The sequence below is a fragment of the Aquisalimonas sp. 2447 genome (genome assembly GCF_012044895.1).
Classification (GTDB): Bacteria; Pseudomonadota; Gammaproteobacteria; order Nitrococcales; family Aquisalimonadaceae; genus Aquisalimonas.
The window spans coordinates 287,503-344,099 of sequence record NZ_CP050695.1; the positions used below are offsets into that span (position 1 = coordinate 287,503).

General features: G+C 65.1%; 50 protein-coding genes, 1 other RNA gene and 3 pseudogenes (2 of these 54 only partly in view). 27 read left to right on the forward strand and 27 right to left on the reverse strand.

The window, feature by feature from the left end:
- From KU884_RS01235 to KU884_RS01250, 4 genes are all read left to right on the forward strand, one after another.
- A protein-coding gene (locus KU884_RS01235) for a hypothetical protein (RefSeq protein ID WP_167780917.1) crosses the window boundary here: on the forward strand, positions 1-136 show its 3' end. Its footprint begins 2,006 nt before the window's first position; 136 of the gene's 2,142 nt are visible here — the last part of the coding sequence; the start codon falls outside the window, past its left edge; its stop codon occupies positions 134-136.
- Positions 137-234: 98 nt separating this feature from the next.
- A complete protein-coding gene (locus KU884_RS01240) occupies positions 235-3,180 on the forward strand; it encodes a transglutaminase family protein (RefSeq protein ID WP_167780918.1) in 2,946 nt (981 codons plus the stop codon).
- Positions 3,181-3,294: 114 nt separating this feature from the next.
- The gene (locus tag KU884_RS01245; protein ID WP_167780919.1) at positions 3,295-4,077 is read left to right on the forward strand and encodes a hypothetical protein; all 783 of its coding nucleotides are present in this window, start codon (positions 3,295-3,297) and stop codon (positions 4,075-4,077) included.
- Positions 4,056-4,460, forward strand: a complete 405-nt coding sequence (locus KU884_RS01250) for a transglutaminase-like domain-containing protein (RefSeq protein WP_167780920.1) — start codon at positions 4,056-4,058, stop codon at positions 4,458-4,460. Before KU884_RS01245 ends, KU884_RS01250 begins: the two co-directional genes overlap by 22 nt.
- Here KU884_RS01250 and KU884_RS01255 read toward each other — a convergent pair.
- From KU884_RS01255 to KU884_RS01285, 7 genes and pseudogenes are all read right to left on the reverse strand, one after another.
- A pseudogene (locus tag KU884_RS01255) lies at positions 4,461-5,418 on the reverse strand (IS1595 family transposase).
- 762 nt (positions 5,419-6,180) lie between these two features.
- Positions 6,181-7,785 carry an IS66 family transposase gene (locus KU884_RS01260; RefSeq protein WP_254432083.1) on the reverse strand — a complete coding sequence of 535 codons (1,605 nt, stop codon included), beginning with the start codon at positions 7,783-7,785 and terminating at the stop codon, positions 6,181-6,183.
- A gap of 45 nt (positions 7,786-7,830) precedes the next feature.
- The gene (tnpB, locus tag KU884_RS01265) at positions 7,831-8,187 is read right to left on the reverse strand and encodes an IS66 family insertion sequence element accessory protein TnpB (RefSeq protein ID WP_167780921.1); all 357 of its coding nucleotides are present in this window, start codon (positions 8,185-8,187) and stop codon (positions 7,831-7,833) included.
- Complete coding sequence (locus KU884_RS01270) at positions 8,184-8,390, reverse strand: hypothetical protein (RefSeq protein WP_167780922.1); 207 nt, start codon at positions 8,388-8,390, stop codon at positions 8,184-8,186. The genes tnpB (KU884_RS01265) and KU884_RS01270 overlap by 4 nt, the downstream gene beginning before the upstream one ends.
- A gap of 216 nt (positions 8,391-8,606) precedes the next feature.
- Positions 8,607-9,815 (reverse strand): hypothetical protein, encoded by a 1,209-nt coding sequence (locus KU884_RS01275; RefSeq protein WP_167780923.1) that lies wholly within the window; start codon positions 9,813-9,815, stop codon positions 8,607-8,609.
- Complete coding sequence (locus tag KU884_RS01280; RefSeq protein ID WP_167780924.1) at positions 9,796-10,812, reverse strand: hypothetical protein; 1,017 nt, start codon at positions 10,810-10,812, stop codon at positions 9,796-9,798. Before KU884_RS01280 ends, KU884_RS01275 begins: the two co-directional genes overlap by 20 nt.
- Positions 10,809-13,523, reverse strand: coding sequence for a patatin-like phospholipase family protein (locus tag KU884_RS01285; RefSeq protein ID WP_167780925.1), 2,715 nt, complete (start codon positions 13,521-13,523; stop codon positions 10,809-10,811). The genes KU884_RS01280 and KU884_RS01285 overlap by 4 nt, the downstream gene beginning before the upstream one ends.
- A 133-nt stretch (positions 13,524-13,656) precedes the next feature.
- Between KU884_RS01285 and KU884_RS01290 the strand changes: the two genes are divergently transcribed.
- Both KU884_RS01290 and KU884_RS01295 read left to right on the forward strand, forming a co-directional pair.
- On the forward strand, positions 13,657-14,631 hold the full coding sequence (locus KU884_RS01290) for a zinc metalloprotease HtpX (protein ID WP_167780926.1): 975 nt from the start codon (positions 13,657-13,659) through the stop codon (positions 14,629-14,631).
- 33 nt (positions 14,632-14,664) lie between these two features.
- Positions 14,665-16,299: an alpha/beta-hydrolase family protein gene (locus tag KU884_RS01295; RefSeq protein WP_167780927.1), complete on the forward strand. Its 1,635-nt coding sequence runs from the start codon at positions 14,665-14,667 to the stop codon at positions 16,297-16,299.
- Between the two features lie 59 nt (positions 16,300-16,358).
- Here the strand turns inward: KU884_RS01295 and KU884_RS01300 are convergent, their stop codons facing one another.
- Both KU884_RS01300 and KU884_RS01305 read right to left on the reverse strand, forming a co-directional pair.
- Positions 16,359-17,126: an SDR family NAD(P)-dependent oxidoreductase gene (locus KU884_RS01300; RefSeq protein ID WP_167780928.1), complete on the reverse strand. Its 768-nt coding sequence runs from the start codon at positions 17,124-17,126 to the stop codon at positions 16,359-16,361.
- A gap of 55 nt (positions 17,127-17,181) precedes the next feature.
- Entirely contained in the window at positions 17,182-17,499 is a 318-nt protein-coding gene (locus KU884_RS01305; RefSeq protein ID WP_167780929.1) for a cupin domain-containing protein, read from the reverse strand.
- Positions 17,500-17,660: 161 nt separating this feature from the next.
- Between KU884_RS01305 and KU884_RS01310 the strand changes: the two genes are divergently transcribed.
- Positions 17,661-18,059 carry a hypothetical protein gene (locus KU884_RS01310; RefSeq protein ID WP_167780930.1) on the forward strand — a complete coding sequence of 133 codons (399 nt, stop codon included), beginning with the start codon at positions 17,661-17,663 and terminating at the stop codon, positions 18,057-18,059.
- 9 nt (positions 18,060-18,068) lie between these two features.
- Here the strand turns inward: KU884_RS01310 and KU884_RS01315 are convergent, their stop codons facing one another.
- The gene (locus KU884_RS01315; protein ID WP_167780931.1) at positions 18,069-18,872 is read right to left on the reverse strand and encodes a DUF2189 domain-containing protein; all 804 of its coding nucleotides are present in this window, start codon (positions 18,870-18,872) and stop codon (positions 18,069-18,071) included.
- Positions 18,873-19,029: 157 nt separating this feature from the next.
- Between KU884_RS01315 and KU884_RS01320 the strand changes: the two genes are divergently transcribed.
- Entirely contained in the window at positions 19,030-19,527 is a 498-nt protein-coding gene (locus KU884_RS01320; protein ID WP_167780932.1) for a DUF4442 domain-containing protein, read from the forward strand.
- A gap of 268 nt (positions 19,528-19,795) precedes the next feature.
- Positions 19,796-21,082, forward strand: coding sequence for a DEAD/DEAH box helicase (locus KU884_RS01325; protein WP_167780933.1), 1,287 nt, complete (start codon positions 19,796-19,798; stop codon positions 21,080-21,082).
- 110 nt (positions 21,083-21,192) lie between these two features.
- Here KU884_RS01325 and KU884_RS01330 read toward each other — a convergent pair whose 3' ends face one another.
- Both KU884_RS01330 and pbpG read right to left on the reverse strand, forming a co-directional pair.
- Positions 21,193-21,597 (reverse strand): DUF4168 domain-containing protein, encoded by a 405-nt coding sequence (locus KU884_RS01330; protein WP_167780934.1) that lies wholly within the window; start codon positions 21,595-21,597, stop codon positions 21,193-21,195.
- Between the two features lie 125 nt (positions 21,598-21,722).
- Entirely contained in the window at positions 21,723-22,628 is a 906-nt protein-coding gene (gene pbpG, locus KU884_RS01335) for a D-alanyl-D-alanine endopeptidase (protein WP_167780935.1), read from the reverse strand.
- Between the two features lie 152 nt (positions 22,629-22,780).
- Between pbpG and KU884_RS01340 the strand changes: the two genes are divergently transcribed.
- From KU884_RS01340 to KU884_RS01350, 3 genes are all read left to right on the forward strand, one after another.
- Complete coding sequence (locus KU884_RS01340; protein ID WP_167780936.1) at positions 22,781-23,212, forward strand: host attachment protein; 432 nt, start codon at positions 22,781-22,783, stop codon at positions 23,210-23,212.
- A gap of 147 nt (positions 23,213-23,359) precedes the next feature.
- Positions 23,360-25,120 (forward strand): chloride channel protein, encoded by a 1,761-nt coding sequence (locus KU884_RS01345; RefSeq protein WP_167780937.1) that lies wholly within the window; start codon positions 23,360-23,362, stop codon positions 25,118-25,120.
- A gap of 19 nt (positions 25,121-25,139) precedes the next feature.
- Positions 25,140-26,258, forward strand: a complete 1,119-nt coding sequence (locus KU884_RS01350; protein ID WP_254432142.1) for an extracellular solute-binding protein — start codon at positions 25,140-25,142, stop codon at positions 26,256-26,258.
- Positions 26,259-26,267: 9 nt separating this feature from the next.
- Here the strand turns inward: KU884_RS01350 and rpiA are convergent, their stop codons facing one another.
- On the reverse strand, positions 26,268-26,936 hold the full coding sequence (gene rpiA, locus KU884_RS01355) for a ribose-5-phosphate isomerase RpiA (RefSeq protein ID WP_167780938.1): 669 nt from the start codon (positions 26,934-26,936) through the stop codon (positions 26,268-26,270).
- Positions 26,937-27,087: 151 nt separating this feature from the next.
- On the opposite strand from rpiA, the gene ilvA reads away from it, so the two are divergent.
- Positions 27,088-28,602 (forward strand): threonine ammonia-lyase, biosynthetic, encoded by a 1,515-nt coding sequence (ilvA, locus tag KU884_RS01360; protein ID WP_167780939.1) that lies wholly within the window; start codon positions 27,088-27,090, stop codon positions 28,600-28,602.
- 167 nt (positions 28,603-28,769) lie between these two features.
- Here ilvA and KU884_RS01365 read toward each other — a convergent pair whose 3' ends face one another.
- The 10 genes from KU884_RS01365 to KU884_RS01410 form a co-directional block, all read right to left on the reverse strand.
- On the reverse strand, positions 28,770-31,076 hold the full coding sequence (locus KU884_RS01365) for a Tex family protein (RefSeq protein ID WP_167780940.1): 2,307 nt from the start codon (positions 31,074-31,076) through the stop codon (positions 28,770-28,772).
- Between the two features lie 65 nt (positions 31,077-31,141).
- Entirely contained in the window at positions 31,142-31,642 is a 501-nt protein-coding gene (locus KU884_RS01370; protein WP_167780941.1) for a Slp family lipoprotein, read from the reverse strand.
- Between the two features lie 14 nt (positions 31,643-31,656).
- Positions 31,657-32,211 (reverse strand): Slp family lipoprotein, encoded by a 555-nt coding sequence (locus tag KU884_RS01375; protein WP_167780942.1) that lies wholly within the window; start codon positions 32,209-32,211, stop codon positions 31,657-31,659.
- 58 nt (positions 32,212-32,269) lie between these two features.
- Entirely contained in the window at positions 32,270-33,178 is a 909-nt protein-coding gene (locus tag KU884_RS01380) for a DMT family transporter (protein WP_167780943.1), read from the reverse strand.
- A gap of 54 nt (positions 33,179-33,232) precedes the next feature.
- Positions 33,233-34,456: an ABC transporter substrate-binding protein gene (locus KU884_RS01385; RefSeq protein ID WP_167780944.1), complete on the reverse strand. Its 1,224-nt coding sequence runs from the start codon at positions 34,454-34,456 to the stop codon at positions 33,233-33,235.
- 153 nt (positions 34,457-34,609) lie between these two features.
- Positions 34,610-36,160, reverse strand: a complete 1,551-nt coding sequence (locus KU884_RS01390; protein WP_167780945.1) for an OapA family protein — start codon at positions 36,158-36,160, stop codon at positions 34,610-34,612.
- Positions 36,161-36,479: 319 nt separating this feature from the next.
- The gene (locus KU884_RS01395) at positions 36,480-36,938 is read right to left on the reverse strand and encodes an EVE domain-containing protein (RefSeq protein WP_167780946.1); all 459 of its coding nucleotides are present in this window, start codon (positions 36,936-36,938) and stop codon (positions 36,480-36,482) included.
- 98 nt (positions 36,939-37,036) lie between these two features.
- Positions 37,037-37,226, reverse strand: a non-coding RNA gene (ssrS, locus tag KU884_RS01400) — 6S RNA.
- A 75-nt stretch (positions 37,227-37,301) separates the two neighbouring features.
- Positions 37,302-37,601, reverse strand: coding sequence for a cell division protein ZapA (locus tag KU884_RS01405; RefSeq protein WP_167780947.1), 300 nt, complete (start codon positions 37,599-37,601; stop codon positions 37,302-37,304).
- Between the two features lies 1 nt (position 37,602).
- Positions 37,603-37,830, reverse strand: a complete 228-nt coding sequence (locus KU884_RS01410) for a TIGR02449 family protein (RefSeq protein ID WP_167780948.1) — start codon at positions 37,828-37,830, stop codon at positions 37,603-37,605.
- Between the two features lie 88 nt (positions 37,831-37,918).
- Here KU884_RS01410 and KU884_RS01415 point away from each other — a divergent pair, with 88 nt between their 5' ends.
- The 5 genes from KU884_RS01415 to KU884_RS01435 all read left to right on the forward strand — a co-directional run bounded on the left by KU884_RS01415 (position 37,919) and on the right by KU884_RS01435 (position 44,243).
- A complete protein-coding gene (locus KU884_RS01415; RefSeq protein WP_167780949.1) occupies positions 37,919-38,509 on the forward strand; it encodes a UPF0149 family protein in 591 nt (196 codons plus the stop codon).
- A 27-nt stretch (positions 38,510-38,536) separates the two neighbouring features.
- Positions 38,537-39,844, forward strand: a complete 1,308-nt coding sequence (gene pepP, locus KU884_RS01420) for a Xaa-Pro aminopeptidase (RefSeq protein ID WP_167780950.1) — start codon at positions 38,537-38,539, stop codon at positions 39,842-39,844.
- Positions 39,845-39,846: 2 nt separating this feature from the next.
- Entirely contained in the window at positions 39,847-41,079 is a 1,233-nt protein-coding gene (gene ubiH / locus KU884_RS01425) for a 2-octaprenyl-6-methoxyphenyl hydroxylase (RefSeq protein WP_167784075.1), read from the forward strand.
- Complete coding sequence (locus KU884_RS01430) at positions 41,072-42,277, forward strand: UbiH/UbiF/VisC/COQ6 family ubiquinone biosynthesis hydroxylase (protein ID WP_167780951.1); 1,206 nt, start codon at positions 41,072-41,074, stop codon at positions 42,275-42,277. The genes ubiH and KU884_RS01430 overlap by 8 nt, the downstream gene beginning before the upstream one ends.
- A gap of 229 nt (positions 42,278-42,506) precedes the next feature.
- Positions 42,507-44,243: a phosphoenolpyruvate hydrolase family protein gene (locus KU884_RS01435; RefSeq protein WP_167780952.1), complete on the forward strand. Its 1,737-nt coding sequence runs from the start codon at positions 42,507-42,509 to the stop codon at positions 44,241-44,243.
- 91 nt (positions 44,244-44,334) lie between these two features.
- Here the strand turns inward: KU884_RS01435 and KU884_RS01440 are convergent, their stop codons facing one another.
- A complete protein-coding gene (locus tag KU884_RS01440) occupies positions 44,335-44,928 on the reverse strand; it encodes a hypothetical protein (protein ID WP_167780953.1) in 594 nt (197 codons plus the stop codon).
- Between the two features lie 111 nt (positions 44,929-45,039).
- On the opposite strand from KU884_RS01440, the gene KU884_RS01445 reads away from it, so the two are divergent.
- From KU884_RS01445 to KU884_RS18815, 4 genes and pseudogenes are all read left to right on the forward strand, one after another.
- Positions 45,040-45,906 carry a branched-chain amino acid ABC transporter permease gene (locus KU884_RS01445; RefSeq protein WP_217351399.1) on the forward strand — a complete coding sequence of 289 codons (867 nt, stop codon included), beginning with the start codon at positions 45,040-45,042 and terminating at the stop codon, positions 45,904-45,906.
- A gap of 12 nt (positions 45,907-45,918) precedes the next feature.
- Positions 45,919-46,914: a branched-chain amino acid ABC transporter permease gene (locus KU884_RS01450; protein ID WP_254432233.1), complete on the forward strand. Its 996-nt coding sequence runs from the start codon at positions 45,919-45,921 to the stop codon at positions 46,912-46,914.
- Between the two features lie 171 nt (positions 46,915-47,085).
- Positions 47,086-48,243: pseudogene (locus KU884_RS01460) on the forward strand (ABC transporter substrate-binding protein).
- Between the two features lie 135 nt (positions 48,244-48,378).
- Positions 48,379-48,450 (forward strand): annotated as a pseudogene (locus KU884_RS18815) (hypothetical protein); the annotation flags it as partial.
- A 62-nt stretch (positions 48,451-48,512) separates the two neighbouring features.
- On the opposite strand, the gene KU884_RS01465 reads toward KU884_RS18815, so the two are convergent.
- From KU884_RS01465 to KU884_RS01475, 3 genes are read right to left on the reverse strand one after another with little or no spacing between them, the layout of a single operon-like run.
- On the reverse strand, positions 48,513-50,117 hold the full coding sequence (locus KU884_RS01465) for an IS66 family transposase (RefSeq protein WP_254432143.1): 1,605 nt from the start codon (positions 50,115-50,117) through the stop codon (positions 48,513-48,515).
- Positions 50,118-50,161: 44 nt separating this feature from the next.
- Positions 50,162-50,518 carry an IS66 family insertion sequence element accessory protein TnpB gene (gene tnpB / locus KU884_RS01470; protein WP_167780958.1) on the reverse strand — a complete coding sequence of 119 codons (357 nt, stop codon included), beginning with the start codon at positions 50,516-50,518 and terminating at the stop codon, positions 50,162-50,164.
- Positions 50,515-50,721 carry a hypothetical protein gene (locus KU884_RS01475; protein WP_167780922.1) on the reverse strand — a complete coding sequence of 69 codons (207 nt, stop codon included), beginning with the start codon at positions 50,719-50,721 and terminating at the stop codon, positions 50,515-50,517. The genes tnpB (KU884_RS01470) and KU884_RS01475 overlap by 4 nt, the downstream gene beginning before the upstream one ends.
- Before the next feature lie 132 nt (positions 50,722-50,853).
- Here KU884_RS01475 and KU884_RS01480 point away from each other — a divergent pair, with 132 nt between their 5' ends.
- The 5 genes in view from KU884_RS01480 to KU884_RS01505 are tightly spaced (at most 15 nt apart) and all read left to right on the forward strand, a layout consistent with a single transcriptional unit that may run on beyond the window.
- Entirely contained in the window at positions 50,854-51,417 is a 564-nt protein-coding gene (locus KU884_RS01480) for an ATP-binding cassette domain-containing protein (RefSeq protein WP_254432144.1), read from the forward strand.
- A complete protein-coding gene (locus KU884_RS18820) occupies positions 51,410-53,719 on the forward strand; it encodes an ABC transporter permease (RefSeq protein ID WP_167780960.1) in 2,310 nt (769 codons plus the stop codon). Before KU884_RS01480 ends, KU884_RS18820 begins: the two co-directional genes overlap by 8 nt.
- Complete coding sequence (locus KU884_RS01495; RefSeq protein WP_167780961.1) at positions 53,716-54,549, forward strand: phosphoenolpyruvate hydrolase family protein; 834 nt, start codon at positions 53,716-53,718, stop codon at positions 54,547-54,549. Before KU884_RS18820 ends, KU884_RS01495 begins: the two co-directional genes overlap by 4 nt.
- 10 nt (positions 54,550-54,559) lie before the next feature.
- Positions 54,560-55,003 carry an SRPBCC family protein gene (locus KU884_RS01500; protein WP_167780962.1) on the forward strand — a complete coding sequence of 148 codons (444 nt, stop codon included), beginning with the start codon at positions 54,560-54,562 and terminating at the stop codon, positions 55,001-55,003.
- Positions 55,004-55,018: 15 nt separating this feature from the next.
- Positions 55,019-56,597: the 5' portion of a flotillin family protein gene (locus tag KU884_RS01505; RefSeq protein ID WP_167780963.1), read on the forward strand. 83 nt of this gene lie beyond the right edge of the window; the window shows 1,579 of its 1,662 coding nt (coding positions 1-1,579); its start codon is at positions 55,019-55,021; the stop codon falls past the right edge of the window.

The window sequence follows — 56,597 nt, forward strand, 5'->3', positions numbered from 1 at the left end:
GAAGGGGACCCTCGCATTCCCGCTCTGGATCGCAGTTGACGATCACGCGCCTGAGACCGTCGAGGCCACGCTGCGCATCGCAACCGCAAGTGGGGTCATGGTGGATTACACCACCGTGACGATTCCCCTGCGCTAGCAACGCGCTCGAACAAGTCCGCGCCCCGAGCTGTGGGGGAACTTTCGTTTCCCCTGACTCTGCTTCAGGACAGAACAAAGAGAGAAGGAAATCCCGTTATGTACGACCACGCATTCCTCGGGTGGCTCAATTCGCGGACGCGAACCAAGAGGCTGATCGCGCTCCTGGTGATTCTCGCCTTTCTCGGCCTGTCCGCCACGCCGACGATTGCAGCCGTGCAGCAGGCCTCCGAGCGCAGGGCCGTTCAGCAAAGCCTGGAACCCTCGGGCTGGCAAGCCATGGAGCAAACCGTCACGCAGCTCCGCAGAACCTTGCTGGAGTTACGTGGGCATTGGGACGAACGCCGTGATGCCCTTGACCCTCAAGCCGTCGCTGACCTACTGGATAGAGTCGATCGCCTGCACCAGCGCCTTGAGAGACAGCAGGACAAAGCCCTGGCGCGTGAACAACGGCTTGCCGAGCGGCTTGCCCGGGGGAACGTGCCCGAGCATGTGCGCGAGCGCCACCGGCAATCCATGGACGGAGTAGGCGAGCGCCTGAATGCGGTGCTGAGCGCCCTCCAGGGCGTCACGGTCGAAGATCCTGAAACCCTGGGGCCGGACGCTATCGATGCCGCCCTGGGCGCCCTGTCGCCGGACGAGGACGTCCGGCCTGCGCGCGCTCCCGAGCCACTGCGACTGCCGTCGAAGGCCGTCGAACCAGAGGAAAGGCGTGAACCGCGGACGACCCCCGATGCGTTCATAAAGGACGAACTCAGCAGCCGGGCCCTGCCGGAACTGGCCGCTCATGGTGAATTCGATCTCGAAGGCCTGCCCGGAGCATCCGAGCCACGCTGGCTTGAAAGTACAGCGGAAGTCACGCTGACAGAGGCGATCAAGGACAAGGCCGCCGAGCTTGGGCACGACCCGGTACGGATTCACGCCTGGGTGCGCAACAACATCGCCTGGCTGCCGACCTGGGGTGCGGCGCAGACCGCAGAACACACCCTGTCGTCCCGCCAGGGTAACGCCTTCGATATTGCCTCTTTGCAGATAGCCCTGCTGCGGGCCTCCGATATTCCGGCCCGCTATGTGCACGGTACCATCGAAGTCGAGGCGGACGCGTTCCGGAACTGGGCCGGCGGTTTCGAGGACATCGGCAACGCGACCGACTTTGCCGCCTCCGGCGGTATTCCGCTGACGACGCTGGTGCAGGGCGGTGAAGTGCGTCAGGTGCGCATGGAACACATCTGGGTGGAAGCAGCCCTGGACTACTTCCCCTCCCGGGGCGCGGTCATGGAATCCGCCGACGCCTGGGTGCCGCTTGATTCCTCATTCAAGCAATACGAGTTTTTCGATGGCATCGATGTTGCCGAAGTCACGGGCATCGACCCGGAGCAGGTTGCCGAGCAGTTCCTTGGCAGCGGCACCCTGAAAGAGGAGGCCGGCTACATTCAGGGCTTTGACGCCGGCATCCTCCAGGCCACCCAGAACGATGCCGAGGGCGCCCTTGAGGCCCACATCGCGAGTCTGCCCGATGACGCCACCGTCCGCGACGTGCTCGGTGGCCGCGAGATCATTACCCGTGACTTCACCATGTTGCCCGCACGCCTCCCCAATGCCATCACCACCGTCGGAGCGCGCCACGACGCCCTGCCCGCCGCCCTGCAGCACCGCATCACCTTTGGCCTGGGCAGGGACATTCTCGGCAACCTGCTCAACACCGTCGAGTTCGCCTGGTCCGAGGTCAACGGCGAGCGCATCACCCTGTCGTTCAGCCCGGCGACCGCGGATGATGAAGCGGCGCTGGAAGCCCTGCTGCCCGAGGGGGATATCGACGACCCGGCTGATTTGCCGGACACCATCCCGGCGGGCCTGGTAAATCTCGTGCCCGAACTGCGCGTGGCCGGTGAGGTGGTCGCCAAGGGCGAGCGCCTGGCCGTGGGCGAGGAGATGGATTTCGCCTTCCGGGTGAACCAGCGCGGCATCGGTGTCGATACGGCGGGGAAGGATGTGGTCGCGGGGTCGTATCTCCATGTCACCGTCGCCGGTGGCAGTGTGTCTCCGGCACGGCTCGACCGGGTGCGCCAGCGGGTCGAGGCCACCACCGATGCGCTTGAGTCCGAGAACGAGCAGCACCTTGCCGGCCTGACCCGGGAGGAGCTCCTCGGGGATCTGTTCCATGCCGGCATGCTGGGGTACTTCGCCCAGCTCGAGGCATTCAGTCACCAACAGGCGCGGGAAGTGAGCGCACAGGTCAATCTTGCGCCATCAGCGGGCACCTATGGCTACACCCCCAATGTCAGCACCCTGTTCGGCATCCCGAGAGCAATCACCCCCGGCGGGGTGACGATGGATCTGGACCGCATCGCCCGCACCGTGAGCCAGCCGGAGGACCCGGACTTCGACCGGGCGACGCTCAACACCCAGATCGGGGCGCTGACCTCGGCGCTGGAACACGGTATACCGGAGCAGCAGTTCTCGACGGAGGATGAACGGGCGGAAGGGATATCGGCGGCCAAGGCGCTGGCGATTGCCAATGCCGAGGGCCAACGGATCTACACTATTGATCAGAGCAACCGCGATGAGGCGCTCGCGGCACTGAACCTCTCCAGCGACACCACCTCGGAGATCCGCCAGGCGGTGGATGCCGGCCGGGAAGTGACCACGCACACCGACCCGGTGGCCGTGCCCGGTTGGCAGGGCGCGGGCTATGTTGTGCTGGACCCCGAGACTGGTAGCGGGGCCTGGTTGATCGAAGGGGGGTTGAATGGTGGGTTCCTTGATATCGTCAACAATCTTTTCTTTAACTTGTCCGGTGCTGCCGTTGATATCCTAAGCTTCCTAGGAAGAACCATCCAAGCAATTGGAGATTACGCCACTGCGCTACAGGATGTCTCCCGTCTACTGATTGGTGCGGCGGCCGTTATTAAGGCAGCAGCGACATGGACAGAGACCGAAAGCATTCAAAAGACTGCGATGGCTGTTGCAATAAACCTCATGGTTTCCTTCGTGGTCGTGGCAACAGTCGCCTTTTTGGCAACTCTGACCATTAGCTTGGCATAGGTGTCGCAGCCGCGTTTGTGGAAGCGGCTCTAGATCGAAGGTTTGTAATTCGTCTTCTGTATGGAGGTTGGGCAGAAGATTTGGACTTAAGCATTGACAAGGCCAGGGCGTGATATGTACCGAATGCTCGTGACATGTGTCTGGCTTATCGGTTTTTCGGCCACTGTTTTTGGGGCGAGCTTTGCTGTTGTGCTTCTCCTTATTATCTCTGACCTTGGTGCGGAGTCTGCCGCATTGGTCGATGGATTCATCGTTGCGGCGATATCGGTTGCTTCCATCGCGTTGGCGGTCGGCGTACGGAGTGTATGGCCCAAGTTTGTGTTTACACGCGAGGGCTATCGTCAAACCGTTACTGGTGTAGGCGGTCTGGTTTGGTCCAAGAGTCGATTTTCACGCGCTTATTTTGGTGACATCGAGGTTGGTTACTGTTTCCCGCGTGATTTTATTTTCTTTAATCTGCAGTGGAGTCCGCCGCGTCACTCACGATTTCGTCGTCATATCCAGAGTAAAATCGAATCGAGTAGTGGCTGGATCTCGGCCACATATCTATGGCGTATCGCGGAGAACCTGGTTCCTCTGGTCATACGGATTGTTCCGTATCGAAGACATGACAGGCGTATCCGCGACCTCCGCGAGCGACTGGCCTCCGAATCGGACGGCCGGGTCGTCGAGACCTGGATTCAGCGGTTACGCGACGGGGAGACGAAGGTTTGCCTACTTGGCGACCACTCCGGGGTGGAGCCTGAGCCTGGAGATGATGTCTTCGTGCTGGTTTACGTCGAGCCCTGGCGCGCATCGATTTTCGAGCGCTTGATCGGGGTGGCTGCTGAGTTTGCGGAGCCCCGCACGGATGGGAAGCGGTTGAGCGGCCCCGGATGGCCGGCGAAATTCTATTGAACGCGGAGGCTGCGAGCGTGCAAGGCTGTGATCTAGACGCTCGAGCGCGAGCAGGATTTGGCGATCGATTACATCCCATCCTGTCGTTCCGCCAGGGTAACGCCTTCGATATTGCCTCTTTGCAGATAGCCCTTCTGCGGGCCTCCGACATTCCGGCCCGCTATGTGCACGGCACCATCGAAGTCGAGGCGGACGCGTTCCGGAGCTGGGCCGGCGGTTTCGAGGACATCGGCAACGCGACCGGCTTTGCCGCCGTTTTGTATGTCATTTATGTGTCCGGAGAGTTCCCGCTAATTCATGGGGTCAGTGTTTCGAAAGAAAGTGATCCAATACACTTTTATTTTTGGTTTTTTCTTGCAGCCTCTTCGGTAATAGTCACCTGATTATGTACCTAACTCAGCAGGCGCCTGAAGCGCCTGCCTGGTGCAGGGTTTGGCTCGCAGAAGCGCCACGGCCAGGCGCGGGACCATGTCGGCCATCTGGAAGCGCCGGTTGAAGCGGTACTGCACATCGGCGAGGTAGCGAGCGGCGTACTTACGGAAGCGGAACGCATGATAGGTGCCACTGAGAGCGGTTTTCACGTTGCCGAGCACGACGTTGAGCCAGGGGAATGGTTCGATCTCGGTGCCGGCCTTGCCTCGCGGCGGCAGCACGACGTGGTGGGTATGGCCCATCTGGCCGAGCACCTCGAAGCCGAGCAGCCCGTCAGTGGTCACCTGACAGCCGGGCGCCAGGGCCCGCTCGCCCCACGCCCGCAACGCCTTGAACGAGAAGCTCGCCACCGGATCGAAGCGCACAAAGTGGGGGCGGTCGTCGTGCATCTCCACGGCGGCGATGAAGGCGACCTTAGTTCTCCGAGCCCCGCCCGGTGGTGCCGCCGGTGCGCTCGCCGCCGAGGTAGGCGTCATCGGCGCGCACATCGCCGGTGAGCGAGCGTGTGGCCTCGCGCTGGTGCATCGCCTCCATGATCTTGTGCTTGAGCAGCCAGGCCGTGCGATAGGACACCCCGAGGTGGCGACGCAGCTCCAGGGCCGCCATGTTGGTCTTCGACTGGGAGATCAGATAGATCGCCAGGAACCACGTGGTCAGAGGCAGATGGCTGCGCTCCATCATCGTCCCCACGCGCAGGCTACACTGGTACTGGCAGCCCTGGCACAGCCAGTAGGGCTGATCACGGCGCCGGAAGGTGTGGGCGTGGCCGCCGCCGCAGCGCGGGCAGACGAAGCCCTGTGGCCAGCGCCACTGGACGAGCGCCGCCTCGCACTGGGCCTCGGTGCCGTAGCTGGCCAGGAAGGCGCCGAGGGACAGGCCGGGTTGCATCTGGATCTCATTGATCGCCATGGGCTGGGCTCCGGCGGAAGTGTTATATAAATATGCAGCACTTATCCGTCCCCCGACAGCCGTTTTGAGCTACGTACATAATCAGGAGCAAGGAAGAGAACACCTGGAATGGCGCACGACGGTCCACCGTGTAAGCGATGGAGAGGTCGACGGTGCGGTGGTGGAGGGCCGTGTGGTCTGGGTCGCAGGGCGATTGTCGGCGGGTGCGCAAGACCGAACAGACACATTGCTTACCCGGACTCTGTCTAATGCTCGAATGGCCCCTATGCAGCGGTATCTCGTAATATAAAGAGGCAAAACCGGGGGGTATGTTGATCTGGCTATAAACGATTGGCTTGAGTGTATTTGAGGCCTTTATTGGTCGATACTTGAGGAATAAATATTTCGGTGAAGCGTCATCCTCCTATGCCTTCGTGGCAACCGCTTTTGTCGCCGGGCTTTGGGGGTTCGTTTGTGGGTTCGCCATTGCGATACTCACCGACTGGTCGCTCGCCTCGAATATTAATTCGATGCTTAGTTTCTTTCTTTGTGGGATGATTGGCGGGGCTTTTATCCACGACAGCTGGTATAGGTTCGGGCAATAATATCCAGCTATTAGTCCTTGGCGATTCCTCGATATCATCGGCCTCTTGTCCGCGCCTGGTTCCAATCTCATCACACGGTCGGCTTGCGCAACGACTCCCTGTGCTGGGCCCTGGAGCAGGGCATACCGGAGCAGCAGTTCTCGACGGACGACGAACGTAAGCGCTCCGCGAACCCCACCTACTCAGCGGGTTTGAGCGCGTATAGGCTCTCGTCCTGATGCCACGGCAGCAGTCGGTCGATGGCCTCGCCGGTTGTCGCGCCCGGCAGGTTCTTTAACACCTCGAGCAGGTACGCGTAGGGCTCCAGGCCGTTGATCTTGGCCGTCTCGATGACGCTGTAGATCGTGGCACTGGCGTGCGCACCCCGCGGCGTCTGACTGAACAGCCAGTTTTTGCGCCCCACCACGAACGGCCGAATGGCGTTCTCCGCGGGGTTGTTGTCCAGCGGGATGCGGCCATCCTCCAGGAAGCGGATGAGCCGGGGCCATTGGCTGTTGAGGTAGTGCACGGCCTTGCCGATGGCGCTCTTCGGCGGCACCTTCTCCAGGGACTGGTCAAGCCACTGGCGCAGATCCTCGATCAGCGGCCGGCTGTGCGTGGCGCGCAGGCGTTCACGCTTCTCAACGGGCAGGCCCTGGGCTTCGCGCTCCACCCGGTAGAGCTTGCCGATGGACGCCAGCGCCCGGTCGGCCTTGCCGGTCTTGCCCTTGGGCTGGACCTTCTGGGCCTCTTTGAACTTGCGGCGCGCATGCGCCCAGCACCCGGCATGGGTGATGGCATTATCGCGCACGACCTGGGCATAGCCCTCGTAGCCGTCGGTGAGCAGGATACCACCATAGTCATCCAGCAGGCGCCGCGGGACCTGGCCCGAGCGGCTGGGATCGTAGTCGAACAGCACCACCTCGGCTCCGGGCGGCCCGCCGCGTTGGACCCACATGTACGAGGTGCTGGAGGCGGCCCGCCCGGGCTCGGTGTTCACCTGCACGGTGGTCTCATCCATGTGGATGAGCTCCGCACTGTGCAAATGGGCGCGCATGCGCTCGGCCAGTGGCGCGAGCAACGCACCCAGGTCCACCATCCAGCGGGCGAGCGTGTTCCGTGGCAGCTCCAGGCCCAGTCGTTTGAAGACCTGCTCCTGGCGGTACAGCGGCAGCGCGTCCTGGTACTTGGCGGTGGCGATATAGGCAAGCAGTCCGGGGCTCGCGTTGCTCTTCGGCAGCGGCTGCGGCGGCAGATCGGCGATCTGGACACCGTCCTCGCAGGCCCGGCAGGCGTACTTGATGCGCACATGGCGCAGCACCTGGATCTGGGCCGGGATGATGTCGAGCTGCTCGGTGACCTCTTCGCCGATGCGGGTGAGCGCACCGCAGCCGCAGGCACACTGCTGTTCGTCCTCGGGGAGATCGTGGACGATGTCCACGCGAGGCAGCTCCGGCGGCAGTGGGGCGCGCCCACCCCGGCGACGCTTGCCGCCACTGGGGGCCGGCTGGTTTTCCTCTTCCGCCTCGGCAGTCTCACCTGACTCGGCGGGCTCTTCCACCAGGCTCTCGGCCTCGTCGAAGAACAGGTCCTGCTGCTTGATGCTGTACTTCTCGGTGGAGGGGCCGAAGCGGTTGTCCAGCAGCAGCCGGATTTGCTCGAACAGCGAGCGCTTCTCTGCCGCCCACGCGGCCTCCTTCTCGGCGAGTTGGGCCTGGAGGCGTTCGACCAGAGCGCGCTGCTCATCGAGCTCGCGCTGGAGATCGGAACTGGATGGCAACGTGTTGGTATCGGCCCGTTTCATGTGGGTAATTGTACCAAAACGCCACCGGTGCGGCGAGCAAAAATTTCATCCAACCGACTGAAAATGCAACGCTTTGTGCGGCTGCATACGGGTGATGTCGATGCCGTCGAGCAACCAGTTGAGCTCCTGGCCCGAGAGCGTGAGCCGCTCCCGCTCACCGCAAGCCGGCCACTTGAACCGCTCCTGCTCGAGGCGTTTGTACCAGACCACAAAGCCGTTGCGCTCCCAGAACAGGATCTTCACCTTATCCCGCGCCCGGTTGCAGAACACGAACACCGCCGCGGTGAACGGATCGCACGCCATGACCTCCTGGACGAGCAGCGACAAACCGTCAATCGACTTGCGCATGTCCACGGGCTCGCGGCACAGATACACCGCCACATCCGTCCCGGGCCGGATCATGCCACCACCTCCACGGCCACGAACCGTGCGGGACGGTGACGCTCCGGAACCGGAACTCCGGCCTCATGCAGCCGGCGCTCCCAGTCCATCAACTCGGCGAGCGAGACATCCTGGCGCCGCGCATACTCACTCAGCGACAACCCCAAGGCATGGGCGTGATACAAATGACCCAGCCAGCGGGCGCGTACCGGGGATAACCACATGCTCCAAGCCTCCCATCAATCTGGAAGGCTCAGTGTCGCGGAACTGGAATCGACTCAACAGATGGGGTTCGTGGAGCGCTTACCGACGAACGGGCGGAAGGGATATCGGCGGCCAAGGCGCTGGCAATTGCCAATGCCGAGGGCCAACGGATCTACGCCATTGATCAGACTAACTGCGATGAAGTGCTGACGGCGGCCAGTCTGGCTCGGGAAGAGCTATTCGGGGATCTGTTCCATGCCGGTGAATCGCGCCTGCAGCTGCTCCGCCCGGTGCTGGCTCGTGCGCCAGAAGTCGTAACTCAGGAAGATCCCGGTATCGCCGCTGCGATGGGTCACGCCCAGGGAAAACCTGTGATTGAGATGCGCCATGAGGCCGATGCCCACCACCGGGGTGCCCGCCCGGTCCGCCGCCGTGGCGACGATTGAGGCGCCGAAGGCGCGTCCGGTCCCACCGTCATCGCCCCAGGACCAGCGGTTGAAACCGATAATCTCCAGGGTCAGCGCCTCTTCCACCCGGGCGCCGGAGGGCTGGCCGTCAAGGTATTCCAGGGCGATGCCCGGATGCAGCACGATCCACTGGTGGGCCGGTGGTGCGCAGAAGCCGTCATCCGGTTCGCAGTACTGCTCGCGATTGGCGCGGAAGCGCCACGCGTTGAAGGCCAGCTCCCAGGGCATCTGGCTGCGCGCTTCGGTGAAGTACGCGGTCCACTGCCGGTCATATCGGGTCAGTCGCGTCTGCAGTTCCGCGAGCTTGATCCGTTGTACGGCCACGTCCACCAGCCATTCCATGGCGCGGGCCTGGGCCAGAAGGTCCAGCAGCGTGTCGATGGCGGCGTCGCAGTCCGGCCCGGGTGTCTCGCAGGCCGTGTCCACTATGTCTCCGGGCAGTCCGTCGGCCTCCGTTGCCGGCAGCCGCCAGCGGCCGCCGGCTTCCACGTGCATTTCCCAGTAGTCGATGGCGGTGGCGCCGGTGCCCGGCTGCTGATCGTCGGTGAGTCCGGTGGCGGCGGCCCGCATGCCGTCGGCCATGGCGGCGAACCATTCGGCGGCCGGCGGTTCCAGGGCCTGCGCTTGTTCCTGAGCCTTCGCGGCGACCTGGCGCGCCAGGTCGGCGGCCGCCACGCGCATCCTGGCGACGGATGCGAAACGGTCCGGGTGCAGCATCGCCTCCAGCGCGTCTCCGGCGGGTACTACGCTCACCCTGTGATCGAGGCAACCCTGTCGGTAGGCGCTGTTCACTGCGGTCAGGCGGGTCTCCGTCGGTGCCGTGCCCCGGGCCAGTTCCACCAGGGTATCGCAGTCCATGGCCAGCGCCGGCTGGGGCAGCAGCCAGGCCAGGGCCAGGAGCAGGGCGAGCCCGAGCGTCCTGCCTGCGGAATAAACGCGGCCAGGGGTGTTGCGGCAGTCAGTCGCCAAAGTAGGCACGGAACACCTCCAGGTACTGTCCCCAGTCGCCGGTGGGTGCCGGCATCATCCTCTCCAGTCGCCGCCGCAGGGCGTCCCGTGGACCCTGGGGATGGTCCCGGGCGAAGGCCTTGTCCAGAGCGCGCGCCTCCTGCTCCGGGATCAGCCCCGGTGAGCCCAGCAGGCGGAACAGCGGTACAAAGCAGGCCGGATCCCGCAGGTGGTGGTCGAAGCCGTGGGGGTTGACGCCGCTGAGCCGGGTCAGGCGGACATCCATGTACCGGCCGGCGTCCCGGGTGTCCGGGTCAGGCCACTCGGCGTGGGGTGAGAAGGGCCAGCGTGCGGGAATGGGGTCCCAGCGGTGGCGGACGTTCAGGTAGTGGGCGGTCATGCCGTCGCCGCCGGGCAGGGCGGGGCGGCACCGCGAGGCGTAGGTCTTCACCGTTTCCTGCTGCAGGGTGCGGCTGACGTTGGCCAGCATCACCACCAGGTGGGCGCGCCGGATATCTCCAGCGCCGTCCACCTGACCTGCGCCCAGGGCATGCAGGGTGTCGTGGGTCACCGCGGTGCCCAGGGAGTGGGCGATCACCGACCAGCAGCTGCCGGCCGGCGCCGCCGCCAGGGCGTCGACCATCTGGCGTGCCACGCTGACCTTGACCGCTTCGCGGATGGTGTCGACGAAGCGGTACATGAGCACGTCCAGCACGTGCGTCTGCAGCACGCCGTCGGCGCCGAGGCGTTCGCGCAGGCGCTCCAGTTTGCGCATCGCCCGGGCGGCGAGACCGGCCTCCCGGAGCATGGTGATCACCGCCGGGCTGTCGCGCTGCCAGCGGGCGCGGATGGCTTCGAAGGCGTCGTCGTAGCGAACTTCCACCGGGCGGAAGTGCTCGCCCCAGGAATACAGCTGGCTCCATTCCAGGTCGTGGTACTGGTCTGCCAGTTGCTGTTGCACGGCCTTTGACCAGCCTTCCTGGTGAACTCCCATGCCGTGAACGAGAAAGATCAGATGAGCGCTCATTCGCCGTTGTCCTCGGTGCCGGTGGGTGAGGACGCGACGCCGCCGCTCCGCAGCAGTTCGCCGAAGTCCCAGGCACCGTCGGCCGCTCCTTCGGCACAGAGCTGGCCGGCCAGGTGCTCGCCCAGCATGCGATAGCTCTCCCACTGGCTCTCGCCGAAGAACTGATCGCTGGTGGGTTCGTGGGGGAAGGCGGGATGGCGGTGCAGGTACTCGATGAGGTCCGCCGGTTCCGCACCGGTCAGGGTCGGTTTGACATACACCAGCCAGCCTTCGTCCGGCGCTTCACCGTCGTCTGCACGGTAGCGAACCCGGGCCAGGGCGAAGTGACGCTCGCACAGGGCCGCCGTGTGGCCCTTCCTCACTCCATTTCGGGCATCGGTCAGTGGCCGGGTGTGGCGGAGCTGTTCCAGCGGGCCGAACCGGCGCGCCAGTCCCATGTCCGTGAGCGCGGTTTCATCCAGGAACCGGATGTCCGCACCGAAGTCCGTGCGGGCCTTGCGGATCAGGCCAGCCAGGCCGTCGAAGGTGCCGTCGGGGTCCGCCTCGGCGTCCACGAGGACGATCAGTGGTAGTCGACGGCGGATCAGTTCGTAGCCACCGAGGTTCTCGAAGTGGCCGCCATCGGAGAGGTACCAGTGCCGCCAGGCGGTGCCCCGGAAGCGGGCCAGCAGCTCGCCCAGGAGAAAGCTGTAGACCGGCAGGGCCCGGGTGAACACGCGCCGCCAGCCCGCCCGGGGACGGCCGTCACAGGGACGGTTGTCCGGATCGACGCCGGAGTCCCACCAGTAGCCCAGGCGGACGTTGGCGAGGCCGATCAATACGCTCATGGCCAGACTGGTGCGCGAGCCGAGACCGGTGGAGACGGCGGCGCCGGAGATGGCCGTGATATTGCCGAGAGACAGGGGTTCGCCGGTGTAGGCTGGGTCGGCGTCGTCTTCGCGGGCGTAGGCGAACACCCGGTAGCCCGGATCGGTGGCATTGTCCGGGAACACGGTGACCGGGGAGTCGGGCACATGGGCCGACCCCGGGGCGAACACGGCATGGTGACGGATACCCACACTCAATGAACACGGCCCGAAGGCCAGCGTGGTGCCGCCGCGATCCCGTTGCTGGATCTGCGAGTGTCCGTCGATGGTCTCGTTGACGGTGACGTTGACCAGATGCAGCGGCGCGGCGGCCCGGGCTTCCTCGTCGGTCTCGTGGGCGGCGATTCGATGGTACGCCTGCAGGGAAGTGTTGTCGCCGGGCTGCACCCGCAGCACGGTACTGTCGGTGCCGCCGTGGCGCCGGGGGTTGGAGGCACCCAGGTAGGCGCGGGTCAGGCGCGCCATGTACAGCGCGTGATGACCGGAGCGGTTGAGGAATGCCATGCTGTTGCCGAAGCATGCCACCAGAGCAGCCAGTATCAGCACCACGCCGAAGGCGAGCCCGACCCTCGCTTCGGCGGCGTCGCCGGTGATCAGCACGCCATGGGCTCCTGTGAGCCCGTGGGCCAGGGCGGCCATGATGACCAGGTATACCAATAGCAGGCCGATGGCGAGCAGCAGTGCAGTTACGGCGAGCGGTATGGCCGGCCGTTCGTGGGTCTCGGGGACGATGCGGGCGATGAGTCTCTGCGCCCCGGCCAGGATGCCGGCAAGCGTCGCGGCCAGGGCCGTCAACTGGCCCGTTGCGGCCTCGTCCGCGCTCCAGCCCGCGAGTAGCCCGCCGGCGGTGTCCACCAGGCCCAGCAACAGCAGAGCCGCAGCGACGGTGAGCGCCCGCAGGAAAGCGCGTGAAACCCCGCTGCGCGCCGCGGCCACATGCACCGCGGATTCGTCCTCGCCGGATCCGATGCCCGATTCCACGATTCGCAGCAGTGCCCGGTCCGTGAACAGGAAGATCAGCAGAACCGTCGCCGCAACCAGACTGCCGGTGGTACCGCCCAGCAGCAGGGCAGTGGCGTTGTCGACGCCGGTGGCACCGACGACCAGCGCAGCCAGCGACAGCAACAGCAGCAGCACCGGTGGTCCCAGATTGGCGATGAACTCCCGGCGAGGTACTGAACGCGGGTGCCCGATCAGCCAGTAGGCCCAGCCCGCAGGCCCGGCGGCGAACACCACTGTGAGGCCGGCCAGGAACAGGTAGGGGCTGATGAGCGGCCAGGCAGCGATGGTGTTTACTGTCCCGGCCACCGCAGACACGATCGGCAGGTAGGCGAGTTGGGCCAGCAGCAGGGCCAGCAGCACCAACATCGCCAGGACCAGGTGCACGCTGACCAGGTTGCGCAGCAGGACGGCGGCGCCCAGCAGCAGATCGCCCGTCCCACGTGGCGACAGGTAGCGGCCGTTCTCGCGCAGGTAGGAGAGGATCCCGCGCCGGGTCCGTTCGATGTCGTTGGCGCTGTCGGGTCGGGAGGATGGTTGCCCGGCAAGGATGGCCTCCACGTCGTCGACGCCGGTGACGACCTCCGGCCGCCGGAAAAGCTGTCCCAGGAAGGCGCCGAAATAGCCGCCACCGGAGACGGTGGAGAGGTAGTCGACGTGACGGAGCAGACCGGCCCGGGCCAGCGCCTGGAAAAAACCGAGGGTGAACGTGGCGCTGCGGATGCCCCCCCCGGAGAGCCCGAAGCCGACGCCGCCGCCATCCTGGGCAGCCCTGGCCGCCACCCTCCGGCGCTGCAGAAGTGCCTGTTCCTGGTCGGCCAGTGCCCGGGGGTAGTCTTCCCGCATTATTCTGATCCCCTGTTCCCTGGTGGATTCTTGTTCAGCGTCTCATTCAGTGTAGTTCGGCCGGGGGGAGACGCACCAAGCGAGCTGCGGCATCATTGGGACGTTGTCGTCTACACTCCGGCTACTGCCAGCGATGCACCTGGATTCCGAAACCTTCCTGCGCCACAAGCTGGTCAACCTGCTACGGGCCGTGCTGCTCTTGACCGGCATGCTGCTACTGCTCGGCCTCATCGGGTGGGTGCTTGCCGGTTGGTACGGCGTGCTTTGGGCGGTGCTGGTGGGCGCGGTGGTGCTGGTGGTGGCGCCGGGGGTTCAGCCGCGGCTGATCCTTTCGCGTTCCGGCGCGCGGCGGTTGCCCCGTGAAGCGGCGCCGGTGCTCTACCAGGTGTTGGAGCGCCTGTACCAGCGGGCAGGCATTCAGGCGGCACCACAGCTCTGGTACGTGCCCTCGGCGGCACTCAACGCGTTCGCGGTGGGCGGTCGGCGCAGCGGGGCCATTGCGGTCACCGCGGGACTGCTACGCGCCCTGTCCCTACGCCAGATTGCCGGTGTTCTGGCCCACGAGACCAGTCACCTGCGCCACAACGATACCTGGGTCATGGCCCTGGCCAGCCTGATCACGGAACTGACCTCGTGGATGGCCCTGTTCGGCCAGATAATGATCCTGCTGGCGATTCCGTATGTCCTGGCCGGTGAGGTGGATATTCCCTGGTTGGTGTTGCTGATTCTCGTGACCGTGCCTACGCTAAGCACGCTGCTGCAGTTGTCCCTGTCGCGCAACCAGGAGTTCAATGCCGATCTGGAGGCGGCGCGGCTGACCGGTGACCCGCAGGGCCTGGCAGAGGCACTGACCCGCCTGGAGCGTTCCCGGGGCGCGTGGCTGGATCGTGTTTTCCTGCCGCGCCGCCGACCGACCTGGGTGCCGGGCTGGCTGCGTACCCACCCGGAAACCGTTGAACGGGTCAAGCGGTTGCTGGATCTGACCGCGACACCTGATATGCAACCCATTGTGCCGCTGCGAACCCCGCTGCGGGCTCCCCACGGGGTCCGTGCTTCCTGGGGCATGCGTGGCCCACGCTCGGTGGGGCGGCGCGTGTTCCGTCTGTGACCGGACTGGACTGAATAGCAAGGTGAGTAACGGATGCTGTTGAAACGCCTGTTCGCCCAATTCTCCACCGCGGGCCTGCTCCTGGGCACGCTGTTCTTCGCGTTTTCGTTGACGCCCAGCCTGCTGCCGCGGCCGTTCGTGGTCCAGGGGGTCATCTCCGGGCTCTCCTTCGCTGCCGGGTATGTCCTGGGTTACTCAGCGCACTGGCTCTGGGCCTACCTGGAGCTTCCCGAGCCGCGGCGGCGGGTGGACTGGTGGATCAAGGTGGTGGCAACCGCCTTCTGTGTCCTGACCGCCGGCGTGTTCCTGTGGCGTGCCTCCGAGTGGCAGAACTCCGTGCGTGCCCTCATGGAAATGGATGAGGTCGGTGGTGTGCGCGCCTTCAGCGTGGCGTTCATCGCGCTGCTGGTGTTCGCCGTGCTGCTGCTGATTGCGCGCTGCTTCCGCTGGACGTTCCGATTTCTCTCCAGCCGCCTCCAGCGTTACGTGCCCCGGCGCGTGTCCCACGTGGTGGGCGTGCTCGCCGCCCTGGCGCTGTTCTGGTCAGTGATCGACGGCGTGATCTTTTCCTACGCCCTGCGGGTGGCGGACAACTCCTATCAGCAGTTGGACACCGTGATCCAGGATGACCTGGATCCCCCCACCGAATCGACCCGGGCCGGCAGTGCGGAGTCATTGATCACCTGGGAGGGCCTGGGTGGCCGCGGGCGGCGTTTCGTCACGGTGGCACCCTCCGCGGCAGATCTGGAGGACTTCCACGGCGAGCCCATGCCGGACCCGATTCGCGTGTACGTGGGTCTGAATGCGGCCGAGACACCGCGGGAGCGGGCCGAGCTGGCACTGGCCGAGTTGCAACGCACCGGCGGATTTGACCGCTCGGTGCTGATTCTCGCCACGCCGACCGGGCGAGGCTGGCTCGATCCCGCCGCCCAGGATACGGTGGAATATCTGCACCGGGGCGATATCGCCACGGTCACCGCCCAGTACTCCTACCTACCGAGCCCCCTGTCACTGATGACCGAGGGTGAATACGGCGTCGAGATGGCCCGGGCGTTGTTCGAAGAGGTCTACGGTTACTGGACGGAGCTGCCCGAGGACGAGCGGCCCGAGCTCTACCTGCACGGGCTCAGCCTTGGTGCCCTCAACTCTGATCGCTCCTTTGACGTCTTCGATATCATCGACGATCCCTTCCAGGGCGCGTTGTGGAGCGGGCCGCCGTTTCGCAGCGAGACCTGGCGGACGGTCACCCGCGGCCGTGACGGGAACTCACCGGCCTGGCTGCCGCGTTTCCGCGATGGCCGGGTGGTGCGCTTCATGAACCAGCATCGAGGGCTGGACGAGCCGGACACCGACTGGGGCAATTTCCGCATCGCCTTTCTGCAGTACGCCAGTGATCCGGTGACCTTCTTCGATCCGCAGATGGTGTGGAACGAACCGGCCTGGATGAGTGGCGAACGCGGCCCCGATGTCTCTCCGGATCTACGCTGGTTCCCGGTGGTGACCATGCTGCAGGTGGCGGCGGACATGGCGGTGGGGACGGCGCCCCGGGGCTACGGCCACGAGTACGCCTACGAGCACTACATCGATGCCTGGGTCGCGCTCACGGAGCCGGAGGGCTGGTCGGAGAGGGAAATCGAGCGGCTGAAGGAGCGGTTCCGGGACCGATGACCGGTGCTGTGACCGCGGGGCGTGCCGACAGCAGCCCGTGGTCAGACAACATGGGGTCATCAGAACCCGAACGCTGTCCAGCCGCCGTCCACCATGATGGTTTCGCCGGTGACGTACGAGGAGGCGTCGGCGGCCAGAAAGATGGCGGCACCCACCATTTCCTCCGGCAGGCCGAGTCGCTTGAGCGGCGTGCGTTGCCGGATCGCATCGGCGAAACCCGCCCGCGAGTCGGTGATGGCCTTGACCAGCGGTGTTTCCGTATAGGCGGGGGCAATCGCATTGACACGGATGCCCCGGTCGGCCCATTCCGCTGCCAGTACGCGGGTGACCATCTTCACGCCGCCCTTGCTGGCGCAATAGGCCACTGATCCGGTGATGGCCGTTTCCGCCGCGATGGAGGAGATGTTGATGATTCGCCCGTCCCCCTGGTGAATCATCTGCCGCCCCACGGCCTGGGCCATCAGAAACACGCCGGTCAGGTTCACGTCGATGATCTGACGCCAGTCCTCCGTGGTGTAGTCCTCGGCAGGCTTCTTCACTGTGAGGCCGGCGTTGTTCACCAGGATGTCGATGCGCGTGAAGTGCTCCACCGCCGCCTCCACTGCCTGCTGAATCTCCTCGGGGCGGGTGACATCGCAGGGGAAGGCCCGCGCATCGACGCCGAATCCCCGCGCTGCGGCGGCCACCTCCTCCAGCTCCCGGGGCGTGCGGCTGCACAGCGCCAGGTTGCAGCCCGCTTCCGCGAGGCCCAGGGCGATGCTGCGGCCAATACCCCGGCCGGCGCCGGTGACGATGGCCGAACGGCCGGACAGGTCGAATAGGCGCATGGGGGCCGTTCCTCATTCTCTGGCGGCGAGTGCCGGCATGACTGTGGCGGCCGGGCTATTCCAGCACCGGTGTCGCCTTCTGGGACGAGACAAAAATGCACGCATTCGTGACCGCAGCCACGTCATGCTCTTCACCCGGCTCGGTGTACAGGTAATCGCCTTCACCGAGCTCGACTCCACCGATGCGCACCACGCCGGCAAGCACCACCACCTCTTCGGTGCCATGATGCGCGTGGCTCGGGAACCGTGCCCCGGCCTCCAGGCGAACCACCGAGGAGCGTCCGCCGCTGTCGTTGTGCCGAAACAGGCTTCGCTGAATGCCCGGGTAGTCCGTCGCCTGCCACTCCCGGTCGGCGGCCTTGTTGACGAGCATGGTGTACACCTCCGTTCCCGTTTCCCCTGACCGCAGTGTAGCGAAAACCCGGCGAGGAGATACGTTGGTGTGCCGCCGTCCCGGCGCCGCGGCTTCATGCACTTCGTGTGCAGGGAGAGAAACGGCGTCGGCAGTACTAACCTTTCAGACAGGACAGGGGCATGGCGACGGGAGGTTGGGCCATGGACGTGGAGCGCCAGACGGCGGCCGTCGATTCCCTGCGGGAATGGAGCAAGTGGTCCATTGGCCTCGGGTTTCTCTCTGCCACCGGTTGCGTGTTCGTGCTGCAGGGGGGCGTGCCCCTGCTGGCGCAGATCTTTCTGGTGCTGGCGATTTCCGCCTTCGCCGCCAGCGTGCTGTGCTCCATCCTGCTCCTGCGCGTGCTGGCTACACTGGTGGAACGGTTGCCGGTGCAGGATGGCCAGGGGAGCCCCGGGTCCATCTACCAACAGCAACTGCTGCCGGGCCTGACCGTTGCCCGGATCGCAGCCGCCCAGCTGCTGTTCCTGATGCTGGGCGGTGCGTCCTTTCTCGCCTGGATCGTGGCGCCCTTGTTCTGACGGCGACGATCAGCCGCCTTCCGAGACAAGCTCCCGGTAGGCGTGCCAGCTGGCATGCCCGAGTACCGGCAGGGCCACGGCCAGGCCCACCAGGCCCACCGCCATGCCGGCGAAGGTGACGACGCTGAGAATGACACCCCACAGCAGCATCGGGCGCAGGTTCTTCTGCACCACGGCGAGGCTGGTGATCGCCGCTTCCAGTACGCTCGTCTTCGGCTGATCCAGCAGGCGCGGGATGGAAACCACGCTCAGGGCGAAAGCCGTGAACGCCAGCACCGCACCGATGGCCGTGCCCACCAGGATCAGCGCGACCCCGGCCTCCGAGAACAACAGGTCCGTGTAGACCAGCGTGGCCTCCACAGTGGGAATGCTGGTGCCGAAGAACAGCGCGAACAGCAGCGTGGCGAACCGGATCCAGGCCAGCAGGAAAACCATCAGCAGCACGCCCATCAGCGCAATCTGCGTGGCGTTGGTACGCCAGGCCAGCAGGGTTGCCGCCAGTGATGGTGTCTCGCCGCGTTCCAGGCTGCGGCTCATGGCGTAGGTGCCCACGGCGACCAGCGGGCCCATGAGCATGAAGCCCGCGACCAGGGGCAGCAGCCAGGAGCCCTGGCCCGCCGCCCACAGGGCGCCGACCAGGGCCATGCTCACCAGCACCCAGAAGGCGCCATAGCCCAAGCTGAGGCCGGGGCAGCGGGTCATGTCATGCCAGCCGGCACGCAGCCAGACCCAGGGGCGGTCCATGCCGACGCCGTGAACCGTGACGGGGTGCTCACCGCCCAGATCCAGCCGGGCCGTCGTGGTTGAATCCATGGTGTCCTCCTTCGTGTTTTCTCGAATTCTACCCATCAAGTATTACGGAAGACACGCGGGTTTGCATGCGAAGGATGCGCCGTACGGAGGGGTATGGTAGCTTTCTGCAGCCCTCAACGGGCTTGGGAATGGGCAACAGGGACCAGTGAAAGACGCGATGAGTTACCTGTTCAAGAGTGCCGGCCGCTTCCGTCGACTGCTGAGCCTTTATCCACCTTACCTGGGCACGGGGATTTCCGTGCGCCACGTGTCTCCGGACTTCAAGCGGGTGGAAGTGGTCATGAAGCAACGGTTCTATAACCGCAACGCCTACGGTACCCACTTCGGCGGCAGCCTCTACAGCATGTGCGACCCGTTCTACGCGCTCATGCTGCAGCCGTTGCTGGGGCGCGACTATCTGATCTGGGACCGCGGCGCGTGCATCGACTACCGCAAGCCCGGTCGCGGCACCGTCACCGCGGTGTTCGAGTGGAGCGATGACCAGCTGGAGGAGATCCGCACACGCACTGCCGGCGGTAACAAGTTCGAGCCGGAGCGCGTGCTGGACATCACCGATGCCGAGGGCGACTGTGTTGCCCGGGTGCACAAGACCATCTACGTGCGCCAGAAACCGCGGGTGCGTCAGAGCAACGGTGATGGCCCTGGCGTGAAATAGACCGGTAACCACTCGGATCCTGCATGGATGGGCTGGTGTTCCTGCGCGCTTCTGTTATAGTGCGCCGCAACGATGCGCTCCGGTTCGCATCTGCTTTCGCGGTTTTTCCTGATAGGGATTACAGCACCGCGGCCCCTCCACGAGGTTTGCCGCGCGGTTCGTCTCTCCCGAATGGCCTGCCCGAATTCGCAATCTTTTCAGCCGTAACCGGGCCCCGATTACAGTGGCCGCTGGCCCACGGGTAGGCACAAACGGAGTATCCGAACGAATGTCCTTCAATGATCTCGGCCTTTCGGCCGCGCTGGTTCGTGCTGTCACCGATCAGGGGTATACGACCCCCACTCCCGTTCAGGCCCAGGCGATTCCCGCCATCGTCGAGGGGAGCGACCTCATCGGTATCGCTCAGACCGGCACCGGCAAGACCGCTGGTTTCACCCTGCCCATGCTTCACCGGCTCATGGAACATCGCCCGGAAAGCAAGGGCCGGCCGGTGCGCGCGCTCATCCTGACTCCGACCCGTGAGCTGGCGGCGCAGGTCCAGGAGAGCGTGAAGACCTACGGCAACCACCTGCCGCTGAAGTCGGCGACCATCTTCGGCGGCGTCGGCATGCAGCCCCAGATCCAGACCCTGCGCCGCGGCGTGGACATCCTGGTGGCGACCCCCGGGCGGCTGCTGGACCACCTGCGTCAGGGCACGGTGGATCTCTCCCGGGTGGAGACACTGGTACTGGACGAGGCCGACCGCATGCTCGACATGGGCTTCATCCACGACATCCGCAAGGTCATCGCAGCGGTGCCGAAGCAGCGGCAGACACTGCTGTTCTCCGCCACGTTCTCCGACGAGATCCGCAAGCTCGCCGGCGGCATGCTGCGTTCGCCGCAACACGTGGAAGTCGAGCGCAAGGCCAGTGCCGCGGAAATCGTCACGCAGACGGTGCATCCTGTCAGTCGCGGCAACAAGCGCGCCCTGCTGAGCAACCTCATCGGCGAAGGCGGCTGGAAGCAGGTGCTGGTGTTTACCCGCACCAAGCACGGTGCCGATCGTCTTGCCGAGCAGCTGGAGAAGGACGGATTCAGTTCCTCCGCCATTCATGGCAACAAGAGCCAGGGAGCGCGGACGCGGGCACTGAGCCAGTTCAAGCAGGGGCGCGTGCGGGTGTTGGTGGCGACGGATATCGCCGCCCGCGGCCTGGACATCGACCAGTTGCCCCATGTGGTGAACTACGAGCTGCCCAATGTTGCCGAGGACTACGTGCACCGCATCGGCCGCACCGGTCGCGCGGGTAACGAAGGCAAGGCGGTGTCGCTGGTGTGCGTGGACGAACTCAACCTGCTCAAGGGGATCGAGCGGCTACTCAACCGCAACATCGACAAGCAGATCATTGCCGGCTTCGAGCCGGATCCCCGGGAAAAGCCGGAGCCGCTGTTCAAGAAGCCGAAGGGTGGTGGTGGACGGCGTCCCCAGGGCAACAATGGCGGCGGTGGCCAGCAGGGACGTGGGCGTCGCCCGTCCCAGGGCCAGCGGTCCGCTGCCCCCGGGCGCGGTGGCCGTTGATCTCCTGAGCCGCTGACCTGCATTACAGCGAACGCCCGCTGCGCCGGATTCCGGCGCAGCGGGCGTTTTCGTTTCACCCGGCGAACTGGAATACGTCGCCCGGGCAGGCGTTACATGCCGCTGGCCATGCGGTCCAGCCGCCGCCTGACCTCGTCATCGTTGCGGTAGAGATAGCCGATCCCCCGGTAGGTCTCGATGTCGATACCGGCGAACTGGATGGCGGTTTCCATGTCGTCCGCTGCCCCCTGCCGTAGTTCCGCACGCTCGTCGGCATCCCCGGCCTCACGCAGCATCTCCGCATAGCTCGCGCGGATGTCCTGCACCTGACCGGCGGCATTGAGGAACGCCTCGAGCTGACGGTCGGACAGGTCGTCGCTGGTCAGATCCGTACTGTCGGCGACCTCGTTCTGGTAGATATCCTCGTGGTCCCCGGCCACGGCGGAACCCATGCCGAGCGCCAGTCCCAGGGCGGCGAGAGCAGCGATGATGGCGTGAAAGCGTGTGGTTGTACCCATGATTTTTCTCCTCCCAACAGTGTTATCCCGAGCAACATGCCATCTTTCGCCGGGCACGTCACGCCGGGAAACGGTGATTGACCCGAGGGCACGGGAATTGTTCAGCGCTACGGGGCGGTTCGTGATCACCGGGATTCGAGCTGTCGGGCCTGCTCCTGCTCGTAACTACGCGCAGACGGTGCCACGCTGCCGCCGTCACCGGTGGTCAGCCAGCGCCGGGTGCGTCCGGCATCACCCAGTGGGCTGCGGGTGCCCCGGGAGTTGAGGAACACCATCGCCACCGGCTCGCCGGCGATCTCGGTGACCATGAGCAGGCAGCGTCCCGCCTCGTTCAGGTAGCCGGTCTTGCTGAGTGCCACCGGCCAGCGCGGGTTGCTGACCAGCGGGTTGGTGTTGCCGTAGCCGAGTCGGTAGCGCGGTGCGCGGAACGCGGCGCTCTGGTAGGGGGTCGTGGAATACCGCCGGATGGCCTCGTGCTCGTGGGCGGCGCGGGCCATCCGGAGCATGTCCGCAGCCGTGGACCGGTTCTCCGGCGACAGGCCGCTGGGGTCGACAAAGTGGGTGCTGTGCATGCCCAGTTCCTGTGCCTTGTCGTTCATGGCGGCGATGAACGCATCACGCCCGCCGGGGTGATGGCTGGCGAGCACATGGGCGGCGAGGTTTTCCGATGACATCAGCGCAAGCCGCAGCAGTTCCCCGCGCGTCAACTCCGAGCCGATACGGATCCGGGAGTAGGCGTTCTTCTCCGTGGCCTCGGTGCGCTCCACCACGATGAGCCACTCGTCCAGCGGCAGCCCCGAATCCATCACCACCAGGGCGGTCATCACCTTGGTCAGTGACGCGATCGGTACGGTGTGATCCTCGCGCTTGCCGAACCACTGGGTGTCCTTGTCCACTGGCCCCACCGCGGCGTGAACCGAGGCGAGCTGGAGGGGTTGGTTCTGCGCCGCGGCGACGGGGAGCTGCCCGGCGTGCGGGGCTGCCGACACGAGCAGCAGGCAGAACAGCAGGGTCAGTCGGGTGCGCGGCATGGGGTCGCTCCTGCAAGATCAGGGATGGCAGGATTGTAGGGTGCGGTTGTCCGGGAAGCCAGAGTGACCCGTGGCCGCTTCCGGGGTTGAAACCATGGGGCGGCACCGCAAGGTGACCCGGGCAGGCAGTTGCAAGATGACGAGGAGCCGCCATGAAGAAATGCATCGTTGTTGCCGACGCCAGCCGGGCACGCATCCTGTTTCGCGACGGTCTCGGCCCGGTGGAAGAGGTGGACAGCCTGGAGCACCCCGAAGGCAGGATGCATCCCGGCCAGCTCGAGGAAGAGGGCGAAGGGGCCCAGCACGAGTCCACCAAGACCACGCTCCGGCGTACCGATCCGCGCACGCCCACGTCCGAGAAGTACGCCCGCCGGTTCGCCGCCGAGGTGGCGGGACACCTGCGCTCCCTGCGCACCAGCGGTGATGCGGAGCAGTTCATACTCGCCGCTGAGCCGCGTTTCCTGGGGTACCTGCGCGAAAGCCTGGATGCCCCCACCGCTGAACGCGTGGCAGCGAGCATTGCCAAGGACTACGGGGACTTGCCGGCCGAGGAGCTGGCGAAGAAGCTCCCCGTTTCCTCCTGACGCCGGAGGCTGCCCCGGTCGCGGCCCGGTCGGGGACCGGCCGGGCCCGTCGCCGAGCAGGCCGGCACGGAGCCTGCATTGCTGCCTGGCACGGTCGGGTCGACAATATGTCCTGATGCCAGGACGCCGGCCGTGTGCAGGGGGACCATGGAGAATCCGGATCAACCGTTCGGGCAGGGGCGTGCCGGAGCGGTGCTGTTACTGTTGTTGCTGGTCCTGCTCGGCGCGGCGGTCGGTGTCATCGCGGCCTTGCTGGGCCTGGGATTCGTCAGCCTGATCCGCTGGCTGAATGACCTGCTGGCGATCTCCCCCCGCGCCCGGATGCTGTTCCAGCCCGGCGAGTGGCTGCCGGCCGTGACCATTGCCGTGCCCGCCATCGGCGGCCTGGTGGTGGGGCTGTTGCACCTGTGGATCCCCGGCGGTCGCCCTCACACCCCCGCCGATGTCATCGCCGCCGTTCAGACCCGCCGGGGGCGTCTCCCGGCACGGGCGGGCGTGCTCACTGCCTGCAGCAGCCTCGTTTCGCTCGGTTCTGGTGCATCGGTGGGCCAGTATGGACCACTGGTGCATATCGGCGCGACGCTGGGTTCCCTGGTTGCCAGGGCGCTGAGAGCGGGGCGCTCGGCGGACAATATTGCCATCGCTGCCGGCGTGGCGGCGGTGATTGCCACGGCCTTCAATGCGCCCCTGGCCGGGATCGTCTTTGCGCACGAAGTGGTGTTGCGTCACTACGCCCTGCGTGCCTTTGCGCCGGTGGCGGCCGCCGGGATCGTCGGGCACGTGCTGGCCGACGTGGTGTTCGATCGCGATGCCCTGTTCCACGTGGCCGAGACCGGCGTGCCGCAGGTCTGGGAGTTCGGCGCCTTTCTCCTGATCGGTGCCCTGGGGGCCCTCGTCGCCGGGGCGTACATGCACGCCATTCTCGGGGTTGGACGAATATCGGAACGCCTGCCGGTGCCCGCCCCGCTGCAGCCCGCCATAGCGGGGGCCCTGCTGGGGCTCACGGCCCTGTGGGTACCGGACATCCTGGGCATCGGCGAGGAAACCCTGCGCCTGGCCACCATCGACGGTGCCTTCGGGCCCTGGGAGCTGGCGCTGGTGCTGGTACTCAAGCTGATGGCTACCGCCCTGTGTCTGGGGATGGGGTTCAGCGGTGGCGTGTTCAGCCCGGCCCTGGTGGTGGGAACGCTGTTCGGTGCACTCTGCGGTACGGTGATCGGCGGGCTTACCGATGCCCAGGGTGCGACCCTGGCGGTGTACGCGGTCTGCGGCATGGTGGCGGTTACGGCGCCGGTGATCGGGGCGCCGCTGACCAGCCTGCTCATCGTCTTCGAGTTGACCGGCAATTATGTCCTCGCGATGGCCGCGCTGGCCAGCATTGCCCTGGCCAACCCGGTGGGGGCGCAGATGTTCGGTCGCTCGCTGTTCGACATCCAGCTGAAGCAGTCCGGGCTGGATCTGTCGTCCGGGCGCAGCCGCGCCATGCTGGAGGGCATGCGAGTGCTGCCGTACCTCTCCCGCGCCTGCGTCCGGCTGCGCCCGGAGATCTCCCTGCGCGAAGCGGTGACGACCATGAGTCACGCCGACCACGGCGAGGCCTACCTGGTGGATGACCACCAGCGCTATCGGGGCACCGTGACCCTGGCACGGCTGGCAGCCGCCGCGGAAGACGGCGCTGCCGCGGAGTCGGCGGTGGACTACGTTGACCCGGGCCGGCCGGTGCTGCCCCAGACTGCTTCCGTATGGGAGGCCATGGGTGAGCTGCAGCACTTCGCCGGTGAGGCCATTGCCGTGGTTGAGGATCGCCGGTCGCAGCGGTTTCTCGGGGTGATCTACGAGTCCGCGCTGACGCGTGCCTATCTCGACAAGACGGAGGAACTGCGCCGTGAAGAGTATGGTTCGGGATAGCCGTGGGCGGTGTCGGGGAGTGGGCATTGCCCGCCCATGGTGGCGGCTGGTCGCCCCGGCACTGTCGCTGGTGTTCGTGGGCGTTTCGTCGATGGCGGTTGCCGATGATGCGCCGGTGCTGCGGGTACTCAGCTGGGGCGGCGCCTACGAGCGGGCGCAGCGGGAGGCGTGGTTCGACCCCTTCACCGAGGCCACCGGAGTCGAGGTGCGCGTGGACGAGTACAGCGGCGGCGTCGACGTGCTCCGTGAGGTGGCCGACCGCGGCCAGCCCCCCTGGGACCTGATCGACTTCACCATGAGTGACGCCATGGCCGCGTGTGATCAGGGTCTGCTGGAGCGGTTGAGTCCGGCGATCCTGGAAGCGGCTCCCGACGGCACACCGCCGCGCCGGGATTTTCTCGATGGTGCCCTGGGCGACTGCGCCATCGCCCACACGGTGTTTGCCACCGTGGTCGCCTACGATCGCACCGCCTTCCCGGGCAGACGGCCCACCTCCATCGATGCCCTGTTCGACACCGAGCGTTTCCCGGGCGAGCGGGCACTGCAGCGCAGCCCCAGCGCCAACCTGGAGTGGGCGCTGCTGTCCTACAACGTCCCGCGCCAGGAGCTCTACGGACTTCTCAGCACCGAGCGAGGCTTGCGTCTGGCGCTACGCCGTCTGGACAGTCTCGGTGACAGCATCCGCTGGTGGGAGGAGGCGGAGACCCCGGCGCGCCTGCTGGCTGACGGCGAGGTGGTCATGGCCTCCGGCTATAACGGGCGGTTCTTCGACATGATGGCCAACGAGGGCGCCCCCATCGAGATCCTCTGGGACGCGCAGATCCGCGAATTCGAAACCTGGGCGGTGCCGCGCGGTGCCCGAAACCCGGGGCTGGCCCGCGAGTTCATCGGCTTTGCCACCGCCACGGAGCGCCTGGTGGCGTTCGCGCGACACCTGCCCTACGGTCCGGCACGTCGTTCCGGCGCGGAGCAGGTCACCACCCATGAGCCCAGCGGGATTGATATGCGGCTCCATGTGCCGTCACATCCGTTCAATGCCGAGCGCGCGGTGCGCAAGGACGAGGCGTGGTACGCCAGCGTTCACGACCGGATCAACGAGCGTTTCATGGCCTGGCTGGAGCAGCGCGACTCGCAGTAGCGCGCCAGGTCAGCCGTCGCGCCTGAGGGTGCGGACCCCGTCACTTCCCCCCAGCAGCAGCACATCCGCTGGCCGCAGGGCGAACAGGCCGTTGGTGACCACGCCGGGGATGTCGTTGAGGGTGCGCTCCATCTTCACCGGTTCGTCGATGGCGAGGCCGCTGACGTCGAGAATCACGTTGCCGTTGTCGGTGGTCACGCCCTCGCGCAGGGTCGGCTGGCCACCGATGCGCCGCACGATCTCCCGGGCGACGAAACTGCGAGCCATGGGAATGACTTCCACGGGTAGCGGGAACTCACCGAGCCGCCCCACCAGCTTGGTGTCATCGGCAATGCAGATGAAGCTGCGGCTGGCCCCGGCGACGACCTTCTCCCGTGTCAGTGCTCCGCCGCCCCCCTTGATCAGCGAAAGATGGCGGTTGGCCTCGTCGGCGCCGTCCACGTAGAGATCCAGCGGTCCGGCCTGGTTCAGGTCCATCACCTCGATGCCGGCGTCGCGCAGCAGCCGCGTGGAGGCCTCGGAGCTGGACACCGCGGCCTTCACCAGGCCCGGTTCCCGGGCCAGGAGTTCGATGAACACGTTCACCGTCGAGCCCGTGCCAACTCCGAGAATGCTGCCGCGTTCCAGTTGCTTGATAGCGGCCTCTGCGGCGGCCTGCTTGCCGGTGTCTGCGGACATGATGGTTCTCCGGTTCGCGAGCGAGTCAGGGAATCATACGCTCTCGGAGCGGGTCGATGCACCGGCCCTTTGCCGCACACCGCGCGGCGTTTAGACTGAGCCGTCTATTGCAGCGATCACTCGCGAAAGCACAAGGAAAACGGTTGCATCCATGACCCAGGCCTATCTGGAACGCATTCTTACCGCCTGCGTCTACGACGTGGCAATCAACTCTCCGCTGGATCCGGCCCCGACGCTCTCGGCGCGGCTGCACAACAACGTGCTGATGAAGCGCGAGGACCTACAGCCGGTATTCTCGTTCAAGCTGCGCGGCGCCTACAACATGATCTCCCGGCTCTCCGACGAGGCCAAAGCCAAAGGTGTGATCTGTGCCTCCGCCGGCAACCACGCCCAGGGCGTGGCACTGGCGTCGAAGAAGCTGGGCATCAAGGGCGTGATCGTGATGCCGCGTACAACCCCCAGCATCAAGGTGGATGCGGCGCGCCGGCTTGGTGGCAAGGTCATCCTGCACGGCGACAGCTACGACGAGGCCGCTGCCCACGCCACCAAGCTCATGGAAGAGCGCGGCATGAGCTGGATTCCTCCCTACGACGCACCGGACATCATCGCCGGACAGGGCACCGTGGGCATGGAGATTCTCCACCAGCACCCGCGGAAGCTCCACGCCATCTTCGTGCCCGTGGGCGGCGGCGGGCTGGCGGCCGGCGTGGCCACCTACGTCAAGCAGCTGCGCCCCGACGTCAAGGTCATCGGCGTGGAACCCGAGGATGCGCCGACGCTGCACGCCGCCCTCAAGGCCAACAAGCGCGTGCAGCTGGAGCAGGTGGGGCTGTTCGCCGACGGCGTGGCCGTGCGCCAGATCGGCAAGGAGACGTTCCGCGTCCTGCGCAAGCACATCGACGAGGTGGTGCTGGTCTCCACCGACGAGATCTGTGCCGGCATCCGCGACATCTTCGACGACACCCGCTCCATCAACGAACCGGCCGGGGCACTGGCGGTAGCGGGGCTGAAGAAGTACGTGGAAGAGCACGGCATCGAGGGCGAGAACCTGGTGGCCATCAACAGTGGTGCCAACATGAACTTCAGCCGTCTGGGCCACGTGGCGGAACGGGCCGAAGTGGGCGAGCACCGCGAAGCGGTGCTGGCGGTGACCATCCCCGAGCGCCCGGGGAGCTTCCGCCAGTTCTGCCAGGCCATCGGCAAGCGTTCGGTCACCGAGTTCAACTACCGCTTCTCCGACCCCCGACAGGCCCACGTGTTCGTGGGGCTGGCGCTGAACGACGGGGTTCACGAAAAGGACGAGCTGGTGGCGGACCTCCAGGGCAAGGACTATCCCGTGCTCGATCTCACCGACAACGAGATGGCCAAGGTGCATCTGCGCCACATGGTGGGCGGGCATGGTCACCTGGTGGAGCATGAGCGGGTGTTCCGCTTCGAGTTCCCGGAGCGCCCCGGCGCGCTCACGCAGTTCCTCAACCAGCTGGGGCGGAAGTTCAACATCAGCATGTTCCACTACCGCAACCACGGTGCTGCCTACGGGCGGGTGTTCGTGGGCATTCAGGTGCCGCCGGAGCACAGCGACCGGTTCGACCAGTTCCTGGACAGCATCAACTACCGCTACGTGGAAGAGACGGACAACCCGGCGTATGCGTTATTCCTGAGCTGAGGAAGGCGGGTTGATCCGGGATGGTGGACCTGAAGGTCCACCCTACGCCGGATCTATACGGCCGGTGATTGTATTGCCGGGACCGGCGTCGCTCCTGCCGGGATCATCTCTGCGTAGGGTGGACGTTCACGTCCACCACCTCGAGCCTTTTGATGCCCACCCACGGGCTATTTCTTCTTCGCCGCCCGGAAGGCGTCGGCGAGGCTGCCTTCGGCGGGCTTGGTCTCCTGTGGCTTTGGTTTCGGTTTGCTCCGGTGCGGCTTGCCGCGCTGATTCTTCTGCGCCGGCTTCTCCGCCGGCTCCTCGCCCGGGAGCGGGTCGTCCATGCGCATAGTGAGCGCAATGCGCTTGCGGCGCTCGTCCACGCTGAGCACCTTGGTCTTTACTACGTCGCCTGGTTTGACCACCTCCCTGGGATCGCGGATGAACTGCGTGCTCATGGCGGAGATGTGCACCAGGCCGTCCTGGTGAACGCCCAGGTCCACGAAGGCGCCGAAGTTGGTGACGTTGCTAACCGTGCCTTCCAGCTGCATGCCGGGTTTCAGATCGGCCAGGGTCTCCACGTCCTCGCGCAGGTTGGCGGTGACGAACTCCGGACGCGGGTCGCGGCCGGGTTTGTCCAGTTCGGCGAGGATGTCCCGCACCGTGGGTTCGCCGAACTGCTCGTCGGCGTAGTCGGCCGGGCGCAGCGTGCCCAGGAAGGCGCTGTCGCCGATGGTTTCGTCCAGGCTGCGGCCGTTGGCCTTGAGGATGCGCTCCACCAGCGGATAGGCCTCGGGGTGGACGGCGGAGCGGTCCAGGGGCTGGGGGCCGCCGTTGATGCGCAGAAAGCCGGCGGCCTGCTCGAAGGTCTTGTCACCCAGGCGCGGTACCTTGCGCAGGGCCTTGCGGTCCGGGAAGGCACCATTGGCGTCCCGGTGGGCCACCACGTTCTCGGCCAGGGTGGTGTTGAGGCCGGAGACGCGGGCCAGCAGCGGTGCCGAGGCGGTGTTAACGTCCACGCCCACGGCGTTGACGCAGTCCTCCACCACCGCATCCAGGGTGCGGGCGAGACGGGTCTGGCTGACGTCGTGCTGGTACTGGCCCACACCGATGGATTTCGGGTCGATCTTCACCAGTTCCGCCAACGGGTCCTGCAGGCGCCGGGCGATGGACACGGCGCCGCGCAGGCTCACGTCCAGCTCCGGGAACTCCTTTGCCGCCACTTCCGAGGCGGAGTACACCGAGGCGCCGGCCTCGGAGACCATGACCACCTGGGCGCGCAATTCCGTGTGACGCTTGCCCACCTCTTTGGCTAGCCGTTCGGTCTCGCGGGAGCCGGTGCCGTTGCCCACGGCCACCATGTCCACCCCGTGGCGCTCCAGGAGCTGGGCCAGGGTGTGGATACTCTGGTCCCAGGCGTTCTTGGGTGGCAGCGGGTAGATGGTGGCGGTGTCCAGCAGCTTGCCGGTGGACGAGACCACCACCACCTTGCAGCCGGTGCGGATGCCCGGGTCGATGCCCATGACGCAGCGGCTGCCCGCCGGCGGCGCCAGTAGCAGGTCGTGCAGGTTGCGGCCGAACACCTGAATGGCCTCGGTCTCGGCGCGCTCGCGCAGGCTGCCGATGAGGTCGGTCTCCAGCCGGGTGTAGAGCTTGACCCGCCAGGTATGGCGCACAAGCGCCTGCAGCCAGTCGTCGCCGGGGCGCCCCTGGTGGCGGAAACCGAAATGGCCGGCGACGCGGTCGTGGCACGGTCCGGGCTGGTCGCCGTCGATCTCGATGGCGAGGCGCAGGATGCGCTCCTTGCGACCGCGCAGCAGCGCCAGCGCCCGGTGGGAGGGCACGGCCTTGAGCGGTTCCCGGTAGTCGAAGTAGTCGCTGAACTTGGCGCCGGCATCTTCCTGGCCGGGGGCGACCTCGGAGACCAGCACGCCCCTGTTCCAGGCGTGATCGCGCAGTCGGGCCACCAGGTCCGGATCTTCAGCGGCCTCCTCAGCGAGAATGGCGCGGGCGCCCTCCAGGGCGGCGTCGGCGTCGTTAATCCCGGCCTCGGCGTCGATATACGCAGCGGCCCGGGTGCGCGAATCCTGCGAGGGATCATTGATCAGCGCCCGCGCCAGCGGCTCGAGCCCCGCCTCGCGGGCGATCTGGCCCTTTGTACGGCGCTTCTTCTTGTAGGGGAGGTAGAGGTCTTCCAGGCGCTGCTTGGTGTCTGCGGCCTGCAGCGCCTGCAGCAGGCTGTCGCTGAGCTGGCCCTGCTCACGGATGGTGCCGATGATGGTGTCGCGCCGCTCGTTCAGCTCCCGGAGGTAGCCGAGCCGTTCTTCCAGCTGTCGAAGCTGGGTGTCATCGAGGCCGCCGGTGGCCTCCTTACGGTAGCGGGCGATGAACGGCACCGTGGCGCCGTCGTCCAGGAGCCGGATACTGGCATCCACCTGCGGGACGCGCACGCCGAGTTCCTCGGCAATCCGTCGGGTGAGGGTGTCGGCCATGGATGTGTTTTATGTCTGCTGCGGGAAAACCGCGATGATAGCAGACGCCTCCAGGGGCGAGGTGGTCACCGTATGATACCGATGCCAATGCCGAAATTGACCCGCGGCTCCTGGCGCTGGGTGGTGACCTGGCGTGGCCACAGGTGCACGTTGTCGGCGCTGACCACGGCGTAGCGGTACTCCGCCTCGCCAATGGTGGCGGTACGGGATTCCAGCAGCCGGCCGCGCACGGTCACCTGACGCCCTTCGCTGTAGTCCGCCGGTTCCAGGTAGCCATCGGCCATGATCAGGAAACGTCCCTGGGAGGAACGATCCGTGCGCGGTTGCTCGCTGCGGTCCAGCGGGTACGCGAGGACCTCCAGCTGCGTGGAGTCTTCCTGGGGGCGCACGCTGATGATGGTGCCGCCCCAGATCACCAGGGCGTCCTGGATGCGTTCGCTGGCGGCCTGTCGAGGTTGTAGATCCCGGTTCACGCCCTCGGTGTCAAAGCCAGGGCCGCTGGCACAGGCGGAAAGCGCCAGGGCAGTGAGAATGGTGAATAGCAGTCCGGTGGTGCGCGTGCCCATAACCGCTCCAGGAGTCAGTAATAGCGGTAGCCGCGACGGTGCGGGTACCAGGGATCATACCAGGGGTCGTACCAGGGATCGTAGAACGGACCGCGCGGATGTCGGGGATAGGGTTGATGTGAAACCGGTTGGCGCTTCGGCCACAGGTGGTGGCCGCTGGCGCGAACCCTGACGTAGTCGTAGTCGTAATCGCCCACCGGCCGTGTGGTGGTGCCGTCGACGGTACCGGTCACGGTCATGCTGCGCCCCGGCTCGTGAATGGCCGGATCCAGAAAGCCGTCGATGACCGCGAGGAAGCGCCCGGGGCTGCCGTCGATGTCCTTGGGGCGCCCGCCGCGGTCAAGTTCCCGCGCGACGATCTCCACCAGGGTCGTGTCACTGCGGTTTTCCACCTCAGTGATGGTGCCACCCCAGCGGACCCTCTCGCCATCGAACCGCTCCGGATCCTGGCGGACCTCGGAGAGTTGTGCGCTGTCGCGACCCGGATCGCGGATGCTGTCTGGTGTTCCGGCGCAGCCGACCAGGACGGCCACTGCCGCCAGAACGAATACCGACGATCCCTTGCCCATGACAGCGCCTCGCGAATCCAGAATTTCTCACGATCAGACCTTTTTCGGTCCGACTTGTTCAGCCCGCCTTGCGGCGGTCGGCGAGGGTGACCGTGGCCACGCCGGCGCCGATCAGGATCAGGCCGACGATGTTGGTGATCGAGAGGGTCTCGCCCAGGGCGATCGCGGACGCCAGCAGTCCAAAGGCGGGCACGCCGAGGCTGCCGATGGAGGTGGTCACCGCCGGCAGCGCGCGGGTAATGGTGATGATCGCCCAGAAGGGGAATGCCGTTGCCAGCGGGCCATTGTAGACCAGGATGCCCAGGAGTACCGGGTCCGACCAGTCCACCGAGGAGATGTCCTCCACGACCAGGGCGACGGGCAGGAGCGCCAGCGCCGCGACGCCGAACTGCCAGGGCGCCAGGGTCAGCGGCGGACCCTGGTGCCGGTGGGCGCGCACGTAGACGATCAGTAGTGCCCAGCACAGGGCGGCAAGGAGCAGCAGGCCGTTGCCGATCACCACGGCCGGGTCGCTCCAGTCGAACCCGAAGGGATTGAACATGACCGCAACGCCGCCGATGCCCAGGGCAAAGCCCAGCAGCCGTTGCCGGGTCATGTACTCACCCAGTGCCAGGGCGGCGATGGGCAGCACCCACAATGAAGTGGTGTAGGCGAGTATGGCGGAGCGACCCGCGGGTACGTACTGCAGGGCGATGGTTACCAGTCCGAGGAAGGCGGCCATCTGCAGCAGGCCCACACCGAGGACAAGCACCCACTCATCCCTGTAGGGGCGCCGTAACTGCCCTGCCATGCCCGCCACCAGGGCCATGCACAGGCAGCCCATCAGCATGCGCGTGGCCGCGAACAGCAGCGGCGAGATGTACTCCAGGCCGACCTTCATCACCGGCCAGTTGGCGCCCCAGAGCACGATGACCAGGCCAAGCAGGGTCAGTGCTGCCACGGGCGACAACGAGGGGCTGGCAGGCATGTGTGCGTTGCTCCGGGCGTCTGCGGGCGCGAAGCAGGCTAACACACCTCGCTATTACAGGAACGGGCAGGCCGGGTCCGGGTCTTCCCCGTAGAGGGCTGCCCCCGGCATGGTGTCCAGGATCTCGAAGTAGTCCCCGGCGCGCTCCATCTCGCTGGCCTGGCGCACACGCACAAACGGCATATCGTGGACCAGGCGGCCGTCCTCGCGGATGAAGCCGTTGCGGGTGATACCGTCGTCCACCTCCATTTCGCGCATGGCAGCGACCAACTCCGGACCCGTGCTGTGGCCGGATGCCTCCACCGCTTTCAGGTAGTGCAGGGTGCTGACATAGACGGCGATCTGGACCGACGACGGGCGGCTGCCACTGCGGCGCTGGAAGCGTTCGGCGAACGCGCGGGTCGCCTCGTCCGTGTTCCAGTAATAGGGGATGATGAAGCGCATGTCCGCAGCGGCGTAAAGACCGACCTGACGGATGTCCTGCAGCAGAGTCATGACGCTGGCCAGATCCGCGTCCGCGTGAACGCCGAGTTCGTGAGCGTGGCGGATGCTCTGCACCAGGCCGGTGCCCGCATTGCCCACGGCGATGATGTCCGCGCCGCTTGCCAGTGCGTCCGCCATGGTCGCCATGAAATCGGTCTGGTCGAATGGGTGCAGCTGCGTATGCAGCAGTTCCCCGTCGTAGTCCTCGAGCACTTCCTCCAGCCTGTCCCGGATGTCGTGGCCGAAGGGGTGATCCAGGGTGATCAGGTACCAGTCACCTCCGGGATTCTCCTCGGCCAGGGCCCGTGCCAGGCCGGTGGTGAACCCGCGAACGTTGTATTGCCAGTCGATGGCGACCGGGCTGCACTGTTCACCGGTGAGCTGCTCCGAGCCCGCACCGATGTGGATGGTGGCAATGTCCTGTTCGCGGGTGAACGCCTGCACCGCAAGCGCCACGGCCGAGCCCGGCATGCCGGTGATCAGGTCGATGCCTTCGTCGTGCCAGGCCCGGGCCTGTTCCACGGCCGTGTCCGGGTCGTTGCGGGTGTCACCGATGACCACTTCCACGGGGGTGCCACCGATGGAGCCGCCCATGTCCGCGACGGCAAGCTCCGCCGCGATCTGTGAGCCCTGGCCCGCGGATTCGCTGTAAGCCCCGGTGACGTCGGTGAGAACGCCGATGCGGATGGTGTCTCCGCGCATTTCCCCGGAGGCCGTTGTTGTGGCCATGGCGATGCCCACTGCGCCCAGCAGGGTCTTGATGGCTGATCGAGTGCAGATGCCTTTTGCCGTCATGGGAGCCCCCTCGTCGTCTTGTTGTGATTTTCTGCGGAACAGGGAACCGTTATGACAACTGAATCATATGTCGTCAAGTCACCACACTCGGCGTGGTAGCGAGCCGGTGATTCAGCGTCGTCACGAGCGGTTCATGGACGGCGGGGTTTGGGATCAATCCTCGTCGAGAAGAGCGAGCTGTTCCTCGCTCATGTCCTCGACCTGAGCCACCAGAGGGGCGGCGCGGGCCATGAAGTCGGTCATGTGCTCTTCGGCCACCGGGTCACCGCTGGGCAGTTCCACCCGCATGGGGTTGCGGTGGGAACCGTCCTTGATGAACTCGTAGTGCAGGTGGGCGCCGGTAACCAGGCCGGAGGCACCCACATAGCCGATGGTCTGACCCTGCTCCACCCGTGAGCCCACGCTGATATCGCTGGCGTAGCGGGACATGTGCGCGTACAGGGTGCGGTAACGGTTGGCGTGCTCGATGATGATGGTTCGCCCGTACCCGCCCTTGCGGCCACGGTGGACCACGCGACCGTTTCCGGATGCCATGATGGGCGTGCCCGACGAGGCCGCGAAATCCGTTCCCAGATGGGGGCGGCGCACGCCGAGCACCGGATGCTTGCGGTTGGGGTTGAAGTGGGAGCTGATCCGGGCCCCTTCCACCGGGCGACGGATGAATGCCTTGCGCAGGTTCTCGCCCTCCGGACTGTAATAGCCCGTGGTGCCGTCCGGGTCCGTATAGCGTACCGCGTCCATCTGCCGTCCGCGGTTGACGTAACGCGCCGCCAGAATCGGGCCATCCCGCACATGTTCGTCGTCGATGTAGTAGCTCTCGTACGCCACCGAGAAGACGTCGCCGGAGCGCACGTCACGGTCGAAATCCACCTGCCATTCGAAAATGTGCATCAGGCGCATGATCTGACCATGGCTGAGTCCGGCGTCCAGTCCGGCGACGAACAGGGAACTGTTCACTGCCCCGGAGGCGTGTTTGACCCGTGTCTCGATGGCGCGGGATTCGATGTTCACCGCAAAGTCGTCATCATCGTCGCGGCTGACCACCAGTGTGTCCGAATCGTCCAGGTCATACCGAAGCCCCCGGAGCGAGTCGTCTTCCACGTGGAAGTGAATTTTGTCGCCGGGGTAGATGCGCTGCAGCCGGGAGGTGCGGTCGTCCGTGTTGACCAGCCGGTGAAGATCACCCGCGCTGAGCCCGGCGCGGTTGAAGATCGCCGCCAGGGAATCGCCGGAGCGGACTTCAATGGTCTCCCATTCAGGGCCTTCGTGGGGGGCTGCCGGTGCCGTGTCAGCATCAGCGGCAGCGTCCGCCGACTCCATGAGCTGTTCCAGGCCGTTGGTGCCCGGCAAGTCGTCCGGCATCGCCGTAGCGCTGGTCACGGGAGGTGTGCCGTCGTCGGCCGGCGTGCTCTGCTGGCCGACAGGCTGGATGCCGTCCATCCCTCTTCCGGCACCATTGCTCGTCGCACGTCGGGCGACCATGTCACCGACCCGTGCGCCGGGCAATTGCAATTCTGCGGAGGTCATCTCCTGTTGATCCGTGCTGGACTGATCCGTGCCGCCGGCGCCCAGCAGGCCAACGCCGATGAGGCTCAGGCCCAGGCCGCAAACCAGAACGGGGACGGGCCGGAGCCACCATCGCAGGCCGCGGGGTGGTGACGGACGCGCACCATGCCAGTCATGTTGTTCGAGTCCGTGCCCCAACGTAACCCCCTCGTGTGCGAAATGGCGCGCGCACCCACGCGCAACCGGAGTTTCGCCGTTACCGTATAACAGCTCTTTCAGAAACTCAAAAAGAATATTGCGCAAATGACTCTTATTGTTGGCTTTTGGAGACATTCGTCGGGCCGGCGGCGGTGACCTGTCCGGTCATCCGCGCATGACCACTGGTACCGCGCACGCCCCGGAATCATGCCTGTCGCTGCCGTCAGCGTCCAATCCGGGCGTCACCTGACCTCATTACTCTCCCACGGTCAGACCTGCCCGGTCCGGGATCTCCGTCACGGAACAGCCGACGCGCGGGTTACTCGAGGGAGAGGATGAACTGCCACTGCTCCGCGGTCACCGGCATGACCGACAACCGATTGCCCTTGCGTACCAGCGGCATGTCGGCGATCTCCGGGCGCTCCTTGAGTTCCGTCAGGCTGATGGTGCGCTGGAGTTTGCGCACGAAGCGAAGATCCACCATGTACCAGCGCGGCTTGTCCGGGTCGCTCTTGGGGTCGTAGTGAGGGTCTTCGGGGTCGAACGCCGTGTGATCTGGATAGCCCTCCCGGGCCACCTCCGCGATGCCCACGATACCCGGGGTTTTGGTGTTGGAGTGGTAGAAGAACACCTGGTCGCCCTGGCGCATCTGGTCACGCATCATGTTGCGCGCCTGATAGTTGCGTACACCGTCCCAGTGGTCCGTCTGATCTGGCGCGGCGGCGAGATCGTCGATTCCGAACACGTCCGGCTCGGATTTCATCAGCCAGTACTGCATGTACTCAGCTCCGGGGCATCACGTTCAAGCAAAAAAGTCTCCCGGTGCATCGCCGGAGCCGGCCGCGCTGCATTCCGGAAAACCAGCATAAGGAGAGGACACCCCCCGCGTGCGCCGCGCGGTGTCGCCCCTTGAACCCTGAGGTTCAGGTGGGGAGGACGAGCGATGCCATAGGCTTTCCGCACGCAGGCGGACATGCGCACCGGATCATCGCCACGTCAGTTCCCCTGGCGATTCAATTGAGGGTCAAGGAATAGCTGTGACCGCTATCGAACGCCGCAGGGGATGCCCGCCACCATAGTGGGGGCATCGCCGCCCGACTGCAAGGGAGGGATGGGCTGCGCGTCGCGCGGAGCAACCGGTTCAGGAATCCGGGAGGATCTGGCCGATGCGTTCCTCCATGGCGCGCACGCGGTCTTCCACCAGCTTCGCGGTTTCCTTCTGATCGTCCCGTGCCTGCAGCAGTTCGTGGGTGAGGTTCAGTGCCGCCATCACTGCCACCCGGTCGGGGCCATGCACCTTGCCGCTGTCACGGACTTCGCGCATGCGCTTGTCCAGCAGATGGGCGGAGTTCAGCAGGCCGTCTTTCTCGTCCGGCGGGCAGGCCACCATGTATTCCTTGTCCAGGATCATGACCCGGACCGGTTCCATGCCATCACGCATGTCAGTGGTGCTCCATGGCCTTGAGGCGGCTGATCATCGACTCGATCTTGGAGCGCGCCATCTCGTTCTTCTCCAGCAGACTGGCGCGCTCGGCATTAAGGGAGTCCTGGGACTGGCGCAGCACGCGGTTCTCCTCCTCCAGCCGGGCACAGTAGCGCACCAGTGCCTCCACCTGCCGGTCAAGGCGGTCCAGCTCCCTGCGTAATGCCTTGGGCGACATTTCGCTCATGCCTGCATCCTTCCCGGTGTCGACGCGGTCCCGCGGATCTGCATGATAGGATAGCGATTTTGCCCCGGATTGAACACGGCGGAGCCCAATGACCCAGTCACTGCCCGATCACGACACTCTGGAAACCGCCCTGGCCGAGGTGGACGCCGAGATCGGCGCCGCCGAAGCGCAGGGTCTGCTGGCCGGCATGCTCAGTGCGGCAGGCGAAGTGGAAGCCGCCCGCTGGATCGCCCAGGTGCTTGCGGGAACTGAGCCGAAAGGGGACGCCGCCCGGCGTTGCCTGGAAGCGCTGGCCGCGGTGTACGAGGCGACCCACAAGGGCATGGATGACAGCAACCTGGAGTTCCCGTTACTGGTGCCCGATGACGGCGAGCCCGTCGGCCGGCGCGCCGAGGCCTTGGGTGCCTGGGCCCACGGCTTCATATACGGGCTGGGCGTGGCCGGTATCGCCGACGAGAGCCAGCTGCCCAAGGAGGTCAGCGAGATCATCGGCCATCTGGGCGAGGTGAGCCACGCCGGAAGCGATGACAGCGGCGACGACGACGAGGCCGCCTACGCGGAATTGCTGGAGTTCGTGCGCACCGGTGCGTTGCTGGTGCGTGAACACCTGCAGCCGCGGCGACGCGATCGCCCCGTGCCGGTGCCCGACGGCCAGCAGGGCAGTCAGCGTACCCACTGAATGACAACCTCCGGGATTACCATTGCTATGGACCAGAAGGAATATGCCCGCCGACGCCGGGAACTCATGAACCTGATGGGCGAGAACGCGGTGGCCGTCGTCGCCGCCGCCCCCGAGCGCCCGCGCAATCGCGACGTCCAGCACCCCTACCGGCAGGACAGCGACTTTCACTACCTCACCGGGTTTCCGGAGCCGGAGGCAGTCCTGGTGTTGATCCCGGGGCGCGAACAGGGTGAGACCATCCTGTTCTGCCGCGAGCGCGATCCCGACAAGGAAGTCTGGGACGGCCCCCGGGCGGGGCAGGACGGCGCCTGCGCGCATTACGGCGCCGACGACGCGTTCCCCGTGGACGATATCGACGACATCCTGCCGGGCATGCTGGAAGGCAAGGACCGGCTCTATTGCACCATGGGGCTCAACCCGGATTTCGACCAGGCCATCCTTGGCTGGGTGAACCAGGTGCGCACCCGCGCCCGGGCCGGTGCCCGGGCTCCGGGCGAATTCGTCGCCCTGGAGCATCCGCTGCACGAGATGCGCCTGATCAAGAGCCCGGCGGAGCTGGAGCAGATGCGCGCTGCGGCCCAGGTATCCGCCGAGGCGCACCGGCGGGCGATGGCGGCCTGCCACCCTGGCATGCCGGAATACGCCCTGGAAGCCGAGTTCCAGTATGTGTTCCGTCGCAACAACGGCTGGCAGGCCTATCCGCCCATTGTCGGCGGCGGGCGCAACGGCTGCATCCTCCACTACATCAACAACGCTGCCACGCTCCGTGACGGCGATCTGGTGCTCATTGATGCCGGCGTGGAGATCGACTGTTACGCCTCCGACATCACCCGCACCTTCCCGGTCAACGGCCGCTTCAGTGCCGAGCAGCGCGCCGTCTACGAGATCGTGCTCGCTGCTCAGGAGGCCGCCATCGCCGCGGTGCGGCCCGGGAATCACTGGAACATGCCCCACGAGGCGGCGCTGCAGATTCTGGTGCAGGGGCTGGTGGACCTGGGTCTGCTGCAGGGCGAGGTGGACGCACTTATCGAGGACGAGGCCTATCGCCCCTTCTTCATGCACCGCACCGGTCACTGGCTGGGCATGGACGTCCACGATGTGGGCGACTACCGCATCGACGGTGAATGGCGGCTGCTGGAGCCGGGCATGGTGCTGACCATCGAGCCCGGGCTCTACATTGCCGACAGCATCCCCGAGGTGGATTCCCGCTGGCGCAACATCGGCGTGCGCATCGAGGACGATGTGGCTGTGACCGCCGAAGGCCACGATATCCTCAGTGCCGGTGTGCCGAAGACGGTGGCCGACATCGAGGCGGCCATGGTGGGGGATTGAACGTGACATCCGCGGCGTCGGTGGATGTGGTCATTGCCGGCGGTGGCCTGGTGGGTGCCAGTCTGGCCATTGCACTGGCCCGTAGCGGGCTGAGCGTGCACGTGGTTGATCCGGTGACTGCCGAAGCGCCGGCGCAGCCCAGCTACGACGATCGCAGCACTGCCCTGGCGCCCACCAGCCGTCGCATCCTCGAGGCCCTGGGGCTCTGGTCCGCAATCGCACCGGAGATCGGACCCATCCGCCGCATCCATGTCTCCGATCAGGGTGGCTTCGGGATGACCCGCATGGACGCCGCCCGCGAGGGGCTGGACGCCCTGGGCTACGTGGCGCCGAATCGTGTGCTTGGTCGGGCGCTGCGGGGCGCGCTGGAGCGCCTGCCCGGCACGGTGCAGACGGTCACGGACAGTGTCGCCACCGTGCACACCGATGAAGACACCGCCCGGGTGGAACTCGGCAGTGGTGCGTCGCTGTCTGCCCGGTTGCTGGTCGCCGCCGACGGCACCCACTCGGCCCTGCGCGAGCACCTGGGTCTGCAGGTACGGGAAACGGACTATGGCCAGCACGGCGTGGTCGCCAACGTGACCCCGGCCAGGGAGCCTGCCGGCGAGGCGTTCGAGCGGTTCACGCCGGAGGGGCCGCTGGCGCTGCTGCCGTTGCCCGGGGGGCACTGCTCCCTGGTCTGGACCGTCGCGCCGGACCATGCGGAGGCGTTGACTGCCATGGGCGAGGCCGCGTTCCTGGCGGCCCTGCAGGATGCCTTCGGGTATCGCCTGGGCAGGTTCCTGCGGGTGGGTCATCGTGTGAGTTACCCGCTGCGCCTGAGTCGCAGCGACCGCCGCGTCACCGAGCGCGGTGTTGTCATCGGCAACGCCGCGCGAACCCTGCACCCGGTGGCCGGGCAGGGGTTCAACCTGGCCCTGCGGGATGTCGCTGAGCTGGCGGAACGGGTGCACGGGGCCGCACGGGCTGGAGGGGATCCGGGGGGTGGGCAGCTCCTGGCAGCCTATGCGGTGGCCCGGCAGCCCGACCATCGCCGGGTCACGGCGTTCACCGACGCCCTGGTGCGTCTGTTTTCCAATCGCGTCCCGGGCCTGCGCCTGGCGCGCAACGCCGGCCTCATGGGCATGGAACTGCTGCCGGGGCCACGGGATGCACTCATGCGTCAGGCCATGGGGCGCAGTGGTCGCCTGCCTCGCCTGGCGCGCGGTCTGCCGCTGGAGAGTACCCATGGCTGAGCACCGGGCGGACGTGATCATTGTTGGCGGTGGCATGGTTGGCCTGGCCCTGGCCGCCGGGCTCGCCGACACCGGCTACACCGTGGCGGTGGTGGAGGCGCGGCAGGCACCGGCCTGGCGGCGGGAGCACACCAGCAACCGGGTGTCCGCCATTACTCACGCCTCGCGGCGCCTGCTGGAGCGTCTGGGTGCCTGGGAGGCCATAGCCGCCGCCCGGGTGAGCCCCTTCGAGGCCATTCATGCCTGGGACGCGGCTGGCCATCCCGGCGTGACCTTCGACGCCGCCGATCGTGGCGAGGCCTGCCTGGGCCATATCGTCGAGAACACCCTGGTCCAGGACGCCCTGCGTGCCGCGGTAGGGCGGCGCAGCAATGTCAGCCTGTACTGTCCGGTGACCGTGGATGACCTCGCCATCGAGCCGGACCGGGTGGGGATGCGCCTGGGGGATGGGCGTCGTTTGCGTGCCGACCTCCTGGTGGGCGCCGACGGCGCCCGCTCCATGGTCCGCGAGGCGGCGGGTATCGGCGCCGATACCCGCGACTATCACCAGCGCGGCATTGTCGCCACCGTGACCACCGAAATCCACCACGGCGCCGTTGCCCGGCAGCGGTTCCTGCCCACGGGGCCGGTGGCGTTGCTGCCGCTGGCCGACGGCCGTTGCTCCCTGGTGTGGTCCGCCACCGAGGAACGGGCGGATGAGCTTGAGGCGCTGGACGAACTTGCCTTCAGTAATGCCCTGACCGATGCCACCGAGGGTGTGCTGGGAGTGGTGATTGCCGCCGAGGATCGGGCGGCGTTCCCGCTGCGGCGTCTGCACGCCAACGAGTACGTGGCCCCGCGGGTCGCGCTGGTGGGGGATGCCGCCCATGTGATTCACCCGCTGGCCGGCCAGGGCGTGAACCTGGGCTTCCTGGATGCCGCAGCCCTGGTGGATGTGCTCGCCGAGGGGCGCCAGCGTCACGGCGACGCCGGCGCTTACGGGGCGCTACGCCGCTACGCGCGCTGGCGGCGGGCCGACAATGCGCTGATGCAGACGGCCATGGACGGTTTCCACTGGCTGTTCAGCAACAACGATCCCGTCCGTGCGATCGTGCGCAACCTCGGGCTCGGGCTCACCGACCGGCTCGTGCCTGCCAAGACGCTGTTCGTGGATCACGCGGTGGGGCGACGCGGGGATCTGCCTTCCCTGATGCGCTGATGCGTGGTCAACCATCGAGCCCCCTCGGGGGCCTTTCGCCGAGGGCTATCTTCCGGAGTCTTTAACGTCGCATCATGGCTCTCGTCACAGGTGTCCTTGCGTCTTGGGCGCCATGGCCTTGCTCCACCTGTGCGTAATCCAGGCAGGGTGAAACGTAAGCGGACCACATTAGGCGCGATGCGGTTGAGAGATGCGGCACACAGTGACCGACTCCGGAGGCGCGAGAACGGTGCAAGGTGTTGACAAACTCTTGGCAGGGAAAGAAGACCGTTTTTTCGTGGGAGCTGCGATCGGTACAGGGCTGATGGCTCAGGCCGCCGAGCGGGGTCAGGCCGACTTTCTTCTGGCCCTGAACGTTGGACGCTTGCGCTCGATGGGTCTGCCATCAATCAGCTCGATGCTTCCGTTTGCGGCGGCCAACGAAGTCGTAGTGGACTTCGTCTCGAATGAACTTACCCACCCGACCCGCCTGCCGGTTTTCGCAGGTCTGTGCGTTTGGGAATCGTCTGATCAGTTAGATTCTCGCCTCCGAGCCATCGCCTCTCTCGGTCTTGCGGGCGTGGTGAACTTCCCGACTACAGTCCACTATCCAGAGTCTGCTGCACGCACACTTGACGCGCACGGGCTTGGGTTCGCCGCAGAACTCGAACTCCTGGCGCACGCACGCGCGCTTGGGTTGCGTGTCCTTGTATACGTCAAAACCAGAGATCAGGCAGAGATGGCCGCGGAGATAAAGCCCGATTTCCTCTGCGTGAACTTCGGCTGGAACGCAGGCGGACGCCTCACCGAATTGCAGCCGGAGGTGTCCATCGATGAGGCGATTCTTCGCGCGCGCGACATTGCCAAGGTCACCCGTTTGCGCTCGCCGAAGACCATCTGCCTCATCGAGGGCGGGCCTGTTGTAAACCCGAGCCAGGTTGCCGAGATCTGCGTGGAGTCAGGCATGCGGGGCTATATCGGCGGCTCCACGATAGACCGTCTGCCGCTGGAGAACGCCGCGGTCGATGCCACACTGGCGTTCAAGTCCGCCGGGCTGCGCCGTCAACGCGAGAGCAGCGAGCGTGCCGGGCTGCTGCAGCGGGCGGCGGCGGCGGGTCTGCATGGCGGGTCCCGTGCCCTGACAGATTCTCTGTGGCATCTGAAAGCACTGGCAGATGGGTTGGGCCCAGTGGTGATCTCAGGGGAAACTGGGACCCAGCGCCACGCGGCAGTGCGCTTCATTTGCGCTGAAGCCGGCCATCAACCTGATCCCGCGACCTTGCTCACGGCAGACTACGTTGAGCCCCAGCTTGGTATGCGGTTGTTCGGTCACGGCGACGGGCGAGAGGGCTTGCTGTTGGAGTGTGATGGCCAGCCACTGCTGATTGAGCCACTGGAGGGATTGTCGCGGCGCTGGCAGCGAAAGCTCGGACGGCTGATTCTCAATGGCATGGTCACCCCTTTTCGAGGTCATCGGGCCGTTGGCACCCGTCCTTGGTTGTTACTGCTCACGGAGTATCGCCTTGCAGACCTTGCCGCTAGCGGCCATCTGATCGACGAACTGTACCAACTCCTGCGCATGCGAGAGGTTAGGATGCCATCACTTGAGGAACGTATTGAATCTTTAGGTGAAATACTGCAGGGATACTGTGCTGCACGTGGGTTCAACCTGCGTTTTTCCGAGTCCGCAATCGGTCTTCTGCAGCAGCATAATTGGCCTGGCAACCTGCCTGAGTTGGGCGCTTTTGTTGATCGGCTGAGAGCGACAGGGTTTAGCGGTGAGGTTAGCGCTCGGATGGTAGAGCCATTGCTGAATGACGCAACCCCTGATGTCGGGTTCGGCCGCCGTAAGCAACTCGCAAGAGAGGAGTCCGAGTGGTTGCTTGCCGCCCTTCGCAGGCACGCGTTCAATCGGACCGCGACCGCGCGTGCTCTGGGGATTAGCCGTAAGACTCTCTACAACCGTATGCGCCGACTCGGCCTCTGAGCCATCATGTGCTAATCAGGGCTCGGTGAAAGCGCTGTCATATGAGGCCTGCGGTCGCGATTGCCGCGTTTGAGCAATGGTAGCCCTTTCGTCAGTCGGGGGTGCGCCGCATCGGGAGCGGCAGCCTGCGCTCGCTCCCAGCACCGGGCCGATACTCGAGCACGCCTTTACAGCCTGCCGGTAATTCACTACCCACCACTGGCGGCACCGTGAGCACCCAGTCCGGTTTCAGGCCGGATAGCGGCTTGCCGACACCGGGCGCACCGATGGTCGCCAGAGTCGAGAAGCCGTGATCGGCTGCCTGCATCAATCGCTGGCTCTCAGTAGCCAGGGCGAGTCCACTCTGCTCCGCTGTCTCGGCGAAGCTCGAGGTGAGATGACTGATGCCCGGAAACGCGGCAATGCCCCTCGCTCCAGCGGCGTCCACAGCGGCAAGGACGCTGCCCAGATTGAGGTATGGATGAGAAAGGAATACCCCGACGTAGGCTTGATTCGGCAAGGAATACCGACGCAGGGCGCCAAGTAACTCGCGGTTGTAGTCGCGGGTGGGCAATAGCAAGCCAAGCCACGGGTCACTGGCCATTGCGACTGGCCAGGCCAGCGTCACCAGCATGGGTGCCGCAGAGTTTCCCCGGACGGCATCTTCGATGGGCAGAAGTTCCCATTGCGGTTCGTTCGGTTTCATGGCGCATATATTACCCAGATTTACACGCCATTGAGTATCCCCTGTGTTGTTCCCATTTTTACTTGCTGCCTATACTCGTTCGACGTTCGGGTCATGCACGGGCTTAAGGCGATGACGCAATTTCTGGCAGTAACGTTGAACGGGCTCACGCTTGCGGCCTTGTACTTCATCGTCGCCAGCGGTTTCACGCTTGTGTTCGGCCTCATGCGTAACATCAATCTGGCCCATGGGTCGCTGTACCTGCTCGGCGGTTACGTCGGCTTCGAGGCGTTGAAAGTTTTTGACAACTGGTTTTTTGCCGTGGCGGCAGCGTTCATTACCATTGCGCTCCTCGGCGCGCTGCTGCAGCTCCTGGTGTTTCGTCATCTCGACGGCCAGGAGCTGCGCCAGACACTCATCACGCTGGCGCTGTCGATCATCTTCGCCGACCTGATGCTCTGGTATTGGGGGGGGCAGACCTACCAGATTTCTGCCCCCGAAATGTTCCAGGGCCCCTTCCGCACCGGTCTCGATATTCTGCCTGCTTATCCGGCGATGCGACTGATCAACGTCGTGATCGCCCTAGGTATCGGTATCGGCCTATGGCTTTTCCTGACGCGAACCCGAATCGGGATGATGATCCGTGCTGGGGTTGATGATCGTGGCATGCTTCAGGCCTCCGGCGTAAACGTGCACCTGGTATTTGCCGTAACCTTTGCGGTGGGTGCCGGTCTTGCCGGCATTGCTGGTGTGCTTGGGGGCACGGTGCAGTCCATTTCGCCAGGCGAAGATATCCGTATTTTGCTTGCCAGTCTGGTGGTGGTGATTGTCGGTGGGATGGGGTCGGTGGTCGGCAGCGCGGTGGGTGCGGTGGTGATTGGGTTAGCAGAGCAGTATGGCCTTGCGTACACGCCCACCTATGGCGCGCTTTACACCTTTATCATTCTCATCGTCGTTCTGGCGGTTCGCCCTCAGGGGCTCTTCGGGAAGGAGGTGTAGGCCTTGGGTGCGATGGTGATGCGATGGCTGAGACGACCCACCCCCGGGGAGTGGGCTCTGCTGGGAATTCTGGTATTTATTGTTCCTGCAGTGGCCAGTGATTTCTGGTTGGTTCAGGTGTTCGCTCGCGCGATGATTCTAGGCCTAATTGCTCTTGGCCTAGCCTTTCTCGCTGGTTTTGCGGGTATCGTCTCTCTCGCGCAGATGACCATCGCAGGAGTCGCCGCTTACACGGTGGCTATTTTCAGCACAACGGATCCTGGTTTGCAGGCGACTCTGCCTCCAGAAATCACAGTTATTCTCGCCCTTTCGCTCGCCGTTGCGGTGGCAAGCTTTGTTGGTTGGTTGGCAGTGCGAACCACCGGCATTTACACGATCATGATCACGCTAGCCATTGCCGTAACGTTTTCTATTTTTGCCCGTCAAAATTATGTGGTGATGGGTGGCTTCACTGGATTTACAGGAGTGGCTGCGCCCGCGTTCGCGGGAGTGCCATTGCGGTTACCTTTGCCCTTCTATTTTCTCTGCCTGATAGTAACTGTCGCTGGCTACTGGACAATCCGCCATTTGCGCCGCACGCCTTTTGGGCTCTCCCTGCAGGGAATCCGTGATGGAGCCCGTCGAATGGCCGCACTTGGCTACAACGTTCATGCTCACCGCATACTTGCCTATGCCTTGGCAGGCCTCCTCGCGGGAGCGGGCGGGATTCTTATGGTCTGGTTTAATACCCGTATTGACCCGTCTACGGTCTCCGTTATGCCAGTGATAAACATTCTCATCATCGCCATTATTGGTGGTCTTGGGCACCCGATCGGTGCGTTTATCGAGGCATTGATATTCGTGCTTTTGGATATATTCGCTGCTGACCTAATTCCTGGAGCACGGGAGCGTTTCAATCTTCTTGTAGGAGTGATTTTTCTGCTTATCGTAGCGTTTTCCCGCGACGGAGTCGTTGGTATCTGGAAATCGTATATCCGCTCCATGCGGACCCGAGAGCCGGGTGCGTGAGTTTTTCGCGTCCTCGGCAAGGCATTCATTGAGATGCCTTAAAACTAGAGAAAGTAGGAGGAGAGAACCATGTCACATAATGCGCTTCGAATGGCTGCGTTTTACACAGTGGCTACGCTGGGCTTGGTACCAATGGCTCAGGCCGATGAGGATCCTATTGTGATCGGGACTATGGCCACGCTTGAGGGTGCTTTTGCCTCAGCTGGCGAGGATGGCATGCGCGGTTTCCGTATGGCGCTTGAGGAATTCGATGGCGAAATCGCCGGGCGTGAGATCAAGGTGATCTCGGAGTCCACGGATACCTCCCCGGAAAGCGCTGTGAATGCGGCCTAGAAACTGGTCAACGTGGACGGCGCTGACCTGCTTCTCGGACCGCTGTCGGGCTCCGAGGGGATTGCCGTGCGTGACTACTCACGGGATGTGGATGGAGTAACCTTCATCAATGGTGCGTCTGCAGCCCAGGAGACAACGCTCCGCGATCCCTCCGATAACTTCTTCCGGTTCAGCACGGATGGCGCTCAGTGGATGGCCGGGCTTGGCACCTACGTCGTCGACGAGCGCGACTGGAAACGCGTCGCGACGGTGGCCGAGGACTACTCGTTTCCTTACGCCCAGGTAGCCGGCTTTCTCTACGAGTTCTGCCAGGCCGGCGGCGAGGTGGCAGAGCGCTTTTGGACGCCGATTGGCACCAGCGACTATAGCTCCGTGGTGTTTTCGATCCCAGATGATGTTGACGCCATTTTCGTGGCCCTTACGGGCTCCGACGCTGTCGATTTCCTTCAACAGTACCGTGATGCTGGCGGTGACAAACCCATCATCGGCGGCACGAATACTGTCGATGGCACGGTCCTGTCAGCCGAAGGTGGCCAACGTGATCATATTGTGGGGACGCCAAGTGGGGCACCAGTTCCCGGTGAGTGGGACAACGAGCAGTGGAAGAACTGGGTTGACCGCTATCACGAAATGTTCGGTGATGATGCGTTAAGCGAACCCTCGATCTTCGCCCATGCGTACTACACCAATACGCTCGCAATGCTGACGGCCCTTGAAGATGTCGGCGGCGAACTGGGTGACCACTCTGAGTACCGTGAGGTGCTCGCCAACCTGGAAATCGAGACGCCCACGGGGGCCGTGTCCCTCGACGAGAACCGGGCCGCGATCGCCGACATGTTCCTCCGTGAGGTGCGGGTCGACGATGACGGCAACCTCTACAACGCCAACGTGGGGGTCGCGGAGGGTGTGAACCAGACGCTGGGCATGGACCGGGATGAATTCCTGGCTCTTGAAGCACCCAGCCGTGATCACCCGCGCTGCGCGGAAATTCGCTGAAGGGTCTTGACGGCGATGGCGACGGGAGGGTCGATGCGCGGAAACCACGACACTAAGCAGGAGCGGGCCACGAGTCTGGCGGAGACACTCTTCGCTGGTGACGAGGCCGCCGCGCTCAGTCTGCGCCGCGTTTCGATGCGTTTCGGGTCTCTCGTCGCCCTGCAAGACATTTCGTTGACCGTGCCGGAAGCGGGGCGCCACGCCATACTCGGTGCCAACGGCGCGGGCAAGACGACACTGTTCAATTGTAAGCGATCCGGGAACCCCAACTACTCAGCGGATTTGAGCGCGTATAGGCTCTCATCCTGGTTCCACGGCAGCAGATCCGTGATGGCCTCGTCGGTTGTCGCCGCCGGCAGGTTCTTTAACACCTCGAGCAGGTACGCGTAGGGCTCCAGGCCGTTGATCTTGGCCGTCTCGATGACGCTGTAGATCGTGGCGCTGGCGTGGGCGCCCCGCTGTGTGTGGCTAAAAAGCCAGTTCTTGCGCCCCACCACGAACGGCCGGATGGCGTTCTCCGCGGGGTTGTTGTCCAGCGGGATGCGCCCATCGTCCAGGAACCGGATGAGCCGGGGCCACTGGCTGTTGAGGTAGTGCACGGCTTTGCCGATGGCGGTCTTCGGCGGCACCTTCTCCAGTGACTGGTCAAGCCACTGGCGCAGATCCTTGATCAGCGGCTGGCTGTGCGTGGCGCGCAGGCGTTCACGCTCCTCAACGGGCAGGCCCTGCGCCTCGCGTTCCACGCGGTAGAGTTTGCCGATGGACGCCAGCGCTCGGTCCGCCTTCCCGGTCTTGCCCTTGGGCTGGGCTTTCTGGGCCTCGACGAACTGCCGCCTGGCGTGCGCCCAGCAGCCAGCGTGAGTGATCGCATTGTCGCGCACCACCTGGGCATAGCCCTCGTAACCGTCGGTGAGCAGGATGCCGTCGTAGTCATCCAGCAGGCGGCGCGGGACCTGGCCCGAGCGGCTGGGGTCGTAGTCGAACAGCACCACCTCGGCACCGGGTGGTCCGCCGCGCTGGACCCACATGTACGAGGTGCTGGAGGCAGCACGCCCGGGCTCGGTGTTCACCTGCACGGTCGTCTCGTCCATGTGGATGAGTTCCGCGCCTTGCAGATGGGCGCGCAGGCGCTCGGCCAGTGGGGCGAGCAACGTGCCCATCTCCACCATCCAGCGGGCGAGCGTGTTCCGTGGCAGCTCCAGGCCCAGTCGTTTGAAGACCTGCTCCTGGCGGTACAGCGGCAGCGCGTCCTGGTACTTGGCGGTGGCGATATAGGCAAGCAGTCCGGGGCTCGCGTTGCTCTTCGGCAGCGGCTGCGGCGGCAGATCGGCGATCTGGACACCGTCCTCGCAGGCCCGGCAGGCGTACTTGATGCGCACATGGCGCAGCACCTGGATCTGGGCCGGGATGATGTCGAGCTGCTCGGTGACCTCTTCGCCGATGCGGGTGAGCGCACCGCAGCCGCAGGCGCACTGCTGTTCGTCCTCGGGGAGATCGTGGACGATGTCCACGCGAGGCAGCTCCGGCGGCAGTGGGGCGCGCCCACCCCGGCGACGCTTGCCGCCACTGGGGGCCGGCTGGTTTTCCTCTTCCGCCTCGGCAGTCTCACCTGACTCGGCGGGCTCTTCCACCAGGCTCTCGGCCTCGTCGAAGAACAGGTCCTGCTGCTTGATGCTGTACTTCTCGGTGGAGGGGCCGAAGCGGTTGTCCAGCAGCAGCCGGATTTGCTCGAACAGCGAGCGCTTCTCTGCCGCCCACGCGGCCTCCTTCTCGGCGAGTTGGGCCTGGAGGCGTTCGACCAGAGCGCGCTGTTCGTCGAGCTCGCGCTGGAGATCGGAACTGGATGGCAACGTGTTGGTATCGGCCCGTTTCATGCCGGTAATTGTACCAAAAAGGCACTAGAGAGACGACCAAAATGTCAGCCAACCGACTGATAACGCAGCGCTTTGTGTGGTCGCATGCGGCTAATGTCGATGCCATCGAGCAGCCAGTTGAGCTCCTGGCCGGAGAGTGTCAGACGCTCCTGCTCACCGCACACTGGCCACTTGAACCGCTCCTGCTCGAGGCGCTTGTACCAGACCACGAAGCCGTTGCACTCCCAGAACAGGATCTTCACCTTATCCTGCGCCCGGTTGCAGAACACGAACACCGCCGCGGTGAACGGATCGCACTCCATGACTTCTTGGACGAGCAGCGAGAGCCCGTCGATGGACTTGCGCATGTCCACGGGCTCGCGGCACAGATACACCGCCACATCGCTCCCGGGCCGGATCATGCCACCACCTCCACGGCGACGAACCGTGCGGGACGGTGACGCTCCGGAACCGGAACCCCAGCCTCATGCAGCCGGCGCTCCCAGTCCATCAGCTCGGCCAGCGAGACATCCTGGCGCCGGGCATACTCACTCAGTGACAAACCCAATGCGTGGGCGTGATACAAATGGCCCAACCAGCGGGCTCGTACCGGGGATAACCACATACTCCAGGCCTCCCATCCATCTGGAAGGCTCAGTGTCCCGGAACCGGAATCGACTCAACAGATGGGGTTCGTGGAGCGGTTACGTTCAATTGCATCACCGGCGATCTGGTGCCCAGCGGCGGACGGATTCAGATGTTCTCCGAGGACATTACCCGATTGCCGGCGCACCAGCGTATCCGGCGCGGCCTGCGCCGCACCTACCAAACATCATTGGTTTTTCCGGAACTCAGTGTGCTGGATAACCTTTTTCTCGCTGAACAGGGTGTCCACGGCGGTCGTCAATCCTTCCTCTGGGTGGCTCCTGACAACCCCCATCGGCAACGCGCCCAGGAACTCGCGGAGTTCGTCGGCCTGGAATCGTGGATCGGCACCCTGGCGGGCGAGCTTTCCCATGGCCAGAAGCGCCAGCTGGAAATTGGCATGGCGTTGGCGGGGCAACCGCGGCTTGTGCTCTTCGATGAGCCGGCCGCCGGTCTGTCGCAGTCAGAGCGCGGTCGACTACGTGAGATCCTGTTTGGCCTGCCGCGATCTATCACGTTCGTCATTATTGAACACGATCTCGAGGTAGCGCTCAGCGTTGCCGATCGAATCACCGTCCTGCACCAGGGTGCCTTCTTCCGTTCGGGAACACCCGCGGAGATCGAGGCGGACGAGTCGGTGCAGGAAATCTACCTGGGGCGGAGAAGCGATGAATAGCGAGGCGCGTCGGCGAGCCACCTACCCCGCGCTCGAAATCGAGGCGCTGGATGTTCACTACGGGGAGGCATACGTGCTCCAGCAGGTCTCGCTGCAGGTGCCTGCGGGCGAGGTGGTGACAGTAGTGGGCCGCAATGGCATGGGCAAGACAACCCTGTGCCAGACGGTGATGGGGCTCAAGCGCTCCACAGCCGGCATCGTCCGCGTCTTGGGGGGTGACGTATCGGGGCTGCCACCGGAGCAGATCGTCCAGCGGGGTGTCGGCTACGTTCCTCAGGGACGGCGCGTCTGGCCGTCGCTTTCAGTGGACGAGCACCTGCGCATGCTAGCGCCACGCAGGCGCGATGGCGACGTTCGCTGGACGCAGGAGCGCATCTACGAGATTTTCCCGCGGCTTGCGGAGCGTCGCAATAACAGCGGAACCCAGCTTTCCGGTGGCGAGCAGCAGATGCTGGCTATCGGGCGTGCCCTCCTGGCGCAGCCGAGTCTGCTGGTCATGGATGAGCCCACCGAGGGTCTCGCGCCGGTCATTGTCGATCAGATCGTCGACCTGTTGCGCGAGCTCGCGGCAGAGGGTGAGATAGCCACTCTGCTGGTGGAACAGAATCTGCGCGTCGCCTTGGACGTGGCCCGCGAGGCGATCGTTCTGGTCAACGGCCGCGTGGCATTGCGAACGCCGGCCGAGGCACTTGCCCGCGACCGAGAGCTTCAGCAGCAGCTGCTTGGTGTTAGTCGAGACACCGACGACGCCCCCACTCAGACAGCCGAAACGCGGGAGGAGGGCGCGACGCCCGGCCCGGCGTCTGCGGCAGCGATGGAGAGGAGCACCATGGATAAGCCTTTCGCTGGAGGTCCGGCGCCCTGGACGCGCTGGGGCTATGGCAACCCGTACGGCCGCAACGAAGAAAGAGAGGAGGCGTCTGCACCGTCCGCCCATGAGATTACGCCCACCCGCTGGTCGCGTGCGGCCGGTGCCCCGGCTGGTGGTGCGTCGCCGACCCCTGGTGCTGTTCCTGGAGTGCCGGGTTCGGGTGCGCGCCGGCCGGCGTCGGTTACCCCGGCCCGGCCTCAGGGGGAGCGGCAGCGCCTGGCTTATGTGGTCGGAACCTTCGATACCAAGAGGCGCGAGCTCGATTATCTGGCAGAGCGATTGCGCCGGTTCGGCGTCCGCGTGCGCACTGTCGACCTGTCGACCAGCGACGGGGCGAGCACCGCAGATGTGCGACCGACCACCGTGGCTGACTGCCATCCCAATGGGCGTGGTGCGGTATTTACCGGCGACCGAGGTTCGGCGGTCACGGCTATGGCTACCGCGTTTGTTCACTACCTGCTCGGCAGGAACGATGTCGGTGGTGTGATCGGAGCCGGCGGCTCCGGGGCGACAGCACTCGTGACCCCTGCTATGCAGGCCTTGCCCGTGGGCGTTCCGAAAGTCATGGTCTCGACCGTCGCCTCCGGTGATGTTGCTCCTTACGTGGGCCCCACTGATCTCTGCATGATGCACTCGGTTACGGATGTTGCTGGCATCAACCGCATTTCCCGGCGGGTACTCTCGAATGCAGCCCACGCCCTCGCGGGCATGGTGAGCATGCCGGTTCCGGCGGACGTCGATGACCGGCCCGCTGTGGGGCTCACCATGTTCGGCGTGACCACGCCCTGTGTGCAGGCAGTGAGGCAACGCCTGGAGGGACGTCACGATTGCCTGGTGTTCCACGCTACCGGGACCGGCGGGCAAGCCATGGAAAAGCTTGCTGCCTCCGGAATGTTGGATGGCCTACTCGATATTTCCCTGACCGAGGTGTGCGACCTGCACGTGGGCGGCGTCATGAGCGCCGGCGAAGGGCGGCTCGATGTCCTGGCGGAGCGCGAGTTGCCCTATGTTGGTTCCCTGGGTGCTCTGGACATGGTGAATTGGGGGGCCTGGGAAACCGTGCCGGAGCGCTTCTCCAAGCGCAATCTCTACCGGCATAACCCGCAGGTCACCCTGATGCGCACCACCCCCGAGGAATGTCGGGAGATGGGGCGCTGGATCGGTCGCAAGCTCTCTCGCGCCCTTGGCCCCGTGCGCTTTCTGATACCGGAAGGTGGGGTGTCCATGCTTGATGCACCGGGACAGCCTTTCCATGACCCGGATGCTGATGCTGCGCTCTTTGCCGGGCTCGAGGAGACGTTCCAGACCGGACCGGCCAGAACGCTTGAACGGCTACCCCATCACATCAACGATCCCGCTTTCGCCGATGCCCTGGTGGCGGCCTACGAGGCGATCGCGCGTAATCCGAGCGAACGGAGGAGTCAGGCATGACCGGATTCGACCGAGGGGAACTCATGGCCCGCTTCCATCAAAAGGTGTCCGGCGGGGAGCCCATCATCGGTGGTGGCGCCGGCACGGGGCTGTCGGCGAAGTGCGAGGAAGCAGGCGGCATCGATCTCATCGTGATCTACAACTCGGGGCGTTACCGAATGGCCGGGCGAGGTTCGCTTGCCGGGTTGCTTGCATTCGGCAACGCCAACGAGATCGTCATGGATATGGCGCGCGAAGTGTTGCCTGTGGTTCGCAAGACGCCGGTGCTCGCCGGTGTCAACGGTACCGACCCATTTATCGTTGGTCGCCACTTCCTGCGGCAGGTGCGTGCCGCAGGCTTTGCCGGCGTTCAGAACTTTCCTACTGTCGGGCTGATCGACGGCCAGTTCCGTGCCAATCTCGAAGAGACCGGCATGGGCTTCGAGCGAGAGGTGGAGATGATCGCCGAGGCGCGGAGCCTCGACCTGCTCACGACGCCCTACGTCTTCAATGAGGACGAGGCCGAGGCGATGACCCTTGCCGGTGCCGATATATTGGTGGCCCACATGGGGTTGACCACCGGCGGGGCAATCGGCGCCCGCACCGGACTCGATCTGGACAGCTGCGTCGCACGCATCAACGCCATCGCCGAGCGTGCCCACGGCCTGCGCGACGATCTCCTCGTGCTCTGCCACGGCGGGCCGATCGCGGAGCCGGCCGACGCCGCCCACATCCTTGCCAACTGCCCGGGTTGCCACGGTTTCTTCGGCGCCAGCTCCATGGAGCGGCTGCCCACCGAGAATGCACTCGTCGCGCGCACCCGCGAGTTCGTCGGTCTGCGTCGGCACTAAGGAGTCCGCCATGGTGAAGGTATTTATTAGCAGCGTCATCGATGCCCCGGCGGCTGACGTCTGGGCGGTGGTGCGGGGGTTCAACGAGATGCCAGAGTGGCATCCTGGGATTTCCCGATCCCGAATCGAACGCGGTTTGCCGCAGGACTGCATTGGTTGTGTCCGCGACTTCGAACTCGCCGACGGCGGACGGATACGGGAGCAGCTGCTGCAGCTGTCGGATTTCGACTACAGCTTTTCCTACTGCATTCTCGAAGCACCTTTGGCAGTGAGCGACTACGTGGCCGGATTGCGCCTGATTCCGGTGACCGACGGCGATCGTACCTTCGGTGAGTGGACGGCGGAATTCGGCACCGACGCAGGCCGCGAAGAAGAAATGGCTCGAGTCATTGGCCAGGATGTTTTCCAGGCGGGCTTCGACGCGCTCAAGGCGCGCTTCGCCGACAATTCGTAGAGGAGGTACCCGGCCATGACGGGGATAGTACTGACAGTCCTGGCGGCGGTCGTTGTCACCATCGTCCTTGGTATCCGCTTTTTCCAGCGGGCGACTCAGGACATCTCGCTGGTGCGGTCCGGCCTGGGTGGGACGCGGGCGGCGATCGGTGGCGGGATGTTGATCGTGCCAATGCTGCACAACGTCACACGCGTCAACATGAACACTATGCGCCTGGAACTGACCCGGACGCATGACAAGGCGCTGATCACCGGCGATCGCATGCGCGCCGATGTGGTGGTCGAGTTCTACGTTCGGGTGCGCGCCGAGCGCGAGGCGGTGGAACTGGCGGCGCAGACCCTTGGTTCTCGTACGCTCAATCCTGAGCACCTCAAGGCGCTCGTGGAGGGGAAGTTCGTCGACGCTCTGCGCTCGGTGGCAGCGGAGAAGACTATGGAGGAGCTCCATGCCAATCGGCGTGAGTTCGCCCGCGCGGTCGCGGAGCAGGTTGGTGACGGGTTGGGGCGTAATGGTCTCGAACTCGATACTGTATCGATCACCGCCCTAGACCAAACCGATATCAAGTACTTCAATCCCTCAAACGCGTTTGATGCGGAGGGTCTGACTTGGCTCACTGAGCAGATCGAGACGCGCAAGAAAAAGCGCAACGACATTGAGCAGGACACGGCCATCGCCTTGCAGCGCAAGACACTGGAAACGGAAAAGAGCCGACTCGATCTGGAAAAGGAGAGTGAGTACGCCCGGCTACAACAGCAGTACGACATTGCCGACCGGCGCGCCCAGCAGCAGGCAGAAATCGCGGAGACCGAAGCCCGCAGTCATGCTGCCGCCGAGCAGTCGCAACTTGATGCCGACCAGGCGCTCGAGGCACGCCGCGTCTACAACGACCAGCGCCTGGGCGAATTGCGGGCTCAGCGAGACGCCGCGGTCGAGGTATCGCGCTTGCACGGCGTGATTGAGCAGAGCGCCAAGGAGCAGGAGCAGAATCAAGCGTTGGCGGCGCTTGCCGAGACGCGGGGACGGCTCGAACTCGCGAATGAGCATGTGGAGACCCTTCGCGAGACTGAGATCGCGCAGCGCGACAAAGCCATCGAGGTCATTAAGGCTGCCCGCGAGGCAGAGCGGGAGACAGAACACGCACGTATTCACGCCCATGCCCGCCGTGACCGGGTGGAGATCGAGGCCGAAGAGCGGAAGCTGCGCGCGGCCGCGGAAGCGGAAGCAGAGCGCCTGACTGCGGATGGGGATATGGCACGTCAACAGATGGAGGCAGAGGCCATGCGACTGCTCAACGAGGCACGCAACGCGCTCTCAGAAGAACAGACTCAGGCCGACATGCGTCGCCGTCTGATCGATGCCCTGCCCGATATCCTCCGTGCCAGCGGTGAGCCGCTGAAACACGTCGACAGCATTCGAATCGCGAAGGTTGATGGTCTGCAGCATGGTCAACGCATGTCGCCAGACAGCACGGACGGGGGGCGTACCGCAAACTCCGGCCAGGCCTCAGAGCTATTGTCGGCACTGATGGATTATCGTGCTCAGGCGCCGGTTGTCGATGCGATTCTGCGCGAAGTGGGCCTGGCAGGGGATGGCT

Bases quoted from the DNA above. Each gene is read 5' to 3' on its own strand.
- KU884_RS01290 (WP_167780926.1), top strand. From the start codon at position 13,657: ATGCACCTGGATTCCGAAACCTTCCTGCGCCACAAGCTGGTCAACCTG.
- KU884_RS01310 (WP_167780930.1), top strand. From the start codon at position 17,661: ATGGCGACGGGAGGTTGGGCCATGGACGTGGAGCGCCAGACGGCGGCC.
- ilvA (WP_167780939.1), top strand. From the start codon at position 27,088: ATGACCCAGGCCTATCTGGAACGCATTCTTACCGCCTGCGTCTACGAC.
- KU884_RS01365 (WP_167780940.1), bottom strand. From the start codon at position 31,076: ATGGCCGACACCCTCACCCGACGGATTGCCGAGGAACTCGGCGTGCGC.
- KU884_RS01285 (WP_167780925.1), bottom strand. From the start codon at position 13,523: ATGCGGGAAGACTACCCCCGGGCACTGGCCGACCAGGAACAGGCACTT.
- KU884_RS01250 (WP_167780920.1), top strand. From the start codon at position 4,056: ATGGCCGGCGAAATTCTATTGAACGCGGAGGCTGCGAGCGTGCAAGGC.
- KU884_RS01280 (WP_167780924.1), bottom strand. From the start codon at position 10,812: ATGAGCGCTCATCTGATCTTTCTCGTTCACGGCATGGGAGTTCACCAG.
- KU884_RS01430 (WP_167780951.1), top strand. From the start codon at position 41,072: ATGGCTGAGCACCGGGCGGACGTGATCATTGTTGGCGGTGGCATGGTT.
- KU884_RS01370 (WP_167780941.1), bottom strand. From the start codon at position 31,642: ATGGGCACGCGCACCACCGGACTGCTATTCACCATTCTCACTGCCCTG.
- KU884_RS01475 (WP_167780922.1), bottom strand. From the start codon at position 50,721: ATGTGGTTATCCCCGGTACGAGCCCGCTGGTTGGGCCATTTGTATCAC.
- KU884_RS01240 (WP_167780918.1), top strand. From the start codon at position 235: ATGTACGACCACGCATTCCTCGGGTGGCTCAATTCGCGGACGCGAACC.
- KU884_RS01415 (WP_167780949.1), top strand. From the start codon at position 37,919: ATGACCCAGTCACTGCCCGATCACGACACTCTGGAAACCGCCCTGGCC.
- KU884_RS01320 (WP_167780932.1), top strand. From the start codon at position 19,030: ATGAGTTACCTGTTCAAGAGTGCCGGCCGCTTCCGTCGACTGCTGAGC.
- KU884_RS01340 (WP_167780936.1), top strand. From the start codon at position 22,781: ATGAAGAAATGCATCGTTGTTGCCGACGCCAGCCGGGCACGCATCCTG.
- pbpG (WP_167780935.1), bottom strand. From the start codon at position 22,628: ATGCCGCGCACCCGACTGACCCTGCTGTTCTGCCTGCTGCTCGTGTCG.
- KU884_RS01300 (WP_167780928.1), bottom strand. From the start codon at position 17,126: ATGCGCCTATTCGACCTGTCCGGCCGTTCGGCCATCGTCACCGGCGCC.
- tnpB (WP_167780921.1), bottom strand. From the start codon at position 8,187: ATGATCCGGCCCGGGACGGATGTGGCGGTGTATCTGTGCCGCGAGCCC.
- KU884_RS01480 (WP_254432144.1), top strand. From the start codon at position 50,854: ATGTTCTCCGAGGACATTACCCGATTGCCGGCGCACCAGCGTATCCGG.
- KU884_RS01500 (WP_167780962.1), top strand. From the start codon at position 54,560: ATGGTGAAGGTATTTATTAGCAGCGTCATCGATGCCCCGGCGGCTGAC.
- KU884_RS01385 (WP_167780944.1), bottom strand. From the start codon at position 34,456: ATGACGGCAAAAGGCATCTGCACTCGATCAGCCATCAAGACCCTGCTG.
- KU884_RS01445 (WP_217351399.1), top strand. From the start codon at position 45,040: ATGACGCAATTTCTGGCAGTAACGTTGAACGGGCTCACGCTTGCGGCC.
- KU884_RS01345 (WP_167780937.1), top strand. From the start codon at position 23,360: ATGGAGAATCCGGATCAACCGTTCGGGCAGGGGCGTGCCGGAGCGGTG.
- KU884_RS01405 (WP_167780947.1), bottom strand. From the start codon at position 37,601: ATGCGTGATGGCATGGAACCGGTCCGGGTCATGATCCTGGACAAGGAA.
- KU884_RS01330 (WP_167780934.1), bottom strand. From the start codon at position 21,597: ATGGGTACAACCACACGCTTTCACGCCATCATCGCTGCTCTCGCCGCC.
- pepP (WP_167780950.1), top strand. From the start codon at position 38,537: ATGGACCAGAAGGAATATGCCCGCCGACGCCGGGAACTCATGAACCTG.
- rpiA (WP_167780938.1), bottom strand. From the start codon at position 26,936: ATGTCCGCAGACACCGGCAAGCAGGCCGCCGCAGAGGCCGCTATCAAG.
- KU884_RS01245 (WP_167780919.1), top strand. From the start codon at position 3,295: ATGTACCGAATGCTCGTGACATGTGTCTGGCTTATCGGTTTTTCGGCC.
- KU884_RS01395 (WP_167780946.1), bottom strand. From the start codon at position 36,938: ATGCAGTACTGGCTGATGAAATCCGAGCCGGACGTGTTCGGAATCGAC.
- KU884_RS01270 (WP_167780922.1), bottom strand. From the start codon at position 8,390: ATGTGGTTATCCCCGGTACGCGCCCGCTGGCTGGGTCATTTGTATCAC.
- KU884_RS01450 (WP_254432233.1), top strand. From the start codon at position 45,919: ATGGTGATGCGATGGCTGAGACGACCCACCCCCGGGGAGTGGGCTCTG.
- KU884_RS01410 (WP_167780948.1), bottom strand. From the start codon at position 37,830: ATGAGCGAAATGTCGCCCAAGGCATTACGCAGGGAGCTGGACCGCCTT.
- KU884_RS01260 (WP_254432083.1), bottom strand. From the start codon at position 7,785: ATGAAACGGGCCGATACCAACACGTTGCCATCCAGTTCCGATCTCCAG.
- KU884_RS01380 (WP_167780943.1), bottom strand. From the start codon at position 33,178: ATGCCTGCCAGCCCCTCGTTGTCGCCCGTGGCAGCACTGACCCTGCTT.
- tnpB (WP_167780958.1), bottom strand. From the start codon at position 50,518: ATGATCCGGCCCGGGAGCGATGTGGCGGTGTATCTGTGCCGCGAGCCC.
- KU884_RS18820 (WP_167780960.1), top strand. From the start codon at position 51,410: ATGAATAGCGAGGCGCGTCGGCGAGCCACCTACCCCGCGCTCGAAATC.
- KU884_RS01440 (WP_167780953.1), bottom strand. From the start codon at position 44,928: ATGAAACCGAACGAACCGCAATGGGAACTTCTGCCCATCGAAGATGCC.
- KU884_RS01315 (WP_167780931.1), bottom strand. From the start codon at position 18,872: ATGGATTCAACCACGACGGCCCGGCTGGATCTGGGCGGTGAGCACCCC.
- KU884_RS01465 (WP_254432143.1), bottom strand. From the start codon at position 50,117: ATGAAACGGGCCGATACCAACACGTTGCCATCCAGTTCCGATCTCCAG.
- KU884_RS01305 (WP_167780929.1), bottom strand. From the start codon at position 17,499: ATGCTCGTCAACAAGGCCGCCGACCGGGAGTGGCAGGCGACGGACTAC.
- KU884_RS01295 (WP_167780927.1), top strand. From the start codon at position 14,665: ATGCTGTTGAAACGCCTGTTCGCCCAATTCTCCACCGCGGGCCTGCTC.
- KU884_RS01325 (WP_167780933.1), top strand. From the start codon at position 19,796: ATGTCCTTCAATGATCTCGGCCTTTCGGCCGCGCTGGTTCGTGCTGTC.
- KU884_RS01495 (WP_167780961.1), top strand. From the start codon at position 53,716: ATGACCGGATTCGACCGAGGGGAACTCATGGCCCGCTTCCATCAAAAG.
- KU884_RS01375 (WP_167780942.1), bottom strand. From the start codon at position 32,211: ATGGGCAAGGGATCGTCGGTATTCGTTCTGGCGGCAGTGGCCGTCCTG.